This is a genomic window from Sphingobium sp. D43FB (genome assembly GCF_002312805.1).
In the GTDB taxonomy this organism is placed as follows: Bacteria; Pseudomonadota; Alphaproteobacteria; order Sphingomonadales; family Sphingomonadaceae; genus Sphingobium.
Genome location: NZ_NMUA01000003.1, coordinates 57,672 through 111,788 on the forward strand (window position 1 = coordinate 57,672; position 54,117 = coordinate 111,788).

The following is a 54,117-nucleotide window of genomic DNA, read 5'->3' on the forward strand; positions in this document are numbered from 1 at the left end:
GCCGAGAGACCATCGCTCCGCTCCATCGCAAGCCGGTCAGCCGCATGGCTCATCCGCCGCTCGGTCTCGATCATCTCGCGAGAGGTGAACCGATCATCGCCGCGCCCGTCCTTGCCCAGGGCGATCAGATCGGGCGATCCGCGCACCGCGCGCATGGCGGCGTTAAACTGCTCCTGCCCGTCGCTATGCCGGTGGATGAACATCGCCATATCACGGTTGGTGAATGTCGCCTGTTGATGGGTAATCGCGTTAAGCGCGATGCCGGGATCAGCGATGATGCGTTCGCCATTTTCGTGTGCGATCTCGCGGTGCATCTCGGCGCGATCGGCTTCCAGTCCCTGCGCGTCCATCCGGTGCGCAGGACCGCCGATCTTGCTTTGCGGTTCAAGGTCGATGCCCTGATTGGCAAGGCTGCGGTGATCGATGCGCGCGTCAATGTCGAGTTCGGCAAGGCGGGTGTTTACATGATCGGCCCAGCGTTCGCGCCAGCGCTCGACATTCTCATGATCGTTCCATTCGCGGACCTTCGTCCCGAAGCCAGCGGTGCCGTCCTCGCGCTGCACAACCTCCCGCATGGTGAGCATGACATGGGCGTGCGGCTTGGGCTGGCCATCCGCGCCGATATCCCAATGCACATTGAGGTCGGCGATCATGCCGCGATCCACAAACTCGGTGGACACGAAATCACGAGCAAGCTCGATGCCCTGCGCCTTGGTCAATTCGCGCGGAATGGCGAACTCGACCTCGCGGGCAAGCTGTGCGTCCTTGCGCTTCTCGAACGCCTCGACCACGTTCCACAGGCGCTCGCGGTCGCGCCATTGTTCGGGCGCGCCTTCGGGCAACATGATCTCGCTATGCTCTACGCCGGAGCGGGCGCGGAAATCTTGCGGCCGGTCGAGGCGCTGGTCGTGCAGGCGTTCGCCCGCACGATAGGCGGCGGCGGAGACGGCGGAGCGACCCGTCGCGCGACTGATGACCTGAACGGAGAGATGGAAGATCGCCATGACGATCGTCCATCTACTACGCTCAAGCGCACGTCGGAACGACGTATAAGCGCGCCCTTCTCGAAAATTTCTCGGACGGGACTAGGCGGTGTCAGGCTGTCCCGGCGACTCTACTGCGCGGCGTGAGAGATCATCTTATCATAGCGCCATCAACACTCAATGGAGACTTTGCGATGCGCAAGCCCCGCGATTTTGATTCGGAACTCAAAGCCCTGGCTGACAAGGCCAAGGCGCTCAAGGAGCGGCGTGTGAGGCAACTTGGCGAATTGGTGGCCGCGACCGGGGCCGATGCGCTCGACGCCGATATACTGGCCGGGGCACTGCTCCATGTTGCCACGGTGAAGGACGCCGCGACAAAGGAGGGCTGGCGCAAGGCGGGCGTGGCGTTCTTTCTTGGCAAAGGCGGCAAGTCTGCGGGCGGACCTTCTGGCCAGCAAAGCGGTACTCTCCCACTCGACGGCGGCGCGTCATCGACTTGAGGCTCGGAAGGCACGAGCCGACATGCGGGATTGGCAGGTCAAGCGGCGGGAGAGAACGCGGCATCTGATCGAACTGGGCGGCCTCGTCATCAAGGCGGGGCTGGTCGATCTGACCGATGATGATCGCGCGACGCTCTACGGCGCGTTCCTCACCCTTGCCGACCGGCTGCGCGGAGAGGAACGCGCCAACGCGCTTGCCCTCTGGAAGCGCAAGGGGAAGCGCGGGTTCACCGCAGAGGACGCCCGAGCAAACGCAGAAATAAATCGCTGAGGCGGGGCCATCCCGACGATTGTGCAGTGGCATGAAACTGAACTATTCCACTGCATGGCTGCCGATGACTGCCGGAATGCACGCAAGCTTCCCGGTTCCGGGCACATCGGCAATGATTTCCTGCCAGTGATGGTCGAAGCTGCCTAGCCAGCGTAGGATACGCGCCTGCATATCCAGCCGTTGCGTTCACTCGCGCATGGCGACCAACGGTTATCGGAAGGCGCGCTTCTGGGCCTCATTGATCAACGTGCGCCGTTCGGTCTCCTCCGCAGCGCGCGCCATTTGTTCCCAACGTTCAGCGGACTGCTCATGCTGCCGTCGCCGGTTGGGGAGATCTGCCTTCGAAGCCGCGAGACGCTCGCTGGCGGCGTTCTGGTGGTAGAAATCGGCGGCGCTCATGTTTCCACCTCGCAAGTTGATGATCCATTACCCCGCAGCCGATGGCGAGGCGTCGCAGTGACCTCTCGCCGCTCTGTGCAACATGGTTGATCGCCAATCATAGCCGTTGTCATGTCGCAGGTAAAACTAGCGTCGTACCATCGCAATCGGCCGCTCCCTGATGGCAGCATTCGTCATGGCAAGCGACTATGCGACGGATAAAGCATCTCTGCCGCATACTCCGGCGCATCGGTCACATGCGAGGCCAGCGCGCTGCCCTAGATCGAAAGCTCAAAGCTGTCCGGCAACGCTTCAATCAGTTGGTAAGCCTCGATCGGTAAAAAGGAAGCATGCCCAGCCGAATAAATCGCCGTGTAGCTTCGCGAGAGAGCGTGTTCCTTCGGGGAAGGGCGACCGGATTCACTGCCGCCGAGCCGTCGGTGCATCGCGTGCGGAACATATCGGCGGGAGGCGCTTGCATCGATGGCGCCGGACACTTGAAGGTTGGACAGACGCTGTTACTCGACATCGGGCGCCTGGAAGAAATCGCGGCCACGACCGTTTGGGTTAGGGATGAACTGGCAGGATTGCGGTTCGCCAAGGACATCGATCCGCTGGACGCGAAAACGCGAGGCCAGGCCAGTCCACCGCGCGGCAAATTCAGCCAAGGGTGATGCCAATGTGCTGCTCGGTTCCCCGTGGTGACGTCCTCGGAACCAGGGAAGGCCAGGCGGGAAGGATGTAGACGAACAATTCGCCGAGCCGTCCGAACAAAGCGTCGCTTTCTGCTTCCATCGGCCCCTATTCCGATGGAAGGAACGGCACGGTTGTGTAACAATTGCATCGCATAGCGGTGAAAGAACACATAGGAGCGGGATGGAAGGTCAGCCGGTGAAATCGGCCATTTTGCTATCTTATTGAGGTATGCCTGTGACATCGCCGCCGCCCAACCCTGGACTGCCATTCGGACAATGGCTCGCCGAGATTGCCGAGATAAATGGCGACTTGCATAGTCTGATCATGTTTTCCAGGGCCGATCCGCTGTTCCCACGCGATGGCGAACCCGACGCCGTGCGCTCCCGCCTTCAATCGGTCTGGGCCGATCAGGACTTGCTGCCTGTTGTCGATGAAGCCGAGCGACTATGGCGTTCGACGTGTCAAGGCGACAGTAGCGGGGTTACTCCGTCCGGCAAACTGCGGAAATAGCGCTGGCCGATCTCTGATAACAACGCTTCGTTAATCACTTTTTCATGATTATACGCAAAACCATTAATGCGTCCTTACGGTCCCCACCAGGGCGTGCTTCGATCAGACCCCGGCGCCCCCCCCTTTTGTGGCGTCGGGGTTAACCGATGTGGAATTGATGGCCGAATATCTTGTTTCCTGCGTTCAGCGCGATCTAACAAAACTGAATCACCCTTTGTACCGCCTCGGTGGTCGAGATCACGAAACCATGCAACGGTGGAACCGAGATGTCTCTATGGTCATCGACCTGATCCGAAAGGGGGATGACAGCTTCTGGCTACAAATCGGCGCCAATCTCGTCCGGATTGAAGTGGCTGAGAAACCGCGAAGGCTTGTGTTGAGTGATGGGTTTGCGATAGATGCCCTGCTGAATCTCCCCGGCTGCTTATAGACCCAATAAGTGCCCGTGTTGACAGGATCGGCGAGATTCTGCGAAGTCTTTCTTTGCGGGGTCAGTCACAAAGCAAGGCTTCGCAGCCCGGCATAGAGCGGGGGGCATTAGCGCCGGGATAGCGCCCCTAGAAGACGGCAGATGAACCGTTTATGAAAGGTGGCGAACCGATTCCGGCACCACGATAATTCGATACTGCCCAGCTTGCCTCGATCATGACACCGCTATATGCGTGAGAGATGCCGAAGCTATGCGAAAAACTACCAGTGCCATGGGATGCTTCGGCCATCGTTGGCGTAAGGCGATCACGGGAAGGGGAGTATACGCCCGAACTGGTCGGCCTGTCGCTCAACCAGGCATTGGATCATGTTATGAACCCCAGCCACCCCATGCGGATAAAGTTTTGTATATGGGTGCGATGGGGCGATCGGGACTTCCAGATCGAACGCCGCGCTATCATGAAACTGGCATCGGCTCCCGATCGCCCTCAGATACTGGCGATAGATATCGGCGGTGCTCACGTTCCAGCCGCACAAGTCGGTGATCCAGACCAAAATACCCTCTAGCATGATGCATGCGATATTGCTCGCTATGGGCCTATCGTTCATTCCCGGTCATTCAATATTCATGCACGGCAGCTAAAAGAGGTCCGGCGAGGCCCCACAACTTGAGGACTGCATCCGGTGGGGCCTCGTTCCTTGCAGCGCCGAAGGGAGCAAACGCCCCACACTGAGGAGTCATCATGCATCGCTGATAATTCGCGGCATCGCCCGCAGTGTGATGCCTGACGAGCAGCCTCGCCTCGCCTTTTCCGTGATATATGTCGCTCAGGTCGTCAGATCCTTTGCCAATGCCCCTGCGCGCAACCATTGCTCGAACGTCATGGGCTGCCGATCGAGGGAGCGAACCACATACAGCATCCTGCGGCGGACGACGAAGGGCAGTGTCCACATGCGTTTGGCTATCTGCCGGTAGTTGAGGCCATCGACGCGACTGAGAAGAAAGGTTTCGAGAACCGGCGCGGGCAGCGTCTGGAGAAAGGCGATGTTGACGATCAGGTCGTCATCGCACCCGCTATCCCAGGCCAGCGGTTCGCTATGGCCCAAAGCGCGCAAGCGCTCCTGGCACGAGGCGCGATAACGGCGGCGCAGGTCGCTTTCGGCAGGCGCGATGTCCGTATTTCTCCAACGCTTCGACACGCCGCCATCCAGGATCGCGGCGATCATGCCCAGCGCTTCAGCCACGCATGCCTGAACTGCGCTGTCGCTGATGGACAAGCGATGAGCGATTTCGGCGTAAGAGAGGTCGTCCACGCGGTGCATCAGGAATATCGCGCGCGTCACGACCGGAAGTCGCGCCACGGCGGCGTCATAGGCCGCACGCAATTGGTGGGATGGCTCACCCATGCGCAGTCTCCCCGATAGCGGTAGCTATTGCGTCAAGTCTTTCGCGGCATCTGGTTTCCACCAGATGGTTCAGCGTTGCGGCACGCTCCATCGCCCATGCCAATTCCTCCCGGCTGATGCGGAAGTTCCGGCCGTAACGGACCTCGACATAAGCGCGACGAATGCAGCCGAAAACACGGCGCTCGAACAGGGTGTCGCGCGGCCATGCCTTGGCAAGTTCCCTATCAAGTTCTTCAGCCACCTCGCGCAATTCGTCGAGTGCGTGGGTGCGTAGCCCGTGCAGGGCGAGTGACCAAGCCACACACTGATAGAGATGCTCGCAGGCCTGATGCAGCAGCAGCGCTGCCATCGGCATATTGTCCCGCCTTTGATAGAATGCTGCACCCAACAGGAATTCCGTCGCACGCCCATGCCAACGGGCAAACTCCGCTTTTCCATGTTCATGATGACGGGCGGCAGGCAATGTGCGTGGCGACTCCATTCGCGCGCTGCTCGCCTCATAAAGCGCGATGCCCTCGGTCGCGATCGTGACAAACCATGGCACGCCATGAACGAGCGCGTGGTTCACGTGGCTCAGGCTGTGTACGCAGAGCCGCACCGGATGCGTGATTTCACCCAATTCCCACCCCCGGCGGAGCCGATCGCGCACCGCCGTCCAATCGCCGCGGCGGGCAGCAAGCTTGTTGTGGTTGACGATCGCGAGCAACCGAATCGGCGCGGCGGGAGGAGCGAATGCCCAATTCTGCGCCGCATGATGGCCATAAAGGATCAACTTGACGATATGGCCTGATTTGTAGCGTTCAGTGCGCTTGCCCGCGAGCATGGCGTCGAACCCCTCAAACAGCAGCGCGGCAATTCGGCGGACCTCCTGCTGCATGGCAAATGGCAGATGGTCGAGATCGGTGCGCAACATCATGCACCCCTCTCCCCCGGCAGGCCGGTGTAGCCGGTGATCCGTCCCACAGCGTTGAGCAATGTCGCGACCGTCTCCACGATCTCGGCGGGCGGAATGACGGCAAGCACGGCGCGCGCCTGATCGGGCGTTCGTCCTTGACGGTGATAGCGCGACAGCGGCGGGATCAGCCGCGCCAGTTCCGGCGAGGGCGGCGGCATTCCGTTTGCCTGCGCCTCTTCCAGCTCCCGCTCAAGATCGAGGCCGATATGCTGGCGGTTCCACTCGTCGGAACAACCTGCGCGAAGCAGGAGCGTCTTTAGCGCAAACTCGCTCGCATTGGCCGCTTCGCGCACGACGAGCGAGGGACGATCACGCGCATGCCCTTCCACCATCAGCCCCACGAAATCCACCGCGCGGCGATAAAATGTCACGGCCAGGATACGGTCGAAGTCGCCGGGACGGTGATAGAGGTCGAGATTATGGCGGGGATGCTGGCCAAGGCCGGGACGCAGGGACTGGGGCTGTGCATCGTCGCCAAGGCGGGCCAGCAATGCGCCGAACGCCTCCGACAGATGCATTTCGGCTTCTGCGGCGCTGGCGTGCAGCTTGTTGGCGATCCGGGCGAGGTCAAAACCACGGCGGCGGTATTGGGCGAACGCCGCGCTCTGCGGCTCGTCCAGCGCGTCGGCCCCCGCCGTGATCCGGTCATGGATCGTTTGGCGTTCGGCACTTGGCGGGTCCATCGCCCGGTCGAAGAGAATGATCCCACCGTCATAGCGCTTGGCCAGCCAGGGATTGGTAAGATGAAAGCGTCCGGCCTCGGCAATGGTGAAGACGGAAAGCTCGACGGCTATTGCCCGACCCAGTTCCGATTTAAGCACGGCCTGGGCGCGGCCCCAGTAGCGTTCCAGTCCCTTATAGGCCTCATGATCGACAAAGCCCCAGATGTCGAAGACGAGCGGTTCGTTGCCCCATTTCACCGGCTTGCCCGTGTCGGCATGGTCGCCTACCAGCATCAACCAGTGCAGCGTCCCGCGCCTCGGCGCGCTGCTGCGGCGATCGACGAAGTAGGCGCGCAATATCCGTACAGCGCGTTCCATCGCCATTCGGCCGAAGGCATCGAGATGAAGCACGCGTGCCAGGACGCGCTCGCGCATCTCATTGTGATCGCGCGTCGCGCGCCGTTGGTCCGCACCATGGGCCAGCGCATCATGGTTGTCGTCCATAAGACCTCCACTCCGCATCCATGGCGGATGAGGCGGAAGCGACGGGGTGGATGCGGCATTGGTCCCGAACTCCCGCGCGCTGGGCGCGGGAGCCGCCGGAACTGCTAACATGCCAGAGACATGCGCCGCCGCCTTTGACCCGAAGGTTTGGACATACGCGACGGCATCCCGGAAAACGAGGTTTCCGAGTTGGTTCTCTGGGCAGGATTAGCAGTCCTGGCGCTGCCTTTTGCGCAACGCGCGGACAGCTTATCAAAAAATGGGTGCGAAACAAAGAGGGGACAGGATTGGCGGTTTGTAGCCAACCGTCTGTGGAATGTCGTTCTTTGGTTCCAGCAAGAAACGAACCGCCCCGGCTTGGCCGGGGCGGTTTTTTCAAATCGGGATCGATCGTGCCCGTCCCGGTCGCGCGCTTGCGGACGCGAGGAACCCGGAGGCGAAGCCGCCTCCGGGTCGGGCAAGGTCAGGCGGCTTTGGCCATTGGCTGCGCCTTCTTTTCATCGGCGGCTTTGGCGGTATCGAACAGTGGCGCAATCGCATTCCACCGCTCGGCACTGCCGACGCCGCCCCGGTCGGTATAGGTTGACGGGGGAAAGGCCATCCAGCGCGGCACCCAGCCATCCACTTTGGTGCGTCCGCCCGTTCCCGCAAGACAATCGCGCACGATCTGGCGCTGCACCCTGACGCTCTCCCCGGCATTGGCCGTCGCTACGGCATCGCCAGCGACCTCTCCGACAATACGGCCGATCACTTGCTTGGCGCGGATGCTATCGAGCAGTGCATCATCGGCCTGCCAGACCGCCGCCATATCGACGCGGAGCAACGCGCCCACCAACTCGACTATTGCGCTTCCTGCCGTCAGCGTCTCGCCCATCACGATCGCGAGGATCGACAGCACCGCTTCGTCGGGCAGCTTCAACAGGCGCAAGAACAGCCCCGGCAGTCCATCATCCCCGATATAGCCGTTCGTCACGGTAGGCGTTTCGGTATCGAAGCCCAGCAACGCCAGAACCCCGCGCCGTCCGGCGTCAAACATCGCTTCCGAAACACAGACCTCCACGCTCTCGGCGATGGCGTCCGTGCTGGCGCGCTGCTTCTCCACGTCCACCCGCCACATCGGCGAACCGACAATGGCATGAGCCACCATCAGGCGTAGCGCCATGGCAGGCTGTGAGAGCAAGGCGGCGCGCACAGCGGCATGGCGGTGAAGATCGACATAGTTCTGGATCGGCGCGCTAATCTCTGGGCGCACTGGCTTGGTTCCGGCGTCGTCCCCTTCAACATGCTTCTTGCGCCTCCGGACTTCTTTGGTGGTCAGATACCCCTCATGGAAGGTGACTTCGCCGCGATGGCTGATGGCGACATAAACCCGTCCGCCTCTCTTCTTGGGGCAGCGCTCATGCTCCCATGTGTGGAAATACGCACCGCGTTCCATGACGACGACCTCCGGCCATCCTGCCTCCCGATAGCTTGCGGCTCGTTCCTCGACCGCCGCCATCTGTGCCGTCCAGAAATCGGAGGGAGAGGCGAAATAGCTGTCCTCCCCAAACAGGTCGGAGACGATCTCGCCGGAATAGCTGGTGAGGTCGAATAGCGCGACCTTGGTGGAAATGGCCGCGCCGCCCATCAGCCATGATTTGAGATTCTGACCCATGGGGGCGTGATCGTTCTCACTGTCGAACAATGCCAGCCAGTCCCGCTGTTGCCCCTTGGTGGCAAGGGTCAGGTGCCGCACGGTGAGCGCATCTATCCTCTCGGCCCGATAGAGATTGCGGATGCGGGGCATGAGATTGCCCAACGCAAGGGTGCGCTTCACCTGCAATGCGGTCAGGCCGAAGGTAAGGGAAATGTCCTCCACATTGCGGCCTTCCCGGACCAGCCGCGTAAAGGTTTCGCATTGGGTCATTTCATCGGGGTCGAGCCGGGCGATATTCTCGATAAGCGAGGCCTCCAGCGCCGCCGCATCGTCGCCCGCTTCCATGACGGCGCAGGGCAACGGGTCGATGCTCCCGCTTTCCTCCGCCACGGCCAGCGCTGCATGATAGCGCCGCTTGCCTGCCACGATTTCATAGGTGTCTGGCGATCCATTCTGCCGCACGATCAGCGGCACAAGGATGCCCCGCGCGCGAACGGACGGGAGGATATTGGTGAGGTCCGGTGCCTTCCTGATGCCCCGCATATTGGCAGGCGAGACCGAGAGGCAGGCGATATCGATATGCTTGAGTTCCATTGTCCTTACTCCTTGCCAAAACACCGGCCCCGAAGAGCGGGGTGGGCGGCGAGAGCGACCGGAAGGCGCGTCGGCAGAGGCGGGCTGCACCTGCAAGGCTGAAACGAAGAGGAAGACCCGGCACCGCCGGGTTGCGGTCCGCCGCGACGGGCCTAGAGGGTAGCGACGCCCACACCGCTTGCCGGAGCCGCTTAACGCCATCGCGGTCGCCGCGATGTCCCCATGGGGATTGACCTGGCAATCCCCGCGTCATGCGATCGTGACGCCGAAGGCGACGAGACGGCGCGCAGCGGTGGCTCGGTGGAGCGAAGCGGAATAGAGCGCGGCCCGTGCGGAATGCGCGGGGACGCCCGCCATCGGTTCATGAGAACAAGCCCTGCCATGGCGACCTTGCAGCGAGCTGTTGTAAGGGGGGCTTCCAATCAATTCCATGTTGGCAGAAAGCCCTGTGTGTTAAAGTCAGGCGGGCGCGAACATGCCACTATCCCCGACGTAGGCTTACCCCGCTGGGAGCCACAACGGAATAGATTGGCATTTCATCTGCGTTGCATCGCACGGATACGGCTGAGCGGGCGACGGTTTGGGACAGTAATGGCACTTTGCAGCACCGTGTCGCCCAAAAGGAGATTGGAACTGTTGGATGTGAAGCGGCCACCGAAGCGAGCGCGACAGGCTCAATGCGCTGTCTGCGGGCGGCGTATGTCGGGAAAATGGGCTAAGCTGGATGGAGTGATGACCCTCATGCCTCGTTTTCACAGCAGGATTGGAGGTCGCACCTGTCTAGGAACCCGCCAAGCCGCAATTCTTCTCGATCATCTATGTGCGGATGAGGCGGGCCATTTTTGACCACATGATTATGTGGCAACTGCGGTGAAGATCACCCGTTCTTTTGTGGCGGTGAATGGAAGGCCCCTTAACCCGCGCAACCTCGACGCCTGCTTGCAGCGTCGATAGCTTTTACCGGTTCCCGCCACATCTCTTTTATCGCGGCGATGGTGGTGGGGACACATCATTCTACAGCGACGCGTAGCAATAGCGCAGTCGGACGTTTTCGGCGCGTCAATTCGGCCTGCGCGGCTGTAAGGCAGGAAGCGCCCCCATCATGCCAACATAGCAGGCGCGCCTCGGCAGTTTTAAAACACAATTGGAAGAATTAGCGCGATATTGGCGCAGTCGGCACTTCAGTACCCGCGCCCTTGCGGGGTGGGATCGTTTGAGGCAGATTGATTCGCGACGGGCAGGCCATCGAAAAGGACGATGGATATGCTAAATACATCATAGCTCAGACGATCTGCGGGGACCGGCGAGCGTAAAAATCGTGGCAATCAGGCAACAGTGCCTGAGAAAATGCGCATGGATGATGAGGCAGGCAAATCCCCGCCAATTCCCTCTACGTCCGCCGATGTCCCTCACCGTCCCTCTACAGCCCTACGACATGTATCCGGGCGGCCTGACAGGCTGCAATGGATGTCTTGTCTTGCGCGGAAACTCCGCCAATTCTGGCTTTAGGGGGCTTTGGCAACGCATGACTTGAAAGCTCTCTTATGCCCAACACCGATCGTATCATTCGCCTCAAAACCGTTCTCGACCGCACCGGCCTTTCCCGGTCCACCATTTACCGCAAGATCGCGGAAGGGACATTCCCCCGGCAAGTGCCAATCAGCGTCCATGGCGCTGGCTGGCATGAGTCCGCCGTCAATCGCTGGGTCGCCGATCCCGGCGCTTACCGGCCGGACAACGACAATCCTCCATCGCTTGGGAAGTCCAGTCATGGAGAAGGGTGACAACGCCGCGCCGCCCAATCGATTGGCCGCCGCCAACGATAACGGGACGGGCACTGAGCCGCCCAGCGTGGACATAGATGCGGCGCTGATCCGCATCGCGGAGTCTATCGGTCGCCATATTGCGCGCCAACATATCCGCGCGTGCAGGGCCGCCAATGACAATGAGCCGGAAGGAACGGATTGATGGAGCTATTGACATCAATGCCATTCGATGGCATATAATCCATCATGAAGGCGGAACCGTTGCTCAACGAACGTCACCAGCTTGATGCGAAGTCCTTTGTAGAGCTTCGTATCTGGCGGGTGCCGCAGCCGGTGAAGGGATCGATACACGATCTCAAATATGCCCTCGCCTATATTGTCGATGGCGTCTGCGTGCTGCGCTACGACAATGAGGCCGGCAAGAGCGATCATCGGCATATCGGCGAGAGCGAAACGGCCTATGCCTTCACGACGCCCGCCGCATTGCTGGCGGACTTCTGGAAGGACGTGGACCAATGGAGGCAAAAATGAACATCGTAACGCTCTCCGTCGCCAGCCGCGACGATGTGACGCGCCGTGCGCTTGCCGCTTTCGGGGGCGAGGCCCAGGGCGCGCATCATAGCTTCGCCAGTCCCGATCTGTTGTGGCAGACGCTCACCCGCAAGCGCTGGGATTTGATCCAGGCGATGACCGGGCAAGGCGTCATGTCGATCCGTGAGGCTGCGCGGCGCGTGGGCCGGGACATGAAGGCGGTGCATGGCGACGTGCAGGCACTCATCGGCGCTGGTGTAATCCATAAGGAAGGGCGCGGCATCGTCTTTCCCTATGACGGCGTCCATGTCGATTTCATGCTGACCAAGGCTGCCTGACGGCGGAACGGATCGCAGGAGCTTTTCTCATGACCCGCATTGCCCTTTATGCCCGTTACTCCTCGGACCAGCAGAGCGCCGCATCGATCGAGGATCAGCTTCGCATCTGCCGCGAGCGCGCCGAGCGTGAGGGCTGGCATGTCGTCCACAGCTATCAGGATGCCGCGATATCGGGTGCGAGCATGATCCTGCGTCCGGGCATTCAATCGCTTCTCCAGGACGCACAGGCGGGGAAGGTCGACATCGTTATTTCCGAAGCGCTCGACCGTGTGTCGCGCGATCAGGCGGATGTGGCGACGCTCTACAAGCATCTTCAGTTTGCGCGCGTGCCGCTGGTGACGCTGGCCGAAGGCGAGATCAGCGAATTGCATGTCGGCCTCAAGGGCACGATGAACGCGCTGTTCCTCAAGGACTTGGCGAAGAAGACCCATCGCGGGCAGCGCGGGCGCGTCGAAAAGGGGTTTTCGGCGGGGCCGGTGGGTTATGGCTACCGCACGGTGCGGCGGCTCTCGAGCGAAGGCGAGCTGGTGAGGGGCGAATGCCGGATCGCGCCGGCAGAGGCGCCCATTGTGGAGCGCATCTTCCGCGAGTTCGCGGCGGGCAAGAGTCCGCGCGGCATCGCGCGTGACCTGAACCGGGACGGCATTCCCGGTCCATCCGGCCGCCCCTGGAGCGACACGACCATACGCGGCAAGCCCAAGCTGGGCATCGGCATCCTCAACAACGAGATGTATGTCGGCGTGCGGGTCTGGAATCGCAAGCAGGCCGTCAAGGACCCGCGCACGGGACAGACCGTGCGGCGTCCCAATCCCGAATCCGAATGGGTCCGGGTCGAAGTGCCTGGCCTGCGAATAGTCAGTGACGATATGTGGCAGGCGGTGAAGCGGCGGCGAGATGTGCTGGTCGAGCAATATAAGCCGCTGCTCGATGGCCTTCGTGCGGCGCAGGCGAGCCGGATGCACCGTGCCCGTCGTCCCGTCACTCTGCTATCGGGCCTTGTCGAATGCGGCGTTTGCGGCGGCACGGTCGGCTTGGCGGTCAACGGGCGGTTTGGCTGTATCAATCACCATCGCCGCCATATCTGCGCCAACAACCGCACTATCCTTCGCAAAAAGCTGGAAGAGCGGGCGCTTGCGGGTCTGCGCGAACGGCTGGTGTCGCCGGAGAAGGTGCAGGCGGCGGTCGCCGCTTACGCCGAACATATCAACCGAGAGAACCGTGAACAGCGGGTGCAGATCGAAGCCGACCGCCGCGCGCTGGACAAGATCGAGCGCGCCATTGCCGGGATCATGACAGCGATCGAGGACGGGCTGTACCAGCCCACGATGAAGGCCCGCATGGCGGAACTGGAGCGGCAGAAGGCCGAAATCGCTACCCGCATGGCGTCGGCCCCGCAGGCTGTTCCAGACGTTCATCCCGGCATCGCTGGAATCTACGAACGGGAGGTAGAGCGATTCACCCAAGCGCTCGAAGACCCGGAAACCCGGCTCGACGCCTCCGACGCCATTCGGTCGCTCATTCACCGGATTGTCCTGCATCCTGGCGACAAGTGGGGCGAAATCCATGCCACGCTACACGGCGCCCTCATGGGCATCCTCGACTTTGCAAAGGAAACCCCTCGACCCGCCCCCGTTGTTACGACAAAGGTGGCTCAGGGTTCGCTGGGGTGACGGTAAGGGTGGATTTGCGACGGTCCGCTTATGGGCTAGTATCGCGAGATCAACATCACCCATACAGGCAACATATGAGCTATCGGATATTCTATCACCATGGCCCTGAGCTTGGCTTGGCAACGCAAGTGGCAAAGGGTGCGCTGGACATCGAAGAAAACGCTATCACTATAAAATCAGGCGGAGATTCCTATCCAATTGCATTCCACGACATTCAAGATGTCCAACTGATCCGCCTGCACAAAATCGGTCGCGTCATTCGCTTAAAGCATAATAAAGGAACGCATTTCGTGTCTGTCATACGGTTTATGATAGGGCAGTTCGCGCTAATCAATTTCCTTGCCACTGGAAGGGTGTTTGATCGGATACAAAGTGCGGTGCTCAGCAAAAATAATCCGGCATGATTTGTCTGCTTCCTGAAATTAGGCCTGTTCCCATGCGCGACCGCTTCTGGCCGCTCGATGACTAGCAGCTTGGCAGTCCGATCATGGTTGCATAGAGGGTCCGCGTCCAGCGTTGGGGAATTGGTAGACCCGCGGTTACAACCGCCCTGCTTCGGCAGATTGCAAGTTCGAACCTTGCCGCTGGACAACCAATCTCTGACCGGTTTTGGGATGTAGAAATGCTCGCACGAATGGCATTTTCTGCTCCTCATCACGCATCGCTGTCCTATCGGCACCTGAGCCGCTATACTCCCCCCGCACCCCATGCGCTCCGCCCCCGACTTTCCGATAGGATCAAGGCCGCGTAATTTTATGTCGAAATGTGCGGGAAATGTGCGAAGCTAAGGGCGACAAGATGAGGGGAGCCCGAGACATATGAGTTGGACACGCCGCAAGTCGATCGAAGCGATGACGCCGACGGGGGACCAGCATCGCCTGGCCCGCACCCTGTCCTGGCCGCATCTGCTGGCGCTGGGCGTCGGCGCGATCGTCGGCACCGGCATCCTGACCCTGATCGGCGTCGGCGCGGACCGCGCTGGCCCTGCCGTCCTCCTCTCCTTCGCCATAGCCGGCGCGATCTGCGCCTGCGCCGCGCTCGCCTATGCCGAACTTTCGACCATGATGCCCGCCGCGGGCAGCGCCTATAGCTACTCCTATGTGGCGCTGGGCGAAGGCATCGCCTGGATCGTGGGATGGAGCCTGATCCTCGAATATAGCCTTGTCGTCTCGACCGTAGCGGTCGGCTGGTCGGGCTATGCCGCGCCGCTGCTGACCGGGATCGGCTTTCCCGAAAGACTGACGCAAGGGCCGGAACTGGGCGGCCTCGTCAACCTGCCCGCCATCTTCATCATCGCGGTGGTCGCAGGCCTGCTGATGCTCGGCACCCATGAAAGCGCGCGCCTCAACAGCATCCTCGTCCTCATCAAGATCGCGACCCTGAGCCTCTTCGTCTGGGTCGCCCTGCCCGTTTTCGATGCGCAGAATCTTGAGCCCTTCATGCCCTTCGGCTTCGCCAAGGATATGGGACCGGACGGGGTCGAGCGCGGCGTCATGGCGGCGGCGGCGATCATCTTCTTCGCCTTCTACGGCTTCGACGCCATTTCCACCGCAGCAGAGGAAGCCAAGAACCCGGACCGCGACCTCGCCATCGGCATCGTCGGCTCGCTGGTCGTCTGCACCCTGATCTATGTCCTGGTCGCCGCCGCCGCGATTGGCGCCATGCCCTTCACCCGCTTTGCCGACAGCCCCGAACCCCTCGCGCTGATCCTGCGCGAAATGGGTCGCGGAGAGGTGGCGCGGATCGTCGCCATAGCCGCCGTCATCGCCCTGCCGACCGTGCTGCTGGGCTTCCTCTACGGCCAGAGCCGCATCTTCCTGGTCATGGCGCGCGACGGTTTCCTGCCCCAAAGCCTCGCCAAAATCTCCAGGCGCGGCACCCCTGTGCGCATCACCATCGTCACTGCCGTCTTGGTCGCCATCATCGCGGGCCTGCTCCCCATCGATGAGATCGCCGCCCTCGCCAATGCCGGCACCCTGATCGCCTTCACCGCGGTCGGTGCCTGCCTCCTCGTCCTGCGCCGCCGCAGCCCCGACCTCCGCCGCCCCTTCCGCACGCCCGCCGCCTGGTTCGTCGGGTTAGGCGCAATCGCAGGTTGCGCCTATCTGTTCATCAGCCTGCCGACGGACACGATCTTGGCGTGCTTCGGGTGGAATGCGCTGGGGCTGGTCGTGTACTTTCTGTACGGGCAGAAGCGGGCGGTGGCTGCATGAGGGGTAGAGAATGAGCATATTGCTGGGACTGATGCTGGCCAGCGCACTGACACAGGCCAAGCCGCTCGGCAATCCGGGGCAATGGTTGAGCGATGCAGACTATCCGCCAGGCCCAAGAAAACGCCGTGAAGAAGGTATGGTAAGTTTTACAGTGCTAATTTCGCCTGAAGGCCGTGTCGAAAAATGCGGTGTTACTCAATCCAGCGGTTTTCCAGAATTGGATCAAACGACCTGCGCGGCGGTGCTAGTGCGAGCAAGATTCAAGCCGGCAACGGACGAAAATGGCATTGCGACTTATGCTAGCTATAATGCTCGCATCGGTTGGCTTCATCCTAATCGCACTTCCGCTCCGCGCCGTTCCCCTCCTTTCGAACCACCCATCGATATGGAACTGCAAGTCCAAAAATTGCCCAATGGAGCACAGGAAGAACGGGTCACTATCGTCACGAAGATCGACTCGACCGGCCATGTGGTCGTTTGCGAACCATCACAGTTTGTAAAATCTTTGCCTAAGTTGGTCGATGTCGCCTGCGCCCAAGCAAAAGCCAATTATGTCTCCGTCCAGACCGATGGGGAGGGCAAAGCCGTACCGACGATCAAAGGGATGCGGATATTGTTCAAGGTCGCGCGATAATGGCAGAGCTTGTCCAGTCAAGCCGCCAGCGGTTTGACATCCAACTCACCGGCATGACCCCGCGCAACGGCCAAGTCGTGGCGCATCTGCATCCGCATCAGGGTATCCGCGTCGATGCCGAACAGCTTTTCGAAGCGGATCGCCATGTCTGCCGTCAACACCTGTCGCTGGTTCAGCAATCGGCTCACCGTCTGGCGCGTTACCCCCAGATGATCGGCCAGATCACCCACCTTGAGGCCCCGCGTTTCGACCAGTTCCGTCTTGATCCAATCGCCGGGATGAACCGCCAGCGAAGCGTGCATCTTAAGCGCCATTATTGACCTCCCCCTTCCGTTCGGGCTGAGCTTGTCGAAGCCCTTTACTGAAAGCTATCGTTAATCGATTTCCAGACACCCGTGACATCATAAAATAGAGACGGCCTTCGACAAGCTCAGGCTCAACGAAATGAAGGGGAATGCCCCCACTGGCCTTTTCCCGCCCCACCCCCTACATGCGCCTTCATGGGACGCTTCTCCAAAATGCACGGCTTGGGCAATGATTTCGTCGTGATCGACGCGCGCGCCGACGCGATCGAAATGACCCCGAATCTCGCCCGCGCCATTGCCGATCGTCATGCCGGGATCGGCTGCGACCAGCTGATCCTGATCGGCAACGCTCCCGATGCGGACGTTTCGATGCAGATTTTCAACGCGGATGGCAGCGAGGTCGAGGCTTGCGGCAACGCCACCCGCTGCGTGCCTTTGTTCGTCGGCCGCGACGTGTCGATCCGCACCAAAGCAGGGCTGCTCGAAGCCAAGGCCGTCGATGGCGGCGTGAGCGTCGACATGGGCGCGCCGCGCTTCGCATGGGACGCAATCCCGCTTGCCTACCCCATGGACACACTGACTATGGGCGCGAGTTGGGAAGACCTGCCCGCCCCCGCCGCGGTCAATGTCGGCAACCCGCATGTCATCTTCTTTTTGGACGCTTGGGACGGTGTGAACTTCGAGCGGCTCGGCCCGCTCATCGAAACCGATCCGCTCTTTCCCGCCCGCATCAACGTCAATTTCGCGCAGGTCTTGGACGACAATCATATCCGCCTGATCGTGTGGGAACGCGGCGCCGGCCTCACCCGCGCCTGCGGCACCGGTGCCTGCGCCACCGCCGTCGCCGCCATCCGCCGCAAGCTGGTGCGTGGCCCCGTGACCGTGAGCCTGCCCGGCGGCGATCTGGTCATCGACTGGGCACCGGGCGGCACGATCAGCATGACCGGCCCCGCCACCCATGTCTTCGACGGCGAGGCTGACTGGTCGCGTTTCTGATGAGCGGCCCCGCCATCATCACCATGGGCTGCCGCCTCAACATTGCGGAGAGCGAGGCGATCCGTGACCTGGCGCAGGGGCAGGACAACCTGATCGTCGTCAATAGCTGCGCCGTCACCGCCGAAGCCGTGCGCCAGACCCGCCAGGCCATCCGCCGCGCCCGGCGCGAGCGGCCGGAGGCACGGATCATGGTGACGGGCTGCGCGGCGCAGACCGAGCCGGAGACCTTCGCGGCGATGACCGAAGTCGATGCGGTTATCGGCAACCGGGAGAAGCTGAACGCGGAAACCTATCTTCCGTCATCCCAGCGGAAGCTGGGATCCCCCTTTTCTTCAGCGTCATCCTCAGAAAGTGAGATGCCAGCCTTCGCTGGCATGACGGAGAAGGTGAAGGTCGCCGACATCATGGCCGTGCGCGACACCGCGCCGCATATGGCGTCCGCCTTTGCCGACCATGCCCGCGCGTTCCTGGAGGTGCAAAATGGCTGCGACCATCGCTGCACCTTCTGCATCATCCCCTATGGCCGGGGCAACAGCCGCTCCGTGCCCGCAGGCGCGGTGGTGGACAAGGCGCGCGAACTGGTCGCTGCGGGCTATCGCGAGATCGTGCTGACCGGCGTCGATGTCACCAGCTACGGCCCCGACCTGCCGGGCAGCCCGTCGCTTGGCTCCCTGGTCGAGCGCATCCTGACCGGCGCACCCGATCTCCCCCGCCTGCGCCTCTCCTCGATCGACAGCGTGGAGATAGATGACCGGCTGTTCGACCTGATCGCCCACGAACCGCGCATGATGCCGCACCTCCACCTCTCGCTGCAAGCGGGCGACGACATGATCCTCAAGCGGATGAAGCGGCGCCACAGTCGCGCCGATGCTGTCCGCATCGTTGAACGACTCAAGACTGCCCGCCCCGACATCAGCATCGGCGCGGACATCATCGCCGGTTTCCCGACCGAGGAGGATGCGATGTTCGAACGAAGCCTGGCGCTGATCGCCGACTGCGACATCGTCCATGGTCATATCTTCCCCTATTCGCCGCGCACCGGCACCCCCGCCGCGCGGATGCCACAGGTCGATCGCGCGACCATCAAGGCCCGCGCCGCCCGCCTGCGTGCCGCCTGCACGGCCCAACGGGAGGCCTGGCTGCGCAGCCTGATCGGTACGACCCAGTCGGTGCTGGTCGAACGCAGCGGACTGTCGGGCCATGCCGAAAACTTCGCACCCGTGCGCTTTGCGACCCCACAGACGCCCTCGACCATCGTCTCCGCCCGCATCACGGGGCTTGAGAAGGACACGCTGATCGCGCAAGAGGCTGTTCAAGAATGACACTCTTTTTTCCGTCATTCCCGCGCAGGCGGGAACCCATCTCCCAACCGCCGCGCTTGATGCTGCGTCGGGAGATGGATCCCCGCCTGCGCGGGGATGACGATGGTGGATGAACATGGCTGACATTTCCTGGCGCGACCGCCTCTTTGGCGGATTGAAGCGCACGTCCGACAAGCTCGGCGACAATCTCACCGGCCTGTTCGGCAAGGCCGCCCTGGACGCGCAGACGCTCGACGAGATCGAGGAAGCGCTGATCCTGTCCGACCTCGGCCCGGCCATGGCGGTGCGGGTGCGCGAGCGGCTGGCCGAAGGGCGGTTCAACAAGGAATTGACCGAAGATTATCTGCGCGAGATCATCGCGGAGGAAATCGAGAAGGTGCTGGCCCCCGTCGCCCGGCCACTGGAGATCGAAGCCTTCCCCCGGCCGCAGGTCATCCTGGTCATCGGCGTCAATGGGTCGGGCAAGACTACCACCATCGCGAAACTCGCGCATAATTTCCTGGAGCAGGATTATGGCGTGATGCTGGCGGCGGGCGATACGTTCCGCGCTGCGGCGATCGGCCAGCTCAAGGTGTGGGCCGAGCGGCTGGGCATCCCGATCGTCGCAGGCAAGGAAGGCGGAGACGCGGCGGGCATCGTGTTCGACGCGGTCAAGCAGGCGACCGCCACCGGCATCGACGTGCTGATCGTGGACACTGCAGGGCGTCTTCAGAACAAGACCGAGTTGATGGATGAACTGGCCAAGATCCGCCGCATCCTGGGCCGGTTGAACCCGGCTTCTCCGCATGATGTCGTGCTGGTGCTGGATGCGACAACGGGCCAGAATGCGCTGAACCAGATCGAAGTGTTCAAGGAGACCGCGCAGGTCACTGGCTTGGTCATGACCAAGCTGGACGGCACGGCGCGCGGCGGCGTGCTGGTCGCGGCGGCAGAGAAATTCCGCCTGCCCATCCACGCCATTGGCGTTGGGGAAAAGATCGAGGATCTGCGGCCCTTCGATCCCGGCGACATGGCGCGCGCTATCGCAGGAACAGCCTATGCCCGCTGATGCAGTCCCTTCGTCATGCCAGCGAAAGCTGGCATCTCCCTTCCTTCTGATCGCCGCGAAGAAAAGTGGGATCCCAGCGTTCGCTGGGATGACGGAGCAATTTTGATGACCCAGCGCAAATCCACGCAACAGCCCGCCCATAGCGGCACGCTCAGCCTCGCGCTCGATTTCGGGCCACTGCTGGTCTTTTTCCTCGGCTATAAATTTCTCGGCATGATCGTCGGCACGGCGGCCTTCATGATCGCCATCGTCATCGCGGTGATCGTGTCGAAATGGAAGCTGGGTCGAGTTTCGCCGATGCTCTGGCTATCGGCGGGGCTGGTGCTGTTTTTCGGCGGCCTGACCATCTATTTCCATGACGAAAGCTTCATCCAGTTGAAGCCCACCATCATCTACGCCTTTTTCGCGTTGATGCTGTTCGCGGGGCTGGCACGGGGCAAGCCGCTGCTCAAATATCTGTTGCAGGCCGCCTATGATGGCCTCAGCCACACCGGCTGGATGAAGCTGTCGCGCAATTGGGCGCTCTTCTTCGTCGCCATGGCGATCGCGAACGAAGCGATGCGCCGGTCGCTGAGCTTCGACACCTGGCTCGCGGTCAAGGTTTGGGGCGTGACGATCGTGTCGGTGATCTTCGCCGCCGCCAATATCCCGATGCTGATGCGCCATGGACTGAAACTGGGCGACGAGCCTGCCAGCGACGATCTGGGCGAGACGACCCCGCCCCAGGGTTGAGCCGCCTGCTAAGCCCTTATTTCTGCGATCGTTTCGCAATAGGCATATAGGCCTTTTTTTCCGCGTGCGGGTGCGCATATGGAAGGGCGCGGCGGCGTTTCGCGTCCCGCCTGGACCCATAATAGATCGACCGCGCCAGTCATCGTGCGGCCGTCCCACCGAACCTTAGGAGTTCCGCCATGGCTTTTGTTCTGCCCGACCTGCCTTATGCCAAGGATGCATTTGGCGACATCCTGTCGGCCGAAACCTTCGACTATCATCACGGCAAGCATCATAACGCCTATGTCGTGAAGGCCAATGAACTGGTCGCGGCCGACGCCGCCCATCAGGGCAAGTCGCTGGTCGAGCTGATCAAGTCGACCAAGGGGGGCCTGTTCAACCAGGTTGGCCAGATCTGGAACCACACATTCTACTGGCAGTCGCTTTCGCCTACCAAGACCGCGCCGACTGGCGACCTGCTCGCCAAGATCGAAGAGGCTTTCGGTTCGGTCGATGCGCTGATCGAGAAGATGAAGGCGGAAGCCGTCGGCCATTTCGCCAGCGGCTGGGCCGCGCTGATTCTCAAGGACGGCAAGCTGGAAGTCACCAGCTATCATGATGCCGACACGCCGGTCGCGCATGAAGGTCATGCCCCGCTGCTGATCGTCGATGTGTGGGAACATGCCTATTATATCGACTATCGCAACGCCCGCCCCGGCTATGCCGACCGCATCCTCAAGGACGCGATCAACTGGGATTTCGCGGCGCTGAACCTGGACGGCGAAGGCGCCAGCCGCGCCGACCAGCCGGCCTGACGCACAGGGGCGGCCTCGCAACAGGCCGCCCCTTTTTCCGCGCCGTTGCTTAACGCCCATAATCTTTTGTTAAGCCCCGCCGCGCATCATCGCCTTTCCGTAAGGAGAGGGGCGACACATGATGGATATGGCCGCGCTGCGGGGGCAGCATGAACAAATCAGCCTGACCGCCCGGCAACTGGCGCAGGCCACCAGTGACATGGCCACGCCGCAAAGCGTTGCGGCGCTGCGATGGTCACTGGCGCGACAATTGATCGCGCATCTCGCGCTGGAGGATCGCATCCTTTATCCCGCGATGCAGCGGGCACCAGACTTGGCCGCGCGCAAGACAGCCGCGCAATTGCAGAACGAAACCGGCGCGCTGGCCGATCGCTTCACCCGCTATATGGCCGATTGGAGCGATGATCGCATTGCCCGCGAATGGTCGGCTTTCTGTGCGGAAACCCGGCTGATCCTGGCGGCGCTGGCCGAACGGGTCGATCGCGAGAACCGGACCCTCTATCCTTTGGCGGACCAGCAACGACGTCCCACACCGCCGGTCGCACGGGCAAGCTGACCGGGCTCAGGCCGCTTCGAGTTGCGCCACGAACAGGTCTGTCGCGCGCTGCAAATCCTGCGCCGTGCGCGACAGACCGGAAGCGGCACTCGACACCCGCCCCGACAGGCTTTCCGTGCTGCGGGCCATGTCCGCTACTTGCTCCATTCGTCCGGCCATGATGGTGGCGTCCTGCGCCGTATCGCGCGCAGTCGCACCAATGGCCGCCGTCGCATCCCGCTGATCCGCCACCGCGCGTTGGATCGCGTCGGCGGCATCCGCCAGTTGCTCGACCGCGCTGGCGACGTCGGACAGCGCGTTTTGGGCCACCCCTGCCCCCTGCTGCGCCGAAGACGCCAGCGACTGGATCTCCCCCGTCGCATTGGCGGCCTGCCCTGCCAATTGCTTGACCTCACCCGCCACCACGGCAAAGCCACGTCCGACATCCCCGGCGCGCGCTGCTTCGATCGTGGCATTGAGCGCCAGCAAATTTGTGCGCGACGCGATCTGGGTGATCGAATGGGCGAAGCTGGTGATGGAGGCGGTATGATTTTCCATGTCGCGCATCGCTTCATGTCCGGCGTTGGATACACGTTGCGCCTCGCCGCCCAGCGTCGCCTGCTGATGCGCGGCCGAAGCGATGGCCGTGATGGATTCGGACAGTTGATCGATCCTCTGCGCCAACATTGCCGCTCGCGCCGATGATTGTTCGGCGGCATGGACGGTTTCGCCCGTACCCGCGCTTGCGCGGCGCGCGAGATCGTTCAGGGACAGGGCAGACTCCTCCAATTCGCCCGTCGCTGCACTGACGGCATCGGCCACTTCGGCGATCGACTGGCGGAAGGCCGCAAGCAATGTCAGCGTTTCGGCCCGGCGATCCGCCATCATCCGTTCGCGTTCCCGCTCCCTTTCGATCCGCAGCGCCGCTTCACGCGCATCAGCCTCACGCCGCGCGGCCATCGCCGCTTCCGCAGCCGCGCGTCCGGCCTGGGCCTGTTCGGCCAACTCTGCCGATCCAGCGACATGGCGATCCAATGCCAGCAGCATTTCGCGCAGACGAACGCTAAGATAGCAGAGCACCGACGCCTGCAGGATCACCGCCACGCCGTGGAGCGCGATCCGTTCAAGATTGCCCAGCCCCGGAAAGACCCAGGATGGCGCAAGATAGTTGAGTAGCAGATGATGGAGCGCGACCAATGTCGCCCCCAGAACGATCGGCCGCCAGTCATAGAGCAGCACCAGCCCCGCCAGCGCCACGAAGAAATACATATGGCCGTCCATTTGCCAGCCATGGCCGGATAGCAGCACGACACCGATGGCAGGCTGCACCGCCGCCAATGTGCCCATCACCATGCGCGCTTCCAGATCCCGACGCCCGCGCAGGACCATCACCGTGGGCAGCGCATTGACCAAGGCGGACAGGAACATCGCCTTGATGCTGTCCTCTTCGCCCATCGCCATGGCCATCAGGCCCAGCACCACGGTCCATACCCAGTTGGCGAGCAACAGGATACGCAGACCCTGCAAGCGCAGACGGCCAAGACTGCTAATCGCGGTCATCAGCCCAGATCCCCGCAACCGCCAGCGTCAGCCGCAATGGCCAGGACACCTGCCATGAACAAGGGCCGCGCCAAGGCGTCACGCCGTCCCTCCACCACCAGCGATCCCGCCCATGGACCGGCAGCGATCAGCCGCGCACCATGGGCCACTGCGACGCGCGCCAGCCCCGCGCGCCCATCCTGGGTCATCGGCATCAGCAGCATGCGTCCGCTGACGGGGGGCATGGCGTAAAGCACGGCCAAGCTGCTCATCACCAAGCAGCATTGAACGGATAGGGACGTGCCAGGACGCAAGCGCGCAAAATATGTCATTCCATCCGGATAGGATTGAATGGTAAGGATAATATTAAGGCTGTTTCGGTGCGCCTATGCCCAAAGTGACAGCTAGTTCATCCAGATCAGCACCCGGTTTCACTAGCAGCCATTCGCGACTCGCCGCGCCATTGACCACCGTCACCGCGCCCTTGGGACAGATGCCCAGGCAGTCGACCTCGACGATGCCGGCCGCCGCCTTGCGCCCCTTGCCCAGCGTCAGATGCTTGCGCAGTGCCTTGGCCAGCCGTTCATCGCCATCTGGGCCAAAGCCACCGTCCAGCTTCTTGGCGCATTTGCGGCACACCAGCACGGCGTTGCGCCAGTTGGAACGGACATGATCCTTCATCGATCGTCCTTCAATCTACCGCGCCACGCGGTTTCCACGTCCGCCGCTCCTCGGCGGCACGCAGAACTTCATAGGCGGCCTGGATCGTCTGGAATTGGACCGCCGCTTTGGCATCGCCGGGCTTTACGTCAGGGTGGAATTCCTTGGCCAATCGACGCCAGCTTTTCTTCACCGCTTCGAAATCGGCGTCATCTTCCAGCTCCAGCGCCTGGAGCGCATGTAGTTCGTCGCGCGACCGGTTGCCATCGCCTGGCCCACCCCAGCCATGATAGGCGCTCGACTGAAAGCCGCCTGCATCGCGCCGCTCATCATGTTCGCGCTTCGCCCGCTCTTCGTCGTCCAGCCCCTGAAAATAATCCCAGTTCCGGTTATATTCGCCCGCATGTTCGGGGCAGAAATACCAGCGTTCCGGGCTGTTGGGGGATTTGGGCGCAGGGCAGTTGCCCGGTTGGTCACAGCCAAAGCGGTCGCAGCCGCGCACCGCTTGGGCTTCACGCGATGCGCCATAGCTGCGCCAGCGGGGAAAGCCCCAGTCATTGGATCGGCCGTTACGAGACATGAGTTACAGGTAAGGATTCCGTCAGAAAAACGCCACCCCGCCACATCGCAAAGGGGCCGCAAAAAAGTGCCAGAGGGCCTATAAGCCGGGTTTTGTCCTCTCCTTGCGGAGATGTGCGACCATTCCTCTAGGGGACGGATTACTCCGCCCCTCCAGCAACCAACCCGGACGATCTCGGTCGAAACAGACCTAGCAGCCGAAACTGCGCGCCGCCCCTATTCGGTCTTGCTCCCGGTGGGGTTTACCGTGCCGCCTTGCGTTGCCGCAGACGCGGTGCGCTCTTACCGCACCCTTTCAATTTCGCATGGCCTAAGCCGTTGCGACCTGCTTTCTGTTGCACTGTCCCTTGGATCACTCCAGCCGGTCGTTAACCGGCACCGTCATTTCGTGGAGCCCGGACTTTCCTCGCCGTGGAAGTTACCCGCCACGCCGCGGCCGCCCAGCCCTCTGGCGGATTGGTCCCTAGCGCCGTTCGGGTCCGGCGTCACCTGCTTATTCATCGCCCCTGGGCTTGGGCAGCAACAGCGCGAGCAGGATGGCGCGGCATTCGCCGTCGATCACCCCGTCGATCCGTTCCGGGCGAAAGCGGCGCTGGAACGCGACCACCGCCGCCTGCGGTTCGGCAATGTCATAGCCGAAGCGTTCGAGCGCCAGCATGAAGCCGCCATCGGTCCAGTGCGGGTCCATCAGATTCTTGGTCGGTCGGGGTAGTGCCAGTCGTAGCCGCGCCAGTTGGCCCCAAGGAAACAGTTCGCCCGGATCCTGCTTGCGCGCAGGCGCGATGTCACTGTGGCCGACGATATTGCCACGCGTGATCCGGTGCCGCTGGGTGATGTCATGCACCAGCGGGATCAGCGACCCCATCTGCGCTTCGGGAAAAGGCCGATAGCCCCATTCATGCCCCGGATTGATAATCTCTATGCCGATGCTGGCCGAGTTGATGTCGTCGATACCGCGCCAGTGCGACCGCCCGGCGTGCCAGGCGCGCTTGGCCTCATCGACCATGCGGATGATCTGGCCATCCTCCGTCACGACATAATGGGCCGACACCTTCGATTCCGGGTTGGCCAGCCAGTTGATCGCGCTCGCCGCGTCGGGCATCCCGGTATAATGCAGCACCAGCATGGTGATGGGCAGGCTGCGCTCGTCATAATTGGGCGACGGCGTCTCGATCATCGGCAGCTTGGTCATCACGCCCTTTCGGCCTGCACCGTCGATCCGGCGGCCTGACCATGACAATGGCGCAGCGCGACGCCGCAATCAAGCATGGTTAAGGACGGGCAGCTTTGCCTATGGGGGGCCGGAACGGTCAGCCTGCCAACCGCGTCCGGCCGATCGTCCCCTCCGGCAACGCCGCCTGCCGAACATAGGCACCGCGAAATTCGGGATGGGCGGTGAAATCGTCGCCCTGCCCGATCACCGTTTCGCCTGCACCCAAGAGCAATACCGACCGGGCATGGCTGTGTCGGCCCAGCAGCCGCAGCACCGCCTGCCGCCGCTCCGGCGAGAAATAGAGCAGGACGTTGCGGCACAGGATAAGATCATATTCGCCGCTTGGTGCCTTGGCATCGAACAGGTTGTCGTGGCGGAAATCGATCATGCGGCGCAGTTCGGCGCTGGCGCGCCAATCTTCGCCATGGGGTTCGAACCATTTGATGAGGTCGCCGACCGCCAAGCCGCGCTGAACGTCCATTTGCGAGAAAATGCCGGCGCGCGCCTGATCGATCGCCGCGGTCGAAATGTCCGTGGCCATGATCTCGATCCGCCAGCCGCTCCAGCGCGCGGCATCGTTGCGCAGGCGGATCGCCAGCGAATAGGCTTCCTGACCAGTCGAACAGCCCGCGCTCCAGATACGCAAGGTGCGATTGGACCGCTCCGCCTGGATTGCAGGCAGGATCTGACGATGGATCATGTCGAAGATCTGAAGGTCGCGAAAAAAGCTGCTTTCATTGTTGAGGAGCGCGTTGACCACCTCTTCCTCCAGCCTGGGATCGGCCTTGCGCGTCAACCGTCCGGCCAACTCGTCCATGTCCGCCAGCTTATGCTGTCGCAGCACCGGGCGCAGCGCGGTTTCCATCCGCCAGGCGCGCCCTTCGGACAAGGCCTGACCAGTGCGGGCTTCGAGCAGCGCCGCCAGAACGCGGGCTGCGCCTTCGAAGATGGCGGCCGGTTGCGCCATTTTCATGCGCCGACCCTGCCGCGTCGGGCGACGAAGTCCATCATCTGGTGCGGCTCCATCAAGGCGCAGGTCAGCCCAGCGCCCGCCACCGATCCCGGCATGCCCCAAACGACGCTGCTGGCTTCGTCCTGCGCCACGATCCAGCCGCCCGCTGCGACGATATCGCGCGCGCCGACCGTGCCGTCCCGCCCCATGCCGGTCAGCACGACCCCGGCTGCACCCGCGCCATAGACCTCCGCCATGCTGGCGAACATGGGATCGACGCCGGGCAGGTTGCCCGCTGGCGTGCGTTCGGGATTGAGTTGCACCATGACCCGGCCGTGGAGGCCGCGGCGCACCTGCAGATTGGCATCGCCCGGCGCGACATAGATGGTGTCGGGGAGCAAGATATCCCCGGTTTCAGCCACCTTCACGCGCAAGCTGGTCATGCGCATCAGTTGTTGCGCGAAATAAACGGTGAAGCTCGCGGGCAGATGCTGGGTCAGCAGCAGCGGCACCCCCATCGGCGCTGACAGGCCTTCGAACAATTGGCCCAGCGCGTGGATACCGCCGGTGGAGGCGCCGATTCCCAGACAAGCCAGCGGCTGGAGCACGGGGCGCGCGACCGGCGGGACAACCGGTGCGGTGGACAGGACAGCCATGACGCGCTGGTCGAACAGGCGGTTGAGCCGGTCGATCAAGCCCTGGGAAAATTGATCGCCGAAACTGCCGCTGCCGGGCTTCGACACGATGTCACTGGCGCCAAGCGCCAGCGCTTCGACCGCCGCCGCGCTGCCCTCCTCGCACTTGCCCGACAGGATCGCGACCTTCACGTCGGCCTGCGCCTTCAATATTGCCGGGAGCGCGGCAAGGCCGCTCTGCCCCGGCAGTTCGATGTCGAGCAGAACCAGATCGACTGCGTGATCGGCCAGATAGCCCAGGGCCAGTTCCGCGCTGTTGCTCTTGTGAACCACGCTATAGGCTGGCTCGTTGTTGAGTATCCGCTCGATCACCGTGCGGACCACCACCGAATCATCGACGATCAGGGTGCGCACGGCACCCTGCTGTCTCCTTATATTGGTCATGATCGGCATGTTGACGGTCATCACGAGGCTCTCTGCACGAAGACGAAAAGGGTGGAGGTTACTCCCTGGATTGGAGTGCAGGCTGTCGGGCTAGATGACCCCAACGATCACCAATTTGCTTTCCAGCGTTTCGCGATCGAAAGGCTTCATCACATATTCGTCGGCCCCCGCCTCGACCGCAGCCTTGATATGGCTGATGCCATTTTCGGTGGTGCAGAAGATGATCTTGGGACGGGCGGTCATCTTGGCGGTCGTCAGGGCCTGCAGAAACTCCATCCCGCTCATCACCGGCATGTTCCAGTCGAGCAGGACCACGTCCGGCGCGGAGGCTTCGCACTGGGTCAGGGCGTCCTGTCCATCCACCGCTTCGGTGACGGACAGGTCGAGCGATTCGAGAATATGGCGGGCCACCTTGCGGATAACCTTCGAATCGTCGACGACCAGGCAGTTCTTCATGATGCGTCCCTTTGGAATTTATGGCCCGAAAATCGAGACCTAACGGGCAAAAGCGAGTTTTTGGTAAACATGTTGGAAAACAGTTCAGGCCGCCTGGGCCTGGCCGCCGCCGTCGATGAAGCTGGCTAAGGATACCAGCAGCCAGGGATGACCATCCTGTTCCACGATGGCGCGGCCATAGGGTGCCCAGGCCCGGTCCAACTGACCGCGCAGTGGCAATTCACCCTCCGGCACGCGGCAGATGTCGGAGACGCTGTCGACCATCAGACCATAGCTGTGCCCGGCGATATTGGCGATGATGGCGAGGCCCGCGTCGCGGGTCGGCGAGGCCATCCCCTGGATCAAGGCGGCCGTATCGATGATCGTCAGCACCCGGCTGCGCAGCGCGGAAAGACCTGCGACATGCGCGCCCATGCCCGGCACCGGCGAAATTTCGGTCAGCTTGACCACTGCCTCCACCTCGTCGGTTTCCACCGCGATCCGGGTGCCCGCCAAAGTGGCGAAAAGATATAGTCGGTTCATGGCCCTATCCCTGTCCGGCGGTGATCGCCGCCATCAGTGCGTCCTGGTCATAGCGATAGATGCTGGCGTCGCGCGGCCCGGCGGCACGGGGCGAGGCGCGCAGTTGCACCACGCGGCATCCGGTCATCTCCGCCATGATCCCGGCGACTTTCGACCCTTCGCCATCATGGCATAGCAATACGTCGCGCGGGTCGATCACGCCGTCTTCCGGCAGGCCCAGCACCACGTCGTGGCCCGCCTGCCGCAACAGCGGTGCCAATATCTCGCGGGTCCAACCATCCTCGGCATCGGCCAGCAGGCAACGGCCGCCCTGGCCTTCGACCATGTCATAACCGGACAGCGAAGCGAACAGTGCAAACGGGTTTATCACCTCCAGATGCTCGCCTTCGATCACGGCAACGCCGCTCAGGATCCCGTGCATGGCGACCATGTCGGGGACCAACGGCATCTGGACGATGTCCAGCACGGCGGCGACCGGGTAGCAGGCTTCCTGCGTGCCATCGCGCAGGCGCAAAGCGGACACTTTGGCCCGGTCGAACTGAGACAAGCCATTGACGACGGTGATTAATCGCCCGTCGAGCCGGACATAGGCCTGGTCGCCCGACCGGCCGAACAGCCCGACATCGATATCCTCCACCCGGTCGATCAGCGCCAGTTTGAGCAGCCGTTTCTCACCAGTAATTTCCTCGAACCGCAGCGCCGCGACCATCTCGACCCCGGCCTGGGCGTCCGCCTGTTCCTCTGTCCGCCGTGCGGCCTGATCGTCCAGGATCGTGGGCAGTTGGGCCGCGCTGGCAATGCCCGCCGCGTCCAGCAGCAGCATCGGCTGGCCATTGTCCGGCAAAGTCATGCCAGCATAGACGCCGGTCGCCATGATCAATGGCGATGCTGGCCGGATTACCAGTTCCTCATGATTGTCCACTGCGGCGACGCCCATTGCATAGGGCACGCCGCTGCCCGACCGCACCACCATGATGGCGCGGGGTCCGGCCTGTGCTGGTCGGTCCATGCCCAGCACATCCTCCAGCTCGATCATCGAGTGCCGCACGCCGCGGATCGTCGCGATCTGTGCGCCGCCGATGCAGCTGATTTGGAGCATCGCATTGTTATCATGCAGTATCTCGACAACGGCAGCGCGCGGGATGGCGAAATGCAGGCCGCCCGCCCGCACCACCAGCCCCGGAATGATTGTCAGCGTCAGCGGCACGCGCAGGGTGATGCACAGCCCCTGGCCCGGATGATTGTCGAGCGCGATGACGCCGCCGATCCGCTCCACATTGGCGCGCACCACGTCCATGCCGACGCCCCGGCCGGAGATCGACGTCACTTGATCGGCGGTGGACAGTCCGGCCTGGAAGATCAGGTCCAACCTGTCCGCCTCGGTCATCCGCGCCGCCGCTTCGGGGGTCAGGCGGCCTGCGCCGATCGCCTTGTCCACGAGCCGCGCGGTGTCGATGCCTGCGCCATCGTCGCTGATGGTGATGACGATCTGATTGCCTGATTGGCGGGCCTCCACGCGCAGCGCGCCGGCTTCCGGCTTGCCGACCGCGCGACGCTGTTCGGGGGATTCGATGCCATGGTCGATGGCGTTGCGGACGATATGGGTGAGCGGATCGACGACCATCTCCACCATTTCGCGGTCCATTTCGACATCGCCGCCCTCCAGCGTCAGGTCGATGCGCTTGCCCAGATCGCGGCCGAGATCGCGAACCATGCGCGGGATGGCAGCGAACAGCCGTTCGACCCGCTGCATCCGCGTCTTGGAAATCACGTCGCGCATGTCCGCGACGCAGGTCGACAGCCGTTCGAACACATTGTCGAGTTCAGGATCGGCGGATCGCTCGCGCAGTTTGCGCGACAATTCGTTGCGGGCCAGGACCATGTCCGACACGCCGTTCATCAACTGGTCAATGAGGCTCAAGGGCAGGCGGATGGTGCGAGGGCCAGCCTGTCCCGCTTGCCGCGCCACGGCGACCGGGGCCGCCTGCACCTGGGGCGCGGGCTGGTCCACTGGGGCGTTGAGCGCCGCAATCAGATAATCGTCATTTTCATTGGGGAGCGCCGCGCCCATGGCCACCGCTTCGGTCAGTTCGCCGATCCGGTCCATCAGGCCCAGTACCGCGCTCACCGTGGCGGGATCAGCGCCGCGCTTACCTGCACGAATATCCGCCAGCACATCTTCGGCAGCGTGGCTGAGCCGTTCGAACCGGGGGAGGTTGAGGAAGCCGCAGCTGCCCTTGACCGTGTGGAAGAAACGGAAGATCGCATCGAGCCGGTCGCGGTCGGACGGGTCGGCTTCCCACGCCACGACCTCCCCAGCCAACGCTTCAAGCGTTTCCTGGGTTTCCGATATGAATTCCTGCAGTAACTCGTCCATTGCCATGGCCCCACCGATGCGCGCGACAGGCACCTTTGGCGGGACGTGGTTAAAGGGCCGTTAAAAGCCGGGACGCAGACGGCAAAAGGGGCGCCGTGACCATGTCACGACGCCCCTCCGCTTGAATGACGAGAGCAGATTACTGCTGGTCTTCGACCGCTTCTTCAGCCTTCTCGCCCGCTTCGCGGGTGGCGTCGGCCTTGTTTTCCAGCGCATCGGCAGCATTTTCAGCCGACATTTCGGCGTTGCCGGTCAGGTTGTCGGCCATGGCTTCCATATTGTCAGCCTGGTTGTCGAGGGCGTCCGCCTGATTTTCGTAAGCGTTCTCGACCTGGTTTTCCTTGGCGGAATCGCACGCTGCGAGCGCGACAAGGCTGGCGAGGCCAAGGACTTTGACGAAGGTTTTCACGGCGTTGTTCTCCTGTTGCGCCCCCTGGGGCTACCTACTTCGCAAGGCTTCCAGGCCGCACACGCAGCCTTCAGCCCTGACCGCGATCAACCGGTCGCGCCGGGGATGGTTCCCGTCGCAGTCTCGCTTCGTCGCATAAACGATTATTTTTTGAGGGAATCGCGGATCTCGCGCAGCAACATGATGTCTTCGGGCGTGGGCGCGGGTGCCGCGGCGGGGGCTTCGGCCTCTTGGCTGGCGGTCAGCCTGTTCACCAGCTTGACCAGCAGGAAGATGATGAAGGCGAGAATCATAAAATTGACCAGCACGGTCAGAAATTCGCCCCAGCCGAACATGGCAACGCCCGCAGCCTTTAGATCGGCATAGCTTTCGGGGTTGCCCTGAAAACCCGCCGGCAGATCGCCCATGCGGATGAAGTAGCGCGAAAAGTCCGCGCCGCCGAAAATATAGCCGACCACCGGCATGATCAGGTCATCGGTCAGCGATTTGGTGATGGTCGCGAAGGCGCCGCCGATGATGACGCCGACCGCGAGGTCCATCACATTGCCACGATTGATGAAAGTCTTGAATTCCGAAAGCAGCCCCATGGTTTAAGCCCTTTTACCATCTGCGATAATATCTGCATGGCCCGTTGCGCGGATCAGTTCAACGCCCTATTTCCAGCAGCGAAACAATCGCCAAGGATGTCCCATGACGCGCCTGCGCCGCTTCTCCACCTTTCTGCTGCCGCTCTTTGGGGCGTTCGCCCTGTCCGCGTGCGGTATCAACAGTGTTCCGACGGCCGAGGAAGAGGCGAAGGCCAAATGGGCCGACGTGCAGGCGCAATATCAGCGCCGCTCCAACCTGGTCGGCAATCTGGTCGAGACGGTCAAGGCGGCGGGCAAGCAGGAGCAGGATACGCTGGTCCAGGTGACCGAAGCGCGGGCCAAGGCCACGTCGGTGCAGGTCAATGCCGAAGACCTGTCCGATCCCGCCAAGGTCGCCCAGTTCCAGGCGGCACAAGCGCAGTTGAGCCAGGGGCTTGGCCGTCTGCTCGCGTCGGTCGAGGCCTATCCCGACCTCAAGAGCAATGAGAATTTCCTGCAGTTTCAGTCGCAACTGGAGGGCACCGAGAACCGCATCGCCGTCGCCATTCGCGACTATAATGGCGCGGTGCAGGCCTATAATACCCGCATCCGCACCTTCCCCGATGCGATCGGCGCGAAGATCATCCACGGGGCCAAGCCGATGACGCCGTTCCAGGCCACCACCCCTGGCGCGGAAGAAGCCCCCAAGGTCGATTTCGGTAATTGAGCATCGGAACCATGCTTTCCTTTCCGTTCGGCCTGAGTCTGTCGAAGGCCCCTTCCCTTCGTTGGGGAGGAGCGTCGATAGGCCTGCTCCGCACGGCACTGTCTGGCCTGTTTCTCCTCCTTCTCCTCGCGCTCGCCTCGACGGCGTGGGCGCAGGATTTTCCGAAATTTGACGACAAGGGCGTGGTCGATGCGGCTAACCTGCTCGATCCGGCGCAGGAACAGGCGCTTAGCCAGACGCTGATTGCGCAGAAGCAGGCCAGCGGGCGTTCCTTGGTGGTCGCGACCATAGCCGATCTGCAGGGCTATGATATTGCCGACTATGGCTATCGGCTGGGTCGCGCCTGGGGCATTGGTGACAAGGACAGCAATGGCGCATTGCTGATCATTGCACCCAATGATCGCAAGGTGCGGATCGAGGTCGGCTATGGCTTGGAAGGCATACTGACCGACGCGCTTTCCTCGCAGATCATCCGCAATGCCATCACCCCGCGCTTCAAGGCGGGCGACATGCCCGGTGGCATCGTGGCGGGCGTGGAGCAGATCACCGCCTTGCTCGCTTTACCGCCCGAAGAGGCCAAGGCTCGCGCGGCGGCCGCGGAAACCGAAGCGCGGGCCGCCGATCGCGGCGGCAGTGCGATATTGGGTTTGTGGCCGATCCTGTTCATCATCCTCTTCATCGCCATGCGGCTCATGTCGCGCGGCACCGGCGGCGGTGGTGGGAAGCGCTATCGCCGGGGCGGTAGCAGTATGCCAATCATCCTGTGGGGACCGGGTGCAGGCGGGTCCAGCTGGGGATCTGGCGGCGGCTCCAGCTGGGGCGGCGGCGGATTTGGCGGGGGCGGCGGCGGCTTTTCGGGCGGCGGCAGCTTCGGCGGCGGCGGCGCGTCGGGGGACTGGTGATGCAGCTTAACCTTACCCAAGCCGACCATGCGCTGGTGTCCGCTGCCGTCGCGGAGGCCGAGGCGCTGACGTCGGGCGAGATCGTGACCATCGTCGCGCGCCGATCGGATTCCTATCATGATGTCGGGCTTAGCTGGGCGGCGGCGGCGGTGTTCATCGCCCTGTCGCTTGCCGCAGCTTTCCCTGACCATTTGCATAGCTTCATGTCCACCTTGTGGCTCGATTGGGAGCATGAACTGGCGGACTGGAAGCTGATGACTGGCCTGCTGGGGCTGCTCCTCCTCAAATTCCTGGTCGTGCGCTATATGCTGGCGATCATGCCGCTGCGTATGGCGCTGACCCCGCGCGCGACCAAGGCGCGTCGCGTGCGCCGCCGTGCCATCCTGCTGTTCCGCTCGGCGGTCGAGGCGCGCACGCATGGCCGCACCGGTGTTCTCCTCTATCTCTCGCTCGACGAACATCGCGCCGAGCTGGTGGCCGACCGGGCCATCAACGACAAGGTCGCGCCCGAAGCCTGGGGCGAGGCGATGGCGGCGCTGATCGAGGCTATCCGCGACGGTCGCCCCGGCGAAGGGCTGGCCGCCGAAGTGCGGCAGGTCGGCGCGATATTGGCGACGCATTTCCCGCGCGCGCAGGATGACATCAACGAATTGCCCGACAGGCTGATCGAATTATGACCGACCCGGATCGCGATGCGCCCGAAGAGGTGATGTGGCAGGGCCGCTTCATCACCGCCAAACAGCGCGGCAAATGGGAATATGTGGGGCGCGCGCGCGGCATCCAGGCGGCCGTGATCCTGGCGATCGATGACGGCCATGTGCTGCTGGTCGATCAATATCGCGTGCCTTTGGGTCGGCGCTGCATCGAACTGCCCGCTGGTCTGGTCGGTGACGAAGCAGCGGGCGAGGACGCCAGCATCGCCGCCGCGCGCGAGTTGGAGGAAGAGACGGGCTATCGCCCGGCCCGGCTCGAATCGCTTGGCCAGTTTTTCAGCTCGCCCGGCATGGTGTCGGAAAGTTTCACCCTGTTCCGCGCCCATGGCCTGGAGGAGACCGGCGACGGCGGCGGCGTGGAGGGCGAGGATATTATCGTCCACCGCATCCCGCTTGCCACCCTGCCCAACCAGATCGCGGAGTGGCGCGCGCAGGGCTATGCGATGGACGTCAAGCTGCTGCTGTTGCTGGGCGCGGAGATGATGGCCTGATTTTTCTGTTCCGTCATTCCTGCGAATGCAGGAATCCATCTCCGACCCCATCGAAAAATGCGAGGCTGGGAGATGGATCCCCGCCTGCGCGGGGATGACGATGCAATAAGAGAGCCTCGATAAGCTCTCACCTTACCCGATACCAATCGGCCACGCGCTCCAGGGCCAGGGTCAGCACCAGCTTGCCTGCGCGGCTCGGCCAGCCCAGCGCTTTTTCCGCCGCGACGAGGCCTTCGCCTGCGCACACCACGCGCCACAATATGTCGGCGAGGCCCGGCCCGGCGGCCGTGACCGCGCCATCGAAACGGTCGCGCGCCGACAGTTGCGCGCTGGTCGGGTCGGGCGTTCGTCCCGGTCCGCGCCGTCCGCCCTCGCGCGGGGCAGCGTCCCAGCACATTGTCACTCGTGCGCCGAGGCCCGCTTTCTCCCAATCGGCGCGCAGGCGCTCGCCCGCCAAATATTGGCGTTCGCTCACATGGCCGCGCGCATGGAGCCAGGCGAGCGGCGATTCGCCGAGATTGACCATCACCCGCTGCGCCCGGCCATCGGGGCCTTCGATCGTCTGTTCGATATGCGTTGCGGCCATCACCACCTCCTGCTGCCCAAGAATCGGAATAGCCGCTCTTGCCATGGGGGATCATTTGTAGGAAAGAGAAAACCAAATAGGTTATTATAGAGGCGTGGGATGATCACCCGTATCCGCGAAGTCCGCAAGGCGAAGGGGCTGACGCTCGAACAGGTTGGGGCGTTGTGCGATCCGCCGACCACGGCGCAGACGATCGGGCGGCTGGAAACAGGCACGCGCACCGTATCGGTGAAATGGCTCAATCGTATCGCGCTGGCGCTGGGCGTCACCACGTCCGAACTGGTGGCGCTGCCGGGGCAGGCCGAAGTGCCGGTCGCCGCGTTGCTCGGCCCTGATGGCGTGCGCGCGCCGACCCGGCCGCTCGCCTTCCCCTCGCCCGCGCCCAGCGACGGCATGGTGGGCGTGCATGTCAGCGCCAGCATCGGCGATTATCGCAGCGGCGACGCGATCTGGTGTCGCCGCATCGGACCGGAAGACTTTGCCAGCGCGCTCAACCGCGACATTCTTTTCCCGCGTCCCGCCGGGCGCTTCCTGTTCGGGCGGCTGATCGGGCGCGAGGGCGACCGGCTGCAACTGCTGCCGCTGGGGTCGGGCGCGCGGCAATTGGTGCTGACCGACCCGCCATGGGCCGCAGTCGCCGTGCAACTCGTCCGGCGGCTCTAGCCAAAAGCACAAGCGCCGCTTAACCCGATGGCAATGGCTGATCCGCGAAAGACAAGACCATGACGCTCAACGTCCTCATGCTATCGACCCTCTTTCCCGATATCAGCCGTCCCAATTTCGGCGTCTTCGTGGAACGGCAGGCGCGCGAACTGGCTAGCCGGGCGGAGGCAACGGTCACCGTCGTCGCGCCGGTCGGCCTGCCGCCATGGCCGCTGTCGCTCAGTGCCCGCTATGCGCCGTTGCGCGCGCTGCCGCGCAAGGAACGCTGGCGCGAACTGACCGTCTATCGCCCGACCTTTCCGATCATCCCCAAATTTGGCGGGCGCACCAATGTCATCACCATGACGCGGGCGATCCTGCCGCTGGTGCGCCGCCTGCACGCGCAGACGCCGTTCGACGTGATCGACGCCAGTTTCTTCTTCCCCGATGGGCCAGTGGCGCAGCGCTTGTCGAAAGCGCTCGGCATCCCCTATTCGGTCAAGGCGCGCGGCGCGGACATTCACCATTGGGGCACGCAGCGCAGCACCCGCAAGATGGTGCGTCAGGCGGGCGATCAGGCGGCGGGGCTGCTCGCCGTGTCGGACGCGATGCGCCGGTCGATGGCGCGGATGGGGATGGATGCCGACAAGATTCGGGTCCATTATACCGGGGTGGATCTCGACACGTTCGAACTGTCCGATCGCGCAGCGGCGAAGGAAGCGCTCGATTTCAGCGGGCCGGTGGTGCTGTGCGTCGGCGCGCTGATCCCGCGCAAGGGGCAGGAACTGCTCGTCCGCGCGCTGCCCGCATTACCCGACGTCACGTTGCTGCTGGCGGGACAGGGTCAATATCGGCGGACGCTCGAAAATCTGGCGCAGGAATTGGGCGTCGAACGCCGCGTCGGTTTCCTGGGGTCGGTGCCGCATCATAAATTGCCACGCATCTTTGCCGCCGCCGATGTGATGGCGCTGCCTTCATCGTCCGAAGGCCTCGCCAATGCATGGGTCGAATCGCTCGCCTGCGGCACGCCGATCGTGATCAGCGACGTGGGCGGCGCGCGCGAACTGCTCGATCGGCCCGAAGCTGGGCAGATCGTCGATCGCGATCCGCAGGCCATCGCGGCGGCCATTCGTACTATCCTCGATGATCCACCCGCACCCGAAAAGGTGCGCGAGGCGGCGCTGCGCTTTACCTGGGCGGCCAATGGCGACGCGCTGCTAGCGCATCTTCAGGGGATCGCGGCCTCGGCCTGACCCGCGATCGGCAACAGCCGCGCCCGGCCATCGGGCGTGGGAAAACGTCCGCCGTCGAACGGCACTTCGCCCCAGCGCCATGGGGTCAATTCGGCATAGGCGGGGTTGGAAATGGGCGCATGGCGGCGCAGGTTAAGCAGTCGCGTGCCATCATTACGATAGGCGGTCAGCCGCCCATGTTCGCGATAAATATCGGCAGGCTGTTCATAATGAAAAGCATCGCCCCAGCCCATGGCTTGGGCCACCCGCGTCAATATCCACCAATCGGGCCGCGCTTCGCCGGGCAAGTCGAACAGGCGTCGCTGGCGACTGACCAGCCGGTCCAGCCCTGTCACGGTGCCATCCTTTTCGATCCAGTTCGCCGAAGGGAGGCATAGGGTCCAGCCGTCGTCGGCTTCGTCCGCGCGATCGGTCGATCGGATCGACAGCGGGACTGCCGCCCGCGCGGCGTGCAGCCAGTCCGCCGCGCCGTCCTCCGCACCGATGCTCCATAGCGCCCGCACCTGCCCGTCGCGCACGGCGTCGAGCAGCGCGTCGTCCTCCAGTCCGGGCTGCTCCACCAACTGCCGCGCGCCCCAGAAGCGGGCGACATTGGCCCGCATCGGATCAGAGAAATCGCCATGCGCAGCGAGGTCTTTGGCGTGACAACCCACTTCGCGCGCGCCCATGCCGTTCGCCCCGGAGGGCAGCGCGAAGGGTGCCGCGCCCGGTCGCCCGATCCGTCCCGTCAGCAGATGCAGGTTGATCGCCGCCGCCGCCACATCTAAGCCCGCCGTCTCCCCGAACAGGGTCACCAGCCGATCGACCGGGCCGATCGCATCGTAGAAATCCCGCACCTGCCCAGGCTCGATGCCGCAGGCCCGCGCCACCGACCATAGATCATGGCCGGGTGCCAGCCGATCCCGAAAGTCATCGGGCATGGTTACATGCGCGGCTACGAAATCCGCATCGATCAGGCCGCCATCGATGCTGTGCAGCAGCCACCCCGAGAGCAAGCGGGCGACGCTCCCTGCACGCACCGGCAATTGCATGTCGGCGTCGATCCCCGTGCCAAGCACCACGAGCCGCGTACCGCGCGTCGTGCGCGCCTCCTGCACCCGCTCCAACAAGAGCGGATGCGCCAGCAACGCGGGCACGTCGGCGATCAGGATCAGGTCGGCGCGGTCGATATCCTCCAGCGTGGCGGGCATCACATCTTCGCCATAGGCGGCGCGCTGCACATCGCCGATCGCGCCGCGCCAGGGGGCATGGATATGGGCCGACCCCAAAAAGCCCTTCATCAGCTTGTTGGCGACATAATAATCCTCGGTCAGCAAGCCGCCGCCGACATGCAGCGCCACGCTGCCCGGCCCATGACGCGCCTGCACGGCGGCTAACCGCCGCGCAATCTGCGTGACAGCCTTGTCCCATGTCGCCCGCTTGCCCTCGACCAGCGGATGCAACAGTCGTCCTTCCATGTCCGCCATGGCCGTCAGCGCATCCGCGCCTTCGCACAACTGGCCAGCATTGGCGGGATGCGCCTTGTCGCCCTCGATCCGCAGGTCGCGATCGGTGCCGGTCATCGCCCGCACGCCGCAACCCATGCCACACTGGCCGCACAGGCTTCTGACGATCGCCATCTCAGCGTGGATTCCGGTTGCGAACGCTCATAGGCCGCTTCCTAGCCGATCAGGCCTTCTGACAAAAGCAGCGCCGACAAGGTCAGGCGATGGCACCGACCATAGCGGGATGATCGACCGCCTCGCCGGTCCAGCGATCGCCATGCTGGTGATAGGCGACATGGCTGGCGCGCTGGAAGCCGGTGCCGTCCCAGACGATCACCTGCAGTTCCACTTCGTTGTTTCGGTGGACGTGCAGCCAGTTGAAGCTTTGCGGCTCGTCGTTGCGCAGGCGTGTCGAGGTGGCGGTGCCGGCCTGGATCACCAGCGCGCCGCCCGCTTGTTCCACCATCTTGGTCGCCGATTCGGCATAGGTCTGATGAAAATGGCCTGCCAGAGCGAGATGGACACCTGCCTCGCGCGCCGCCTGTATGGCGTCCTCATGCTGGCCGACCGCTTCGCTCAATTCGCCGCCCCGGCCGATCGGCATGGCGAATAGCGGGTGGTGGGTCACGAGTATCCGCGTCTTGTCCGGCGCGACAGCCGCGAGCCGCTGGCGTAATATTTCCATTTGATCATGATTGATCCTGCCATCCTTGATCGTCAGCGAGCGCGCGGTGTTGAGGCCCAGGATGGCGACCTCGGCATCTTCGTAGAAGGGACACAGGTCGCTGCTGATATAGCGTTTGTAGCGATCGAGCGGGGCCATGAAGCGCCGCACTACGTCATAAAGTGGCACGTCATGATTGCCCGGCACGACGAGCAATTTGAGGCCTGCGCTGCGCAGGCGGTTGAGCCAGGCCGACGCCGCCCGGAACTGATCGACGCGGGCGCGCTGGGTGAAATCGCCGCTGATGACGACCAGGTCCGGTCGGCGCTCCTCTAGCCAGGCGGTGGCGGCGTCGACGATCCTGGGATCGTTCGCGCCAAAGTGAATGTCGGAGAGATGTGCGATGCGGGCCATTAAAGGGTAACGAAGTGTAAGCAGATGGTTTCCATTGGACCCAAATCCCCTCTTGCCGTGTTGTTGTGCCATGGAAACGAAAGCGCCCCCCAGCCCTGTTCTTCGCCCCCTCCCCCGCGAGGCCGCGCTGATCGTCAACGCGCATAGCCGCAGGGGCCAGGACTTGTATGCGCAAGCCAAGCAGAAGCTGGAAGAGGCAGGCGTCCGGCTGGTTGCCGCCCATGCGGTCGAAGATCCCAGCCAAATGGATAGGACGGTCCGCCAAGCGATTGCCGATGGCGCGCCGATGGTGATCGTCGGCGGTGGCGACGGGTCGATGTCGGGCACGGTCGATGAACTGGTGGGCAAGGATTGTGTCTTTGCCGTGCTGCCGCTCGGCACCGCGAACAGCTTTGCCCGCACATTGGGCCTGCCTCTCGACCTGGACGGCGCGGTGCAGGTGATTGCCCATGGCCGTCGACGACGGGTTGATCTGGGCATGATCGACCGGGATTATTTCGTCAACGCTGCCTCGCTCGGCCTGTCGCCGATGATCGGCAAGACGGTGCCGCATAAGCTCAAACGCTATCTCGGCCGGATCGGTTATCTGGTCTGGGCGGTCAAATGCTCGGTCGGCTTCCGCGCCTTTCGCCTCGTCATTGACGACGGGCAGAAGGAACATCGGCTCTGGTCGACCGAAGTCCGCATTCTCAACGGCCCCTTTCATGGGGGGGTCGAATTGTCCGACCATGCCGATGTGGATACCGGCGAAATCGTCGTCCAGGCGGTGGTCGGACGCAGCCATGTCCGGCTCGCCTGGGACTGGTATGCCAAATTCTTCAAGCTGCGCGACCGGGATTCCCACACGCAGGAATTTACCGGCAAATCGTTCAGGATTTCGACCCGCCCGACCCAGCGCATCTCGATTGATGGCGAAGTGCTGGCGAAAACGCCGGTCACCGCCAGGATCGCGGCGGGCGCGATCGAGGTGGCGGTGCCGGTCGAAGAATGATCAGAGCGGCTTTTCGTAGATCTGATAGACTTTGTTGACCGTGCTGTTGATCGCCTCGGCAATCGCGTTCATCCCCTGATTATCGTCCAGCACCCAGCCGATCTCGCCCCGTGTCGAGCCATAATGTTCGATCGCGTCGAGCCGGATATGTTCGATCATCATGAAGGCGAGTTGGCTGGCGATGCGCGAGGATTGCAGCCGTTGCACCACGCCCATCAGCGGCACGCGCATGGTGCGGACCTTGGGCTTGCGCAGCCACCGCAGCAATTTTAGCCAACCGAACGGGAAAAGCGACCCGTTGAGCGGCCCCAGCGCTTCGTTGAGATCGGGCAGGGTCATCATGAAGGCGACCGGCTCGCCATCCAGTTCGGCGATCATGATCAGATCTTCGAACACGATGGGTTTCAGCTTCTTGCCGGTATGCGCGACTTCCGCATCGGTAATCGGCACGAAGCCCCAATTCCTGCCCCAGGCGTCGTTCAGGATCGACAGGATGATCGCCGCTTCCTTGTCGAACTTCGCCTTGTCGACCTTGCGGATGCGGATGCGCGGGTTTTTCTGCCCCGACGCGACGATCCGCTGGATGAGCGGCGGGAACTGGTTGGTGATGTCCAGCTCGTAGCAGAGCAGCTGCTTGGCCGGGGCATAGCCTGTGCCCTCTATCATCGCCTTATAGGTCGGGCTGTTATGCCCCATCATGACCGTTGGGGGATGATCATGGCCCTGGATCAGCAAGCCAGGATCTTCCCAAATCGACAGCGAAATCGGCCCCAGCACGCGGGTCATGCCTTTGGTGCGTAGCCAGGCTTCGGCCGCCGTGATCAACGCCGCGCCTACGTCCGCATCGGTCGCTTCGAACAGACCGAAATTGCCAGTGCCCGGCCCCATGCCTTGTTCGGCCGGTTGAGCCAGCGCCAGACGATCGATATGCGCCGAAATACGGCCGACCACGCGGTTGCCGCGGCGCGCGAGGAAATATTGCGCTTCGGCATGGTCGAAAAAGGGATTGTCGCCGGGCGTCAGCAACGCCTTCACCTCGGCCTTGAGCGGGGGCACCCAGTTCGGATCGTTCGCATAGAGGGACCAGGGCAGGTCGATAAAAGCCTTGAGGTCGGCCTTGCCGGAAACGGGAGTGATGACCAGATCGGATTGCGCCACGGTTGCCGCCTTGATGATGGGAATAGGATGCAGTTCGCCGCTTGTTTGCGCAATGTCAATCACGGGCGCGGGTTGGCGGCGTATCGGGACGCGGATGTCATGGTGCTGCCACGATATCAGCGCATTTGGAGTTTAGGACGGTCTTATGACAGTGCATGATCCCATATTGGCCGCCGCCCAGCGCGCGCGGGCGACCATTCCCGACGATACCGCCATGCTGCGGGCGGCGGCGGAATTGACGCGCGACTATAGCGTCGCCAATCCGCGCATCTATTGGCCCGACATGCTGGGTTCGGCGCTGATTGGTTGGGCCGCGATGGCAGGCGCGATCATGGCCGAGAATGTGGCGATCGCTATTGTGTGTGGCCTGGTTGCGATGATGGCGTTGTATCGCGCGGCGAGCTTCATCCATGAGCTGACGCATATCCGTAAAGGTGCGCTGCCGGGCTTTCGCTTCGGCTGGAACCTGATCGTCGGCATTCCGCTGATGATCCCGTCCTTCCTCTATGAAGGCGTGCATACGCAGCATCATGCCCGCACCCGCTATGGCACGGCGGAAGACCCCGAATATCTGCCGCTGGCGCTGATGAAGCCCTGGTCCTTGCCGCTGTTCATTCTGGTTGCATCGCTTGCGCCTGTCGGCCTGATCCTGCGCTTTGGGCTGCTGACACCGCTCAGCCTGATCCTGCCGCCCTTGCGTCGCAAGGTGGTGGCGGAACTCTCGGCGCTGTCGATCAATCCGGCCTATCGCCGCCGTACGCCGGAGGGTGACTTTGCGCGCATGTGGGCGTGGCAGGAAGCGGGTGCCTGCCTCTTCGCGCTGGCGCTGGTGGGCAGCGTTTTCGTCTTCGGCTGGAAGCCTCTGCTCGTCTATATGGCGATCCATTCGGCGATGACCGTCGTCAACCAGCTACGCACCTTGGTCGCGCATCTGTGGGAGAATGAGGGCGATCCGATGACGGTGACCGCGCAATATCTCGATTCGGTCAATGTGCCGCCACCCGGTGCCTTGCCCGAACTATGGGCGCCGGTGGGGCTGCGCTATCATGCGCTCCACCATCTGCTGCCGAGCGTCCCCTATCATGCGCTGGGCAAGGCGCATGCCCGGCTGATTGCGACGCTGGACGTCAATTCCCCCTATCATCGTGGCAATTATCCGGGGATGACCCCGCTGGTAGGCAAGATCGCGCGCAGCACGATGGGCGCGCGCTGAGCCTTATTCCTCGGTCCTGAACAGCACGGTTTCGCCGACCAGCAGGAACAGGAAAAAGGGTGCCCAGGCCGCGAGGAAGGGCGGATAGGCGCCCAGACTGCCCATCGCCAGCGAGAAATTGTCGGCGACGAAATAGGCAAAGCCAAGCGCCATGCCCATCACCGCGCGCACGAACAATTGGCCGGACCGAGCGAGGCCGAAGGCGGCAACGGACCCCAGGATCGGCATCAGCAGTGCGGACAGCGGCCCCGATAATTTGTGCCACAGGCTCGCCTCCAACTCCGCCGTCGGCCGCCCGGCATCATGCAGGTCGGCAATCGCCGCCTTGAGCTGCGCGAAGGTCAGCGCGTCGGGATCGACCTTCGCCAGGGTGAACTGGTCGGGCCGGATATCGCGGCCAAAACGGACGGTGCCGACATTGGTCACCGTGCCGCGCGCCACATCGAACTGTCGCGCGCCTTCCAGCAGCCAGCTGCCGCTGGCGGCGTCGTAGCGGCCGCGCGGCGCTTCCACGATCGTCGTCAGGCTGTTGTTGATGCGGTTGTAGATGCGGACCTGGCGCAGTTGGACTTCCGTGCCCCGCCCCGCCACGATTGCAGCGTTGACGAGATTGTTGCCGTCGCGGACCCAGGGGTTGCTCTTGACCCCGCTGTCGCGCGGGATCGGTCCATAATCCACAGCTTCCCAGGCGCTGAGCGCCGCCGTCGATCGCGCCACGACCCGTTCGTTGAAGACATAGCTGATCAGCGAGACGCCCAGCGCCGCAGCGATGAGCGGTGCCAATATCTGATGCGCCGACAGGCCCGCCGCCTTCATCGAGATGATCTCGCTATTCTGGTTGAGCGTGGCCAGCATGACCAGCGTGCCGAGCAACACCGAGAAGGGCAGGAAGCGCGCGATGATCTGCGGCGCGCGCAGGCCGACATAATGCCATAATTGCGCATCGCCATTGCCGGGATAGGCCAGCACGTCGCCCGAATTGCCGAGCAGGTCGAGCGTCTGCAGCACCACCACCAGCAGCGCCAGCACGGCAAACGTCCGGGTCAGGAATAGGCGCGCCATATAGAGGGTGATGGGCGTCGACGGGAAGAAATTGAACTGCATGGCCTCAGGCCGCTCCTTCCACGGTCATAGCAGGTCGCCGCTTGCGGCCCAGCCGCAACAGGCGTGCGACCTGCTTGCCCAATTTGGCGAAGGCGAATTCCAGCGCGCCGATCGGCTGCCCACCGGGGCGATGCGCCACCACATGATACATCCAGAAGATCAGCCCCGACACCAGCACGAACGGTCCCCACAGAGCGATGATCGGGTCGATCTTGCCGAGCGCACCGATGCCTTCGCCATATTGGTTGATCTTGTGATAGGTTACGATGAACACGATCGAGAGGAAGACGCCCAGCGCCGATGTCGATCGCTTGGGCGGGATGGCAAAGGCCAGCGCGGCGAGCGGCAACAGCAGCATCATCGCCACTTCGACCATGCGGAAATGGAAGTTCGCACGCACTTCGTCGCGCAGCTTGTCGGGCGTGGCCGCGCTGCGGCCGATCACCATCAGTTCGGGGATCGTCTTTTCCCGATCCACGTCGCGGCCGCGGAAATTTTCGATCTGCGGCAGGTCGATCGGCAGGTCATGGCTGGAAAAGGACAGGATACGCGGCGTCTTATATTTGGGCGCATCATTGACCAGCACGCCGTTGCGCAGGCGGAAGATGATCGTGTCCGGATCGTCGGTCGCCAGGAACATGCCTTGCGCCGCCGTTACCGCCACCGATTGGCCGTCGCGGCTGGTCGCCCGCACGAAAATGCCCTGGAGATTGCGGCCTTCGTCCAGGCTGCGCTCGATTCGCATCGTCATCCGCTTGCCCAGATTCGTGAACTCGCCGACCTTGATCGACGCGCCGAGCGCACCAGACCGCAGTTCGAAGCGCAATGCCTCATAGGCGTGGCGTGATAAAGGCTGGACCCAGCCGACGATGCCGAAATTGAGCAGCGCCAGCGCGATCGCATACATATAGGGCACACGCAGCAAGCGGCCGTAGGACAGGCCGACACCCCGCATGACGTCCAGCTCCGACGACATGGCGAGCTTGCGAAAGGCCAGCAATATGCCGAGCATCAGGCCGATCGGGATGCCAAGCGAGAGATATTCGGGCAGCATATTGGCCAGCATGCGCCACACGACGCTGACTGGCCCGCCCTCCGCCGCGACGAAGTCGAACAGGCTGAGCATCTTGTCGAGGACAAGCAGCATCGCGGCGATCACCAGCGTACCCAGCATGGGCACCGCGATCAGGCGGGCGAGATAACGGTCGGTGGCGGTCAGCATTCTCTAAGTCGTCGTCCCATCACCATGTTTTGGCCGCAAACCCCGCCCATATCAAACGGCATAGCGTTGCGGGGCGAACAGGGGCTCGCCATCCGGCCCATGCCGGTGGCTATAGCTTCCAGGAGTCTGATGGTCATGATAAAAGTTGCAATGGGTTTGATGTCGGGAGCAGCGCTGGTCGCTGCGACGCCCGCATTCGCCCATGGCCAGGAAATTGCCAATGATCTGGACCGTTGCGCGGCAAGCGCTAGCGGACCGGCGGTGCTGGTCGATGTACGCGGTTTTGCCGCCGCCACCGGCAAGGTGCGCGTCCAATCCTATCCCGGCACCAAGGCCGCCTGGCTGAACAAGGGTCAATGGCTGCATCGCATCGATACCGCGGTGCGTCCCGCCAATGGTGCGATGCGATTCTGCATGCCGGTGCCGCAGCCGGGCAAATATGGCATCGCCGTGCGGCATGATCGCAACGGCAATGGCAAGACCGACATTTCCAGCGACGGCGGTGGTTTTTCCAACAATCCGTCGATCAGCATCTTCAACCTGGGCAAGCCCGGTGTCGAGAAAGCCGCTTTCTATGCCGGTCCCGGCGTGACGAAAATCACGATCACCCTCAAATATATGTGACCCCAAAGCCATGGTTTGCGTCGCCCTCCTGTCCAATCCCAAATCCACGGGCAACCGGCAGTCGCTTCCGCGCGTGCGCAGCTATTGCGCGAGCAACCCCGACATCTTCCATTATGAAGTGGAGCATGTCGAACAGATCGGCCGGGCGTTCCAAACCATCGCCCGCGTCGATCCGGTCGTCATCGTCATCAATGGCGGCGACGGGACAGTACAGGCATCGCTGACCGAACTCTATCAGGGCGAGCATTTCAAAGGCCGGGTGCCGCCGATCGCGGTGCTGCCCAATGGCAAGACCAACCTGATCGCGCTGGACCTGGGCATCCATGGCGACCCGATCAAGGCGCTGGAGCGGATCGTGGCCATCGCCAAAGCGGGCGTGGACGATCATGTCGTCGCGCGGGAGCTTATCGCCCTGTCGGATGGGCAGGTCGGCAGCCGCCCGGTGCTGGGCATGTTCCTGGGCGGCGCGGGACTGGCCGACTATATGCTCTATTGCCGTAACCAGATTTATCCGCTCGGGCTGTCCAACGGCCTGAGCCACTTCATCACCGCGATGGCGGTGCTGGTGTCGCTGTTATTCGGCATCAGCGCCCGTTTCCTGCCGCCATCAAGCAAGCCGGTCAGCATCTCGCTGATCCGCGACGGCCAGTTGGTCGGGCGCTTTTCGGTGTTGATCGTCACAACGCTCGAACGATTGCTGCTGGGCGTACAGCCGGGCGACAGCCGGCGCGGCAATATGAAATTGATGGCGGTGGATCAGAATTTGCCAGCGCTGTTGCGGCTGATGTGGGCCAGCATCTTCAAGCGCGTGGGCAAGCGGCAGATGCAGGGCATCCACCTGGAACAGGGCGACACCATCCGCATCGAAGGCAACCATAGCAGCGTGATACTGGACGGTGAATTGTTCGAAGCGTCGGAGGGCAAGCCGATCGTGCTGCGATCGACCCAGCCGGTACCGTTTTTGCGGTTGGCGGCTTAGGACACTGTTCCCCCTCCCGCGGGCGGGAGGGGGTTAGGGGGTGGGCTGCGCAAGGTTGCGTTGGCCCACCCCGCTGCGACTAAATTCCCCCGGCGCAGGGCCGGGGTCATTAAGTCTCGCTGCCCCTCCCGCAAGCGGGCGGGGAATAGGAAAACAGACCCCCACTTCAGACGTCGCGTAATTCCACCCAGGTCGGGGCGTGATCGCTGGCTTTTTCCCGGCCGCGAAAGTTCCGGTCTACTTGCGCGTCGATCAGACGGTCGGCGGCGGCGGGGCTGAGCAGGAGATGGTCGATGCGGAAGCCTGCGTCGCGCGGCCAGCTGTTCATCTGATAATCCCAGAAGGTCCATACGCCGCCCGCAGGGTGGCGGCTGCGCAGCGCGTCGGTCCAGCCATCGGCGAGCATCCGCCGATAGGCGGCGCGGCTTTCGGGCTGCATCAGCGCGTCGTTGGCCATTGCCTTGACGGAATAGGTGTCATCGTCACGGGGGATGACATTATAGTCGCCTGCCAGGATCGCGGGCACTTCCTCCGCCCATATTTCGGCGGCGCGGGTGCGCAGGCGCTGCATCCAACGGAGTTTATAATCGAATTTGGGGCCGGGCTGCGGATTGCCGTTGGGAAGGTAGATGCTGGCGACGCGTACGCCCTTCACATCAGCCTCCAGATAGCGGCTATGCTCATCCTCCGGCTCGCCGTCGAGGCCGCGCCGGACTTCGACCGGACTTTCGCCGCGCGCGAGGATGGCGACGCCATTGAAGCCCTTTTGCCCGTGCCAGATCACGCCATAGCCGGCCTCTTCGATATCCTTGACCGGGAAGGTTTCGTCGGAGGTCTTGATCTCCTGCAGGCAGGCGATGTCGGGCCGCGTTTCGTCCAGCCATTCCAGCAGGCGCGGCAGCCGCGCTTTGATGCCGTTGATGTTGAAGGTGGCGATACGCATGGACGATTCTCCTCGTCCCCGTCCCTAGAGGCTGGAACGGCGCTTGGCTATCAGACCGAGAAGCTGGTGCCGCAGCCGCAACCGGCGGTCGAATTGGGGTTGGTCACCTTGAAGGCCGCGCCGCCCAGATCGGACACGAAATCCACCGCGGAACCGCGTACCAGATCGAGGCTGACATCATCGACCACCAGGGTTACGCCATCGCGCTCCACCGACACATCCTCCGCGTCGACTTGATCGGCAAGGCCGAAGCGGTATTGGAAGCCCGAACAGCCGCCCCCCTCCACGGCCAGTCGCAGGATCGCGGGCTTGCCCTGTTTGGCAGCGATCGCGGCGACGCGCGCAGCGGCAGAAGGCGTGAGATCAATGTCGGTCATGCGCCCTAGATAGGCGCACGCAAAAGCCCCGGCAACCCATGGGGGGCCGGGGCTTTTGCGAAAGTCGAAAAAGGGAGGATCAATCCGCTGCTTTTTCCTGCGCCTTGGTCGGGCCACCCATGGCGACCGGGGGCCGGGTGTTGGCGGCGACCAGATAGTCGGGACCAGCAACGAAGGGGATGGGATTGATCGCCGCGCCGTCAACGCGGACTTCATAGTGAAGGTGGCTGCCGGTGGAACGGCCGGTCGAGCCCATCAGGCCGATGACCTGGCCGCGCTTCACATAGCTGTTGGCTGGAACGATCAGCTTCGACATATGGCCGTAGCGCGTTTCCATGCCGCCACCATGCGAGATCTGGACAAGGTTGCCGTAGCCGCTGGCCCAGCCCGAACGGCTGACGATACCGTCGGCGGTCGCATAGATGGGGGTGCCGACGGGGCCGGGAATGTCGATGCCCTTGTGCATCCGGGCGCGGCCGTTGAACGGATCCGAGCGGGTGCCGTAGTTGGAGGTCAGCGAGAGCTTTTCGACCGGGCGGCCTGAGGGGATGTAGGCGGTCGCCTTGGGCGTGCCGTCCATGCGCTGCAGGCTGGAGAAGATGTTGGAGAAAGCGAGATCGACCGGGGCGGGCGTGGTCGCCGCCGCTTCGGTCACTTCGCCATAGGGATCGTCATCTTCGGTCGCCTGAGCGGGCATCGCCGCACAGAGCGTTCCGACCATTGCGATGCTTCCAAAAATTTTCGCGGCTTTCGCTGCACTCTGGAACAAATTGGATGCACCAGCATTGATCGATTGAAGAAACAGCATGCCGACCCCGACTTATGTCACCGCAGGCTTGATTGCCTGTCGGCGCTTCCCGTGTTTTTCTTGGCGACCTAGATCGCCCCCGCCAGACATAGACTGCAAATTGCCGGTCAGGTTGCAAGCGCGGCGTAGAATTCGCGGGTCAAACCGGCCTGTCGACGCGCCGAGTCGTTGAACGGCGGCTTAACGCTACCCCGAAAATGGCGCTTCACCAGCATTTGGTAATGAATCGGTGGATTTAGGTTCCGTCGGTTCGCCTCCGTGACAAACCAGTTCGTCCCGGCTTGGACATGGCGAATCTCATCGATCAATATCCGGCGCAGGATTTTGACGGTGGGTTCATCGCCCGCTTGGTCGAACCGCTCGACCGTCGCGGGTGTGATGTCGAGCGCGCGCGCTTCCAGCACCATGGGCACGATGGCAAGGCGGGCAAGCGCGTCCTCCGCCGTTTCGGTGGCCGCCTGCCATAGGCCGTCATGCGCAGGCAGCGCGCCATAATGGCTGCCCATCTGGCGCAGCCGCCGGTCGAGCAACGCGAAGTGCATCGCTTCGTCCGCCCCGACGCGCATCCACTCGTCCGTGAAGGCGGGCGGGAACTGTGCGCCGAAGCGGCCGATCAGGTCGAAAGCCAAGTCGATTGCGACAAATTCGATATGGGCGAGCGCGTGGATCATGGCGATCCGCGCCCGTTCCGAGCCGATCTTGCCGCGCCGGGGCATCTGGGCTGGCGGCAGTAATTCCGGTGTCGTCGGCCGCGCGGGTCGATCGGGCATGGCCACATCGAAATGAGGAGCCAGATGTCCCAGCCGCCACGCCCGCGCGGTCGCGCGGGCGGCCATGAGCTTGGCGATGGGATCGGCGGTCAGCAGGACATGGGCACAGGCTGCACCCACGCTGGCAACGCCAGCAGGCAGGCTCAAAGCGCCTGCGCTGCCTCAAGCACCTCCTGCGCGTGGCCCTTGACCTTCACCTTGAGCCAGACACGCTGCAGGCGGCCATCGGCGTCGAACAGGAAGGTGTCGCGCTCGATGCCCATATAGGAGCGGCCATACATGGATTTTTCGACCCAGGTGCCGAAGGCTTCGCACAGCGTGCCTTCTTCGTCGGAGGCCAGGATTACCGACAGGCCATATTTGTCGGCGAATTTGCGCAGCTTGGCGGGCTTGTCCTTCGACACGCCGACGACTGGCACACCCGCTGCCGCAAATTCGTCGGCCAGCGCGGTAAAATCCTTCGCTTCGTTGGTGCAGCCCGGCGTGTCCGCCTTGGGATAGAAATAGACGACGAGCGGCTTGCCCGCATAGCGGGCCAGCGTGAATTCCACGCCGTCTGCGTCCTTGATCGTCCCCGTGGGGATGGGGTCGCCCTGTTCCAGCATCATATATCCTCCCAATAGGGCGCGGCGAGCGCGGCCCAGGCCTGACCGACGCTTTGCCGCGCCTGCGCATAGCTTTCAAGCAGACTGTCCCAATGGTCAGCCCCGCAGGCGCGCGCGACGAGCGGGCGGGTCGCTTCGGCCGGTTCGGTCGATCCGGGCGAGACCAAGCGCGACACCACGAGATAGCGGGTAATGAGGTCATGCGCGGCGATGAGATCGGCGGAGAGATGACCTGCAGCGACGAGGTCCGCCAGCGCTTTGCCCAGATCCGGGTCGAATGCCATGCCGTGGCGGAACTGCGATACGTGGATCAGAAATTCGAGATCGACGAGGCCACCGGGCACCAGCTTGACATCGAGGTCGCTGGCGGGCGGTTTGTGGGTGGCGATGTCCCGCCGCATCTGCACCGCCTGCCGCGCCAGCTCATCGAAGTCGCGGGGGCGATGCAATGTCTCGGTGAGGATGGCCTTCAGCGCGGCGCGGGCCGCTGGTGATCCGAACACCGGCCGGGCGCGGGTGAGCGCGAGATGCTCCCAGGTCCAGGCGGCCTCGCGCTCATATTTGGCGAAACTGTCGAAACTGACCGCCAGCAGCCCCTGCGCGCCCGATGGCCGCAGCCTTGTATCGACCTCATAAAGCGGGCCAGAGGCGGTATGGACTGACAGCGCGTTGGTGACGCGCTGGGCCAGACGGTTGAAATAGAGCGTCGCACCGAGCGGCCGGGCACCGTCGGACTCCGTCTGGAAATCGCCGGTGAAGAGATAGATGAGATCAAGGTCGGAGGCATGGGTCAACAAACCGCCGCCCATCCGGCCCAGCGCCAATATCACCAGTTCGCCGCCCGGCACCCGGCCATGCGCGGCTTCGAACTCGGTGATGGTGGCATTGGCCAATGTCTCGATCGCAGCCTCAGCCACGCGACCATAGCCGCGCGCGGCTTCGAGCGGATCGCCGCCGCGGATGATCTGTACCCCCAGCGCGAAGCGGCGATCGCCTACTCGCTGGCGCACGCGGTCGAGCAACGCCTGATAATCCTCGCCCGGCTCCAGCGCGCCAAGCTGGGCGGTCAGCCCTTCAACCGAGGGCGGCGGGTCGAAGGCGGTGGCGTCGATCAGCCCGTCGATCAGTTCGACCCGGCGGGCGAGCGCATCGGCCAGCGTTGGGGCATGGCTTAGTATCTCGGCGAGCAGTTCGACCAAAGCCGGCCGGGCGGCGAGCAGCTTGAAGAAGTTTATGGCGCTCGGCAGTCTAGCAATCATGTCGTCGAGCCGGTTGAGCGCGCGGTCGGTGTCGGGTGCCTTGGCGATCGCACGCATCAGGCCGGGCAGCAGCGCCTCCAGCGCCTCGCGCGAGGGACCGCTGCGCAGCGCACGAATCGTGCCGCCCCGCCAGCGGGCGATGCGGGCGAGCGGCGTATCGGCATCGACAAAGCCCATGGCGAGCAACTGGTCCTTGAGCCGGTCCTCGTCATGGGACAGCAATGTGTCGTCGGTCTGCGGCGTCAGCCGGTCATAATTGCGTCCGACCCATTCGACATGCGGGGTCAGCAGGGCGAGCAGCGCCGGACCATCGGCAAAGCCATGCAGCCGTGCGACATTGTCGAGCGCGGCGTCGGTCTTGGGCAGTTCGTGGGTCTGGAGATCCTCGACCATTTGCAGTCGATGTTCGATGGTGCGGAATTGAATATAGGCGGCATCAAGCCGCGCGGTGACGTCAGGGTCGATCACGCCCGCGTCGGCCAGCGCCGCCAGCGCTTCGCGCGTATTGCCCGACCGCAGCGCAGGATTGCGCCCGCCATGGATCAACTGATGCACCTGCGCGAAAAATTCGACCTCGCGGATGCCGCCACGACCCCGCTTCAGATCATAGCCCAGGCCGAACGCCTGTCCCTGCGCATAATGGTCGCGGATGCGGCGGCTGATGTCGACAATGGCATCGATCGCGCCGAAGTCGAGGCTGCGCCGCCACACGAAGGGGCGGATCTGGCGCAGGAAATAGTCGCCCAGTTCCATGTCGCCTGCCGCGGCACGCGCACGGATGAAAGCGGCCTGTTCCCAGCCGACCGCCATCGATTCATAATAGCCGATCGCCGCCTCCACCGGCAGCGCGATCGGCGTCGCTTCGGGTGACGGGCGCAGCCGCAGATCGACGCGAAAGACATAGCCGTCGCCATCGGGCGCGCTCAGCAATTCGGTCATCCGCCGCGCGATTCGCACGGCGGCATCGGCAACATCCTCACGATCGCGATGCGGCAAGGTCGCCGGATCGTAGAGGAGAATCGGGTCGATGTCGGAGGAATAATTGAGTTCGCGGCTGCCATGCTTGCCGAGCGCCAGCACTACGAATCCGCGGTGGGCCATATCGGGATAGCGTTCCTGCATGGCGGCAGCGAGCGCCTCGTCCACGGCCGTGTCGGCAAAGTCAGACAGGGTGCGGCTGACCCGGTCCAGATCCCACGCCCCCGACAGGTCGGCGGCCGCAACTGTCAGGGCGATGGCGTTACGCCGCCGCCGCAGCGATCGGGCTACCCCGTCCTCCGGGCTGCCCGCCGCATGGGCCATGGCCAACGCTGCGTCGAAATCACCCGTCGCCAGGCAGTCGGCCAGCATCGGCAAGCGATCCAGCACCCGCGCCAAAAAGGGCGAATGTGCCCGTATCCGTGCTTGTGTCTGCGGCCAGTCCGTCA

General features: G+C 63.2%; 59 protein-coding genes, 1 tRNA gene and 1 other RNA gene (2 of these 61 running past the window's edge). 28 read left to right on the plus strand and 33 right to left on the minus strand.

Translation table 11 applies throughout. The features are described 5' to 3' along the window. Positions 1-1,004, minus strand: partial view of a Ti-type conjugative transfer relaxase TraA gene (gene traA / locus SxD43FB_RS03750; protein ID WP_096061054.1) — the start only. It extends 1,990 nt beyond the left edge of the window; only the first 1,004 of its 2,994 coding nucleotides appear in the window; the start codon lies at positions 1,002-1,004; the stop codon falls past the left edge of the window. Between the two features lie 173 nt (positions 1,005-1,177). Between traA and SxD43FB_RS03755 the strand changes: the two genes are divergently transcribed. Together SxD43FB_RS03755 and SxD43FB_RS03760 are read left to right on the plus strand one after the other, a co-directional pair. After that, entirely contained in the window at positions 1,178-1,483 is a 306-nt protein-coding gene (locus SxD43FB_RS03755) for a conjugal transfer protein TraD (RefSeq protein ID WP_066606283.1), read from the plus strand. A gap of 22 nt (positions 1,484-1,505) precedes the next feature. Next, entirely contained in the window at positions 1,506-1,754 is a 249-nt protein-coding gene (locus tag SxD43FB_RS03760) for a conjugal transfer protein TraD (protein WP_066606284.1), read from the plus strand. Positions 1,755-1,964: 210 nt separating this feature from the next. Here SxD43FB_RS03760 and SxD43FB_RS03765 read toward each other — a convergent pair whose 3' ends face one another. Together SxD43FB_RS03765 and SxD43FB_RS25805 are read right to left on the minus strand one after the other, a co-directional pair. After that, entirely contained in the window at positions 1,965-2,153 is a 189-nt protein-coding gene (locus tag SxD43FB_RS03765; protein WP_066606286.1) for a hypothetical protein, read from the minus strand. 497 nt (positions 2,154-2,650) lie between these two features. After that, a complete protein-coding gene (locus SxD43FB_RS25805) occupies positions 2,651-2,800 on the minus strand; it encodes a hypothetical protein (RefSeq protein ID WP_255245593.1) in 150 nt (49 codons plus the stop codon). 695 nt (positions 2,801-3,495) lie between these two features. Here SxD43FB_RS25805 and SxD43FB_RS03780 point away from each other — a divergent pair. After that, positions 3,496-3,768 carry a hypothetical protein gene (locus tag SxD43FB_RS03780; RefSeq protein WP_141249454.1) on the plus strand — a complete coding sequence of 91 codons (273 nt, stop codon included), beginning with the start codon at positions 3,496-3,498 and terminating at the stop codon, positions 3,766-3,768. Between the two features lie 827 nt (positions 3,769-4,595). Here SxD43FB_RS03780 and SxD43FB_RS03790 read toward each other — a convergent pair. The 4 genes from SxD43FB_RS03790 to SxD43FB_RS03805 form a co-directional block, all read right to left on the minus strand. Continuing rightward, the gene (locus SxD43FB_RS03790; RefSeq protein ID WP_082679147.1) at positions 4,596-5,174 is read right to left on the minus strand and encodes a sigma-70 region 4 domain-containing protein; all 579 of its coding nucleotides are present in this window, start codon (positions 5,172-5,174) and stop codon (positions 4,596-4,598) included. Next, positions 5,167-6,090 (minus strand): DNA-binding protein, encoded by a 924-nt coding sequence (locus SxD43FB_RS03795; RefSeq protein WP_066606297.1) that lies wholly within the window; start codon positions 6,088-6,090, stop codon positions 5,167-5,169. Before SxD43FB_RS03795 ends, SxD43FB_RS03790 begins: the two co-directional genes overlap by 8 nt. Further along, positions 6,087-7,295 (minus strand): hypothetical protein, encoded by a 1,209-nt coding sequence (locus SxD43FB_RS25120; protein ID WP_176482667.1) that lies wholly within the window; start codon positions 7,293-7,295, stop codon positions 6,087-6,089. The genes SxD43FB_RS03795 and SxD43FB_RS25120 overlap by 4 nt, the downstream gene beginning before the upstream one ends. A 463-nt stretch (positions 7,296-7,758) precedes the next feature. Then, positions 7,759-9,525, minus strand: a complete 1,767-nt coding sequence (locus tag SxD43FB_RS03805; RefSeq protein ID WP_066606300.1) for a ParB/RepB/Spo0J family partition protein — start codon at positions 9,523-9,525, stop codon at positions 7,759-7,761. A gap of 1,544 nt (positions 9,526-11,069) precedes the next feature. Between SxD43FB_RS03805 and SxD43FB_RS03810 the strand changes: the two genes are divergently transcribed. From SxD43FB_RS03810 to SxD43FB_RS03845, 9 genes are all read left to right on the plus strand, one after another. Further along, complete coding sequence (locus SxD43FB_RS03810; protein WP_066606304.1) at positions 11,070-11,309, plus strand: AlpA family transcriptional regulator; 240 nt, start codon at positions 11,070-11,072, stop codon at positions 11,307-11,309. Beyond that, entirely contained in the window at positions 11,296-11,493 is a 198-nt protein-coding gene (locus SxD43FB_RS03815) for a hypothetical protein (protein ID WP_066606307.1), read from the plus strand. The genes SxD43FB_RS03810 and SxD43FB_RS03815 overlap by 14 nt, the downstream gene beginning before the upstream one ends. 44 nt (positions 11,494-11,537) lie before the next feature. Next, positions 11,538-11,822 (plus strand): DUF6516 family protein, encoded by a 285-nt coding sequence (locus tag SxD43FB_RS03820; RefSeq protein WP_066606313.1) that lies wholly within the window; start codon positions 11,538-11,540, stop codon positions 11,820-11,822. After that, a complete protein-coding gene (locus SxD43FB_RS03825; protein ID WP_056683795.1) occupies positions 11,819-12,160 on the plus strand; it encodes a transcriptional regulator in 342 nt (113 codons plus the stop codon). The genes SxD43FB_RS03820 and SxD43FB_RS03825 overlap by 4 nt, the downstream gene beginning before the upstream one ends. A 29-nt stretch (positions 12,161-12,189) precedes the next feature. Beyond that, entirely contained in the window at positions 12,190-13,830 is a 1,641-nt protein-coding gene (locus tag SxD43FB_RS03830) for a recombinase family protein (RefSeq protein WP_096061056.1), read from the plus strand. 74 nt (positions 13,831-13,904) lie between these two features. After that, positions 13,905-14,234 carry a hypothetical protein gene (locus SxD43FB_RS03835; RefSeq protein ID WP_096061057.1) on the plus strand — a complete coding sequence of 110 codons (330 nt, stop codon included), beginning with the start codon at positions 13,905-13,907 and terminating at the stop codon, positions 14,232-14,234. 105 nt (positions 14,235-14,339) lie between these two features. Then, positions 14,340-14,420: transfer RNA gene (locus tag SxD43FB_RS25125), tRNA-OTHER, on the plus strand. Positions 14,421-14,648: 228 nt separating this feature from the next. After that, complete coding sequence (locus SxD43FB_RS03840) at positions 14,649-16,043, plus strand: amino acid permease (RefSeq protein ID WP_096061058.1); 1,395 nt, start codon at positions 14,649-14,651, stop codon at positions 16,041-16,043. Positions 16,044-16,053: 10 nt separating this feature from the next. Next, on the plus strand, positions 16,054-16,677 hold the full coding sequence (locus SxD43FB_RS03845; protein WP_096061059.1) for an energy transducer TonB: 624 nt from the start codon (positions 16,054-16,056) through the stop codon (positions 16,675-16,677). 17 nt (positions 16,678-16,694) lie between these two features. On the opposite strand, the gene SxD43FB_RS03850 is transcribed toward SxD43FB_RS03845, so the two are convergent. Continuing rightward, the gene (locus tag SxD43FB_RS03850; protein ID WP_096061060.1) at positions 16,695-16,991 is read right to left on the minus strand and encodes a HigA family addiction module antitoxin; all 297 of its coding nucleotides are present in this window, start codon (positions 16,989-16,991) and stop codon (positions 16,695-16,697) included. Between the two features lie 186 nt (positions 16,992-17,177). Between SxD43FB_RS03850 and dapF the strand changes: the two genes are divergently transcribed. The 6 genes from dapF (at position 17,178) to SxD43FB_RS03880 (ending at position 22,430) form a co-directional block, all read left to right on the plus strand. Next, positions 17,178-17,978: a diaminopimelate epimerase gene (gene dapF, locus SxD43FB_RS03855; protein WP_096061061.1), complete on the plus strand. Its 801-nt coding sequence runs from the start codon at positions 17,178-17,180 to the stop codon at positions 17,976-17,978. Next, a complete protein-coding gene (gene mtaB / locus SxD43FB_RS03860) occupies positions 17,978-19,300 on the plus strand; it encodes a tRNA (N(6)-L-threonylcarbamoyladenosine(37)-C(2))-methylthiotransferase MtaB (protein ID WP_096061062.1) in 1,323 nt (440 codons plus the stop codon). The genes dapF and mtaB overlap by 1 nt, the downstream gene beginning before the upstream one ends. A gap of 115 nt (positions 19,301-19,415) precedes the next feature. Then, a complete protein-coding gene (ftsY, locus tag SxD43FB_RS03865) occupies positions 19,416-20,348 on the plus strand; it encodes a signal recognition particle-docking protein FtsY (protein ID WP_096061204.1) in 933 nt (310 codons plus the stop codon). A 105-nt stretch (positions 20,349-20,453) separates the two neighbouring features. Next, complete coding sequence (ispZ, locus tag SxD43FB_RS03870) at positions 20,454-21,080, plus strand: septation protein IspZ (RefSeq protein WP_096061063.1); 627 nt, start codon at positions 20,454-20,456, stop codon at positions 21,078-21,080. 179 nt (positions 21,081-21,259) lie between these two features. Beyond that, on the plus strand, positions 21,260-21,874 hold the full coding sequence (locus SxD43FB_RS03875) for a superoxide dismutase (protein ID WP_096061064.1): 615 nt from the start codon (positions 21,260-21,262) through the stop codon (positions 21,872-21,874). Between the two features lie 118 nt (positions 21,875-21,992). Next, on the plus strand, positions 21,993-22,430 hold the full coding sequence (locus SxD43FB_RS03880) for a hemerythrin domain-containing protein (RefSeq protein WP_255245594.1): 438 nt from the start codon (positions 21,993-21,995) through the stop codon (positions 22,428-22,430). 6 nt (positions 22,431-22,436) lie between these two features. On the opposite strand, the gene SxD43FB_RS03885 is transcribed toward SxD43FB_RS03880, so the two are convergent. The 13 genes from SxD43FB_RS03885 to mscL all read right to left on the minus strand — a co-directional run bounded on the left by SxD43FB_RS03885 (position 22,437) and on the right by mscL (position 32,782). Next, on the minus strand, positions 22,437-23,969 hold the full coding sequence (locus SxD43FB_RS03885; protein ID WP_096061065.1) for a methyl-accepting chemotaxis protein: 1,533 nt from the start codon (positions 23,967-23,969) through the stop codon (positions 22,437-22,439). After that, a complete protein-coding gene (locus SxD43FB_RS03890; RefSeq protein WP_069066106.1) occupies positions 23,969-24,220 on the minus strand; it encodes a hypothetical protein in 252 nt (83 codons plus the stop codon). The genes SxD43FB_RS03885 and SxD43FB_RS03890 overlap by 1 nt, the downstream gene beginning before the upstream one ends. A gap of 94 nt (positions 24,221-24,314) precedes the next feature. Further along, positions 24,315-24,629, minus strand: a complete 315-nt coding sequence (locus tag SxD43FB_RS03895; RefSeq protein WP_096061066.1) for a hypothetical protein — start codon at positions 24,627-24,629, stop codon at positions 24,315-24,317. Between the two features lie 10 nt (positions 24,630-24,639). Continuing rightward, positions 24,640-25,188, minus strand: a complete 549-nt coding sequence (locus tag SxD43FB_RS03900) for a J domain-containing protein (protein WP_037475360.1) — start codon at positions 25,186-25,188, stop codon at positions 24,640-24,642. Positions 25,189-25,253: 65 nt separating this feature from the next. Then, an RNA gene (gene rnpB / locus SxD43FB_RS03905) (RNase P RNA component class A) lies at positions 25,254-25,639 on the minus strand. 41 nt (positions 25,640-25,680) lie between these two features. Continuing rightward, positions 25,681-26,379: an N-acetylmuramoyl-L-alanine amidase gene (locus tag SxD43FB_RS03910; protein WP_037478310.1), complete on the minus strand. Its 699-nt coding sequence runs from the start codon at positions 26,377-26,379 to the stop codon at positions 25,681-25,683. Between the two features lie 118 nt (positions 26,380-26,497). Further along, a complete protein-coding gene (locus SxD43FB_RS03915; protein WP_096061067.1) occupies positions 26,498-27,367 on the minus strand; it encodes a protein-glutamate O-methyltransferase CheR in 870 nt (289 codons plus the stop codon). A 2-nt stretch (positions 27,368-27,369) separates the two neighbouring features. After that, on the minus strand, positions 27,370-28,452 hold the full coding sequence (locus SxD43FB_RS03920; RefSeq protein WP_096061068.1) for a chemotaxis protein CheB: 1,083 nt from the start codon (positions 28,450-28,452) through the stop codon (positions 27,370-27,372). A gap of 69 nt (positions 28,453-28,521) precedes the next feature. Then, the gene (locus SxD43FB_RS03925; RefSeq protein WP_037475370.1) at positions 28,522-28,887 is read right to left on the minus strand and encodes a response regulator; all 366 of its coding nucleotides are present in this window, start codon (positions 28,885-28,887) and stop codon (positions 28,522-28,524) included. Between the two features lie 84 nt (positions 28,888-28,971). Next, on the minus strand, positions 28,972-29,409 hold the full coding sequence (locus SxD43FB_RS03930) for a chemotaxis protein CheW (protein WP_096061069.1): 438 nt from the start codon (positions 29,407-29,409) through the stop codon (positions 28,972-28,974). A gap of 4 nt (positions 29,410-29,413) precedes the next feature. Further along, positions 29,414-31,786: an ATP-binding protein gene (locus SxD43FB_RS03935; protein ID WP_096061070.1), complete on the minus strand. Its 2,373-nt coding sequence runs from the start codon at positions 31,784-31,786 to the stop codon at positions 29,414-29,416. 139 nt (positions 31,787-31,925) lie between these two features. Then, on the minus strand, positions 31,926-32,195 hold the full coding sequence (locus SxD43FB_RS03940; RefSeq protein ID WP_037475378.1) for a hypothetical protein: 270 nt from the start codon (positions 32,193-32,195) through the stop codon (positions 31,926-31,928). 143 nt (positions 32,196-32,338) lie between these two features. Next, positions 32,339-32,782: a large conductance mechanosensitive channel protein MscL gene (mscL, locus tag SxD43FB_RS03945; RefSeq protein WP_096061071.1), complete on the minus strand. Its 444-nt coding sequence runs from the start codon at positions 32,780-32,782 to the stop codon at positions 32,339-32,341. A gap of 103 nt (positions 32,783-32,885) precedes the next feature. Between mscL and SxD43FB_RS03950 the strand changes: the two genes are divergently transcribed. From SxD43FB_RS03950 to SxD43FB_RS03965, 4 genes are read left to right on the plus strand one after another with little or no spacing between them, the layout of a single operon-like run. Beyond that, positions 32,886-33,488: a LemA family protein gene (locus SxD43FB_RS03950; RefSeq protein WP_096061072.1), complete on the plus strand. Its 603-nt coding sequence runs from the start codon at positions 32,886-32,888 to the stop codon at positions 33,486-33,488. Positions 33,489-33,499: 11 nt separating this feature from the next. Then, positions 33,500-34,390 (plus strand): TPM domain-containing protein, encoded by an 891-nt coding sequence (locus SxD43FB_RS03955; protein ID WP_096061073.1) that lies wholly within the window; start codon positions 33,500-33,502, stop codon positions 34,388-34,390. Next, positions 34,390-35,067: a hypothetical protein gene (locus SxD43FB_RS03960; protein ID WP_096061074.1), complete on the plus strand. Its 678-nt coding sequence runs from the start codon at positions 34,390-34,392 to the stop codon at positions 35,065-35,067. The genes SxD43FB_RS03955 and SxD43FB_RS03960 overlap by 1 nt, the downstream gene beginning before the upstream one ends. Next, on the plus strand, positions 35,064-35,594 hold the full coding sequence (locus SxD43FB_RS03965) for an NUDIX hydrolase (protein WP_096061075.1): 531 nt from the start codon (positions 35,064-35,066) through the stop codon (positions 35,592-35,594). Before SxD43FB_RS03960 ends, SxD43FB_RS03965 begins: the two co-directional genes overlap by 4 nt. 127 nt (positions 35,595-35,721) lie before the next feature. Here the strand turns inward: SxD43FB_RS03965 and SxD43FB_RS03970 are convergent, their stop codons facing one another. Next, positions 35,722-36,180, minus strand: coding sequence for a DUF6456 domain-containing protein (locus tag SxD43FB_RS03970; RefSeq protein ID WP_096061076.1), 459 nt, complete (start codon positions 36,178-36,180; stop codon positions 35,722-35,724). Between the two features lie 99 nt (positions 36,181-36,279). Between SxD43FB_RS03970 and SxD43FB_RS03975 the strand changes: the two genes are divergently transcribed. Further along, entirely contained in the window at positions 36,280-36,843 is a 564-nt protein-coding gene (locus SxD43FB_RS03975; protein WP_069066098.1) for a helix-turn-helix transcriptional regulator, read from the plus strand. A 59-nt stretch (positions 36,844-36,902) separates the two neighbouring features. After that, a complete protein-coding gene (locus tag SxD43FB_RS03980) occupies positions 36,903-38,075 on the plus strand; it encodes a glycosyltransferase (RefSeq protein ID WP_096061077.1) in 1,173 nt (390 codons plus the stop codon). On the opposite strand, the gene SxD43FB_RS03985 is transcribed toward SxD43FB_RS03980, so the two are convergent. Further along, positions 38,051-39,694, minus strand: coding sequence for a molybdopterin-dependent oxidoreductase (locus SxD43FB_RS03985; protein WP_096061078.1), 1,644 nt, complete (start codon positions 39,692-39,694; stop codon positions 38,051-38,053). The two genes, SxD43FB_RS03980 and SxD43FB_RS03985, sit on opposite strands and share 25 nt — an antisense overlap. Before the next feature lie 82 nt (positions 39,695-39,776). Continuing rightward, positions 39,777-40,637 (minus strand): metallophosphoesterase, encoded by an 861-nt coding sequence (locus SxD43FB_RS03990; protein WP_096061079.1) that lies wholly within the window; start codon positions 40,635-40,637, stop codon positions 39,777-39,779. Between the two features lie 70 nt (positions 40,638-40,707). Between SxD43FB_RS03990 and SxD43FB_RS03995 the strand changes: the two genes are divergently transcribed. Continuing rightward, positions 40,708-41,628: a diacylglycerol kinase family protein gene (locus tag SxD43FB_RS03995; protein ID WP_096061080.1), complete on the plus strand. Its 921-nt coding sequence runs from the start codon at positions 40,708-40,710 to the stop codon at positions 41,626-41,628. On the opposite strand, the gene SxD43FB_RS04000 is transcribed toward SxD43FB_RS03995, so the two are convergent. Next, positions 41,629-42,786, minus strand: coding sequence for a GNAT family N-acetyltransferase (locus tag SxD43FB_RS04000; RefSeq protein WP_096061206.1), 1,158 nt, complete (start codon positions 42,784-42,786; stop codon positions 41,629-41,631). It lies immediately after the preceding gene. 145 nt (positions 42,787-42,931) lie between these two features. Here SxD43FB_RS04000 and SxD43FB_RS04005 point away from each other — a divergent pair, with 145 nt between their 5' ends. Beyond that, positions 42,932-43,999, plus strand: a complete 1,068-nt coding sequence (locus SxD43FB_RS04005) for a fatty acid desaturase (protein WP_096061081.1) — start codon at positions 42,932-42,934, stop codon at positions 43,997-43,999. A 3-nt stretch (positions 44,000-44,002) separates the two neighbouring features. On the opposite strand, the gene lptG is transcribed toward SxD43FB_RS04005, so the two are convergent. After that, the gene (gene lptG / locus SxD43FB_RS04010; RefSeq protein WP_037472146.1) at positions 44,003-45,103 is read right to left on the minus strand and encodes an LPS export ABC transporter permease LptG; all 1,101 of its coding nucleotides are present in this window, start codon (positions 45,101-45,103) and stop codon (positions 44,003-44,005) included. A gap of 4 nt (positions 45,104-45,107) precedes the next feature. Continuing rightward, positions 45,108-46,325 carry an LPS export ABC transporter permease LptF gene (gene lptF / locus SxD43FB_RS04015; RefSeq protein ID WP_096061082.1) on the minus strand — a complete coding sequence of 406 codons (1,218 nt, stop codon included), beginning with the start codon at positions 46,323-46,325 and terminating at the stop codon, positions 45,108-45,110. A gap of 129 nt (positions 46,326-46,454) precedes the next feature. Between lptF and SxD43FB_RS04020 the strand changes: the two genes are divergently transcribed. Continuing rightward, positions 46,455-46,949, plus strand: a complete 495-nt coding sequence (locus tag SxD43FB_RS04020) for a DUF2141 domain-containing protein (protein WP_037472144.1) — start codon at positions 46,455-46,457, stop codon at positions 46,947-46,949. Between the two features lie 10 nt (positions 46,950-46,959). Beyond that, positions 46,960-47,928: a diacylglycerol kinase family protein gene (locus SxD43FB_RS04025; RefSeq protein WP_096061083.1), complete on the plus strand. Its 969-nt coding sequence runs from the start codon at positions 46,960-46,962 to the stop codon at positions 47,926-47,928. Between the two features lie 166 nt (positions 47,929-48,094). Here the strand turns inward: SxD43FB_RS04025 and xth are convergent, their stop codons facing one another. The 6 genes from xth to SxD43FB_RS04055 all read right to left on the minus strand — a co-directional run. Next, complete coding sequence (gene xth / locus SxD43FB_RS04030) at positions 48,095-48,871, minus strand: exodeoxyribonuclease III (RefSeq protein WP_096061084.1); 777 nt, start codon at positions 48,869-48,871, stop codon at positions 48,095-48,097. Between the two features lie 50 nt (positions 48,872-48,921). Then, positions 48,922-49,248 carry an iron-sulfur cluster assembly accessory protein gene (locus SxD43FB_RS04035; RefSeq protein WP_096061085.1) on the minus strand — a complete coding sequence of 109 codons (327 nt, stop codon included), beginning with the start codon at positions 49,246-49,248 and terminating at the stop codon, positions 48,922-48,924. A gap of 79 nt (positions 49,249-49,327) precedes the next feature. Continuing rightward, entirely contained in the window at positions 49,328-50,056 is a 729-nt protein-coding gene (locus SxD43FB_RS04040) for a M23 family metallopeptidase (RefSeq protein ID WP_096061086.1), read from the minus strand. Positions 50,057-50,163: 107 nt separating this feature from the next. Beyond that, complete coding sequence (locus SxD43FB_RS04045; RefSeq protein ID WP_096061087.1) at positions 50,164-50,973, minus strand: ferritin-like domain-containing protein; 810 nt, start codon at positions 50,971-50,973, stop codon at positions 50,164-50,166. Next, a complete protein-coding gene (gene bcp / locus SxD43FB_RS04050) occupies positions 50,970-51,431 on the minus strand; it encodes a thioredoxin-dependent thiol peroxidase (RefSeq protein WP_096061207.1) in 462 nt (153 codons plus the stop codon). Before bcp ends, SxD43FB_RS04045 begins: the two co-directional genes overlap by 4 nt. Further along, positions 51,431-54,117 carry the 3' portion of a bifunctional [glutamine synthetase] adenylyltransferase/[glutamine synthetase]-adenylyl-L-tyrosine phosphorylase gene (locus SxD43FB_RS04055; protein WP_096061088.1) on the minus strand. 1 nt of this gene lie beyond the right edge of the window, so the window shows 2,687 of its 2,688 coding nt (coding positions 2-2,688); its start codon straddles the right edge of the window (only 2 of its three bases are visible, at positions 54,116-54,117); its stop codon occupies positions 51,431-51,433. The genes bcp and SxD43FB_RS04055 overlap by 1 nt, the downstream gene beginning before the upstream one ends.

What these genes read in the sequence shown, in the direction of transcription:
- SxD43FB_RS03755 (WP_066606283.1), top strand. Translation starts at nt 1,178, where the DNA reads ATGCGCAAGCCCCGCGATTTTGATTCGGAACTCAAAGCCCTGGCTGAC.
- SxD43FB_RS03760 (WP_066606284.1), top strand. Translation starts at nt 1,506, where the DNA reads ATGCGGGATTGGCAGGTCAAGCGGCGGGAGAGAACGCGGCATCTGATC.
- SxD43FB_RS03765 (WP_066606286.1), bottom strand. Translation starts at nt 2,153, where the DNA reads ATGAGCGCCGCCGATTTCTACCACCAGAACGCCGCCAGCGAGCGTCTC.
- SxD43FB_RS03780 (WP_141249454.1), top strand. Translation starts at nt 3,496, where the DNA reads ATGGCCGAATATCTTGTTTCCTGCGTTCAGCGCGATCTAACAAAACTG.
- SxD43FB_RS03790 (WP_082679147.1), bottom strand. Translation starts at nt 5,174, where the DNA reads ATGGGTGAGCCATCCCACCAATTGCGTGCGGCCTATGACGCCGCCGTG.
- SxD43FB_RS03795 (WP_066606297.1), bottom strand. Translation starts at nt 6,090, where the DNA reads ATGATGTTGCGCACCGATCTCGACCATCTGCCATTTGCCATGCAGCAG.
- SxD43FB_RS25120 (WP_176482667.1), bottom strand. Translation starts at nt 7,295, where the DNA reads ATGGACGACAACCATGATGCGCTGGCCCATGGTGCGGACCAACGGCGC.
- SxD43FB_RS03805 (WP_066606300.1), bottom strand. Translation starts at nt 9,525, where the DNA reads ATGGAACTCAAGCATATCGATATCGCCTGCCTCTCGGTCTCGCCTGCC.
- SxD43FB_RS03810 (WP_066606304.1), top strand. Translation starts at nt 11,070, where the DNA reads ATGCCCAACACCGATCGTATCATTCGCCTCAAAACCGTTCTCGACCGC.
- SxD43FB_RS03815 (WP_066606307.1), top strand. Translation starts at nt 11,296, where the DNA reads ATGGAGAAGGGTGACAACGCCGCGCCGCCCAATCGATTGGCCGCCGCC.
- SxD43FB_RS03820 (WP_066606313.1), top strand. Translation starts at nt 11,538, where the DNA reads ATGAAGGCGGAACCGTTGCTCAACGAACGTCACCAGCTTGATGCGAAG.
- SxD43FB_RS03825 (WP_056683795.1), top strand. Translation starts at nt 11,819, where the DNA reads ATGAACATCGTAACGCTCTCCGTCGCCAGCCGCGACGATGTGACGCGC.
- SxD43FB_RS03830 (WP_096061056.1), top strand. Translation starts at nt 12,190, where the DNA reads ATGACCCGCATTGCCCTTTATGCCCGTTACTCCTCGGACCAGCAGAGC.
- SxD43FB_RS03835 (WP_096061057.1), top strand. Translation starts at nt 13,905, where the DNA reads ATGAGCTATCGGATATTCTATCACCATGGCCCTGAGCTTGGCTTGGCA.
- SxD43FB_RS03840 (WP_096061058.1), top strand. Translation starts at nt 14,649, where the DNA reads ATGAGTTGGACACGCCGCAAGTCGATCGAAGCGATGACGCCGACGGGG.
- SxD43FB_RS03845 (WP_096061059.1), top strand. Translation starts at nt 16,054, where the DNA reads ATGAGCATATTGCTGGGACTGATGCTGGCCAGCGCACTGACACAGGCC.
- SxD43FB_RS03850 (WP_096061060.1), bottom strand. Translation starts at nt 16,991, where the DNA reads ATGGCGCTTAAGATGCACGCTTCGCTGGCGGTTCATCCCGGCGATTGG.
- dapF (WP_096061061.1), top strand. Translation starts at nt 17,178, where the DNA reads ATGGGACGCTTCTCCAAAATGCACGGCTTGGGCAATGATTTCGTCGTG.
- mtaB (WP_096061062.1), top strand. Translation starts at nt 17,978, where the DNA reads ATGAGCGGCCCCGCCATCATCACCATGGGCTGCCGCCTCAACATTGCG.
- ftsY (WP_096061204.1), top strand. Translation starts at nt 19,416, where the DNA reads ATGGCTGACATTTCCTGGCGCGACCGCCTCTTTGGCGGATTGAAGCGC.
- ispZ (WP_096061063.1), top strand. Translation starts at nt 20,454, where the DNA reads ATGACCCAGCGCAAATCCACGCAACAGCCCGCCCATAGCGGCACGCTC.
- SxD43FB_RS03875 (WP_096061064.1), top strand. Translation starts at nt 21,260, where the DNA reads ATGGCTTTTGTTCTGCCCGACCTGCCTTATGCCAAGGATGCATTTGGC.
- SxD43FB_RS03880 (WP_255245594.1), top strand. Translation starts at nt 21,993, where the DNA reads ATGATGGATATGGCCGCGCTGCGGGGGCAGCATGAACAAATCAGCCTG.
- SxD43FB_RS03885 (WP_096061065.1), bottom strand. Translation starts at nt 23,969, where the DNA reads ATGACCGCGATTAGCAGTCTTGGCCGTCTGCGCTTGCAGGGTCTGCGT.
- SxD43FB_RS03890 (WP_069066106.1), bottom strand. Translation starts at nt 24,220, where the DNA reads ATGAGCAGCTTGGCCGTGCTTTACGCCATGCCCCCCGTCAGCGGACGC.
- SxD43FB_RS03895 (WP_096061066.1), bottom strand. Translation starts at nt 24,629, where the DNA reads ATGAAGGATCATGTCCGTTCCAACTGGCGCAACGCCGTGCTGGTGTGC.
- SxD43FB_RS03900 (WP_037475360.1), bottom strand. Translation starts at nt 25,188, where the DNA reads ATGTCTCGTAACGGCCGATCCAATGACTGGGGCTTTCCCCGCTGGCGC.
- SxD43FB_RS03910 (WP_037478310.1), bottom strand. Translation starts at nt 26,379, where the DNA reads ATGACCAAGCTGCCGATGATCGAGACGCCGTCGCCCAATTATGACGAG.
- SxD43FB_RS03915 (WP_096061067.1), bottom strand. Translation starts at nt 27,367, where the DNA reads ATGGCGCAACCGGCCGCCATCTTCGAAGGCGCAGCCCGCGTTCTGGCG.
- SxD43FB_RS03920 (WP_096061068.1), bottom strand. Translation starts at nt 28,452, where the DNA reads ATGACCGTCAACATGCCGATCATGACCAATATAAGGAGACAGCAGGGT.
- SxD43FB_RS03925 (WP_037475370.1), bottom strand. Translation starts at nt 28,887, where the DNA reads ATGAAGAACTGCCTGGTCGTCGACGATTCGAAGGTTATCCGCAAGGTG.
- SxD43FB_RS03930 (WP_096061069.1), bottom strand. Translation starts at nt 29,409, where the DNA reads ATGAACCGACTATATCTTTTCGCCACTTTGGCGGGCACCCGGATCGCG.
- SxD43FB_RS03935 (WP_096061070.1), bottom strand. Translation starts at nt 31,786, where the DNA reads ATGGACGAGTTACTGCAGGAATTCATATCGGAAACCCAGGAAACGCTT.
- mscL (WP_096061071.1), bottom strand. Translation starts at nt 32,782, where the DNA reads ATGGGGCTGCTTTCGGAATTCAAGACTTTCATCAATCGTGGCAATGTG.
- SxD43FB_RS03950 (WP_096061072.1), top strand. Translation starts at nt 32,886, where the DNA reads ATGACGCGCCTGCGCCGCTTCTCCACCTTTCTGCTGCCGCTCTTTGGG.
- SxD43FB_RS03955 (WP_096061073.1), top strand. Translation starts at nt 33,500, where the DNA reads ATGCTTTCCTTTCCGTTCGGCCTGAGTCTGTCGAAGGCCCCTTCCCTT.
- SxD43FB_RS03960 (WP_096061074.1), top strand. Translation starts at nt 34,390, where the DNA reads ATGCAGCTTAACCTTACCCAAGCCGACCATGCGCTGGTGTCCGCTGCC.
- SxD43FB_RS03965 (WP_096061075.1), top strand. Translation starts at nt 35,064, where the DNA reads ATGACCGACCCGGATCGCGATGCGCCCGAAGAGGTGATGTGGCAGGGC.
- SxD43FB_RS03970 (WP_096061076.1), bottom strand. Translation starts at nt 36,180, where the DNA reads ATGGCCGCAACGCATATCGAACAGACGATCGAAGGCCCCGATGGCCGG.
- SxD43FB_RS03975 (WP_069066098.1), top strand. Translation starts at nt 36,280, where the DNA reads ATGATCACCCGTATCCGCGAAGTCCGCAAGGCGAAGGGGCTGACGCTC.
- SxD43FB_RS03980 (WP_096061077.1), top strand. Translation starts at nt 36,903, where the DNA reads ATGACGCTCAACGTCCTCATGCTATCGACCCTCTTTCCCGATATCAGC.
- SxD43FB_RS03985 (WP_096061078.1), bottom strand. Translation starts at nt 39,694, where the DNA reads ATGGCGATCGTCAGAAGCCTGTGCGGCCAGTGTGGCATGGGTTGCGGC.
- SxD43FB_RS03990 (WP_096061079.1), bottom strand. Translation starts at nt 40,637, where the DNA reads ATGGCCCGCATCGCACATCTCTCCGACATTCACTTTGGCGCGAACGAT.
- SxD43FB_RS03995 (WP_096061080.1), top strand. Translation starts at nt 40,708, where the DNA reads ATGGAAACGAAAGCGCCCCCCAGCCCTGTTCTTCGCCCCCTCCCCCGC.
- SxD43FB_RS04005 (WP_096061081.1), top strand. Translation starts at nt 42,932, where the DNA reads ATGACAGTGCATGATCCCATATTGGCCGCCGCCCAGCGCGCGCGGGCG.
- lptG (WP_037472146.1), bottom strand. Translation starts at nt 45,103, where the DNA reads ATGCAGTTCAATTTCTTCCCGTCGACGCCCATCACCCTCTATATGGCG.
- lptF (WP_096061082.1), bottom strand. Translation starts at nt 46,325, where the DNA reads ATGCTGACCGCCACCGACCGTTATCTCGCCCGCCTGATCGCGGTGCCC.
- SxD43FB_RS04020 (WP_037472144.1), top strand. Translation starts at nt 46,455, where the DNA reads ATGGTCATGATAAAAGTTGCAATGGGTTTGATGTCGGGAGCAGCGCTG.
- SxD43FB_RS04025 (WP_096061083.1), top strand. Translation starts at nt 46,960, where the DNA reads ATGGTTTGCGTCGCCCTCCTGTCCAATCCCAAATCCACGGGCAACCGG.
- xth (WP_096061084.1), bottom strand. Translation starts at nt 48,871, where the DNA reads ATGCGTATCGCCACCTTCAACATCAACGGCATCAAAGCGCGGCTGCCG.
- SxD43FB_RS04035 (WP_096061085.1), bottom strand. Translation starts at nt 49,248, where the DNA reads ATGACCGACATTGATCTCACGCCTTCTGCCGCTGCGCGCGTCGCCGCG.
- SxD43FB_RS04040 (WP_096061086.1), bottom strand. Translation starts at nt 50,056, where the DNA reads ATGCTGTTTCTTCAATCGATCAATGCTGGTGCATCCAATTTGTTCCAG.
- bcp (WP_096061207.1), bottom strand. Translation starts at nt 51,431, where the DNA reads ATGCTGGAACAGGGCGACCCCATCCCCACGGGGACGATCAAGGACGCA.